This window comes from uncultured Streptococcus sp. (assembly GCF_963525625.1).
Taxonomy (GTDB): Bacteria; Bacillota; Bacilli; order Lactobacillales; family Streptococcaceae; genus Streptococcus.
Genome location: NZ_CAURLD010000017.1, coordinates 1 through 45805, shown reverse-complemented (window position 1 = coordinate 45805; position 45805 = coordinate 1). Strand labels below are relative to the sequence as shown.

At 42.1% G+C, this 45805-nt stretch carries 48 protein-coding genes and 1 tRNA gene; 13 read left to right on the top strand and 36 right to left on the bottom strand.

Annotation, left to right across the window (positions count from 1 at the left end; translation table 11 throughout):
* The 25 genes from RYK49_RS09215 to RYK49_RS09095 all read right to left on the bottom strand — a co-directional run.
* The coding region (locus RYK49_RS09215; protein WP_314865507.1) for an FAD-dependent oxidoreductase at positions 1 to 763 on the bottom strand (763 nt) is incomplete at its 3' end.
* A 77-nt stretch (positions 764 to 840) separates the two neighbouring features.
* Complete coding sequence (locus RYK49_RS09210) at positions 841 to 1884, bottom strand: dihydrolipoamide acetyltransferase (RefSeq protein ID WP_125401669.1); 1044 nt, start codon at positions 1882 to 1884, stop codon at positions 841 to 843.
* Positions 1885 to 2345: 461 nt separating this feature from the next.
* The gene (locus RYK49_RS09205; protein WP_002900354.1) at positions 2346 to 3338 is read right to left on the bottom strand and encodes an alpha-ketoacid dehydrogenase subunit beta; all 993 of its coding nucleotides are present in this window, start codon (positions 3336 to 3338) and stop codon (positions 2346 to 2348) included.
* A 19-nt stretch (positions 3339 to 3357) separates the two neighbouring features.
* Positions 3358 to 4326, bottom strand: coding sequence for a thiamine pyrophosphate-dependent dehydrogenase E1 component subunit alpha (locus tag RYK49_RS09200; protein WP_314831588.1), 969 nt, complete (start codon positions 4324 to 4326; stop codon positions 3358 to 3360).
* 222 nt (positions 4327 to 4548) lie between these two features.
* A complete protein-coding gene (locus RYK49_RS09195; protein ID WP_314831589.1) occupies positions 4549 to 5715 on the bottom strand; it encodes an ATP-grasp domain-containing protein in 1167 nt (388 codons plus the stop codon).
* 12 nt (positions 5716 to 5727) lie between these two features.
* Positions 5728 to 6468: an alpha/beta hydrolase-fold protein gene (locus tag RYK49_RS09190; protein WP_314831590.1), complete on the bottom strand. Its 741-nt coding sequence runs from the start codon at positions 6466 to 6468 to the stop codon at positions 5728 to 5730.
* 32 nt (positions 6469 to 6500) lie between these two features.
* Positions 6501 to 7325 carry an alpha/beta hydrolase gene (locus tag RYK49_RS09185; protein WP_314831591.1) on the bottom strand — a complete coding sequence of 275 codons (825 nt, stop codon included), beginning with the start codon at positions 7323 to 7325 and terminating at the stop codon, positions 6501 to 6503.
* Positions 7326 to 7480: 155 nt separating this feature from the next.
* Positions 7481 to 7840 (bottom strand): DUF1801 domain-containing protein, encoded by a 360-nt coding sequence (locus tag RYK49_RS09180; protein WP_314865504.1) that lies wholly within the window; start codon positions 7838 to 7840, stop codon positions 7481 to 7483.
* A 108-nt stretch (positions 7841 to 7948) separates the two neighbouring features.
* Complete coding sequence (gene trmFO, locus RYK49_RS09175; RefSeq protein WP_314865502.1) at positions 7949 to 9283, bottom strand: methylenetetrahydrofolate--tRNA-(uracil(54)-C(5))-methyltransferase (FADH(2)-oxidizing) TrmFO; 1335 nt, start codon at positions 9281 to 9283, stop codon at positions 7949 to 7951.
* A gap of 93 nt (positions 9284 to 9376) precedes the next feature.
* Positions 9377 to 9871, bottom strand: coding sequence for a phosphoribosylanthranilate isomerase (locus RYK49_RS09170; RefSeq protein ID WP_314831428.1), 495 nt, complete (start codon positions 9869 to 9871; stop codon positions 9377 to 9379).
* A 58-nt stretch (positions 9872 to 9929) separates the two neighbouring features.
* Positions 9930 to 12023 (bottom strand): type I DNA topoisomerase, encoded by a 2094-nt coding sequence (topA, locus tag RYK49_RS09165; RefSeq protein WP_314831427.1) that lies wholly within the window; start codon positions 12021 to 12023, stop codon positions 9930 to 9932.
* Positions 12024 to 12107: 84 nt separating this feature from the next.
* Entirely contained in the window at positions 12108 to 12950 is an 843-nt protein-coding gene (gene dprA / locus RYK49_RS09160; protein WP_223311436.1) for a DNA-processing protein DprA, read from the bottom strand.
* Positions 12951 to 13081: 131 nt separating this feature from the next.
* Positions 13082 to 13645 (bottom strand): sugar O-acetyltransferase, encoded by a 564-nt coding sequence (locus tag RYK49_RS09155; protein WP_314831426.1) that lies wholly within the window; start codon positions 13643 to 13645, stop codon positions 13082 to 13084.
* Complete coding sequence (locus RYK49_RS09150; RefSeq protein ID WP_314831425.1) at positions 13621 to 14463, bottom strand: PRD domain-containing protein; 843 nt, start codon at positions 14461 to 14463, stop codon at positions 13621 to 13623. Before RYK49_RS09150 ends, RYK49_RS09155 begins: the two co-directional genes overlap by 25 nt.
* A gap of 17 nt (positions 14464 to 14480) precedes the next feature.
* Positions 14481 to 15245 (bottom strand): ribonuclease HII, encoded by a 765-nt coding sequence (locus tag RYK49_RS09145; RefSeq protein WP_314831424.1) that lies wholly within the window; start codon positions 15243 to 15245, stop codon positions 14481 to 14483.
* Complete coding sequence (gene ylqF / locus RYK49_RS09140) at positions 15232 to 16083, bottom strand: ribosome biogenesis GTPase YlqF (RefSeq protein WP_314831423.1); 852 nt, start codon at positions 16081 to 16083, stop codon at positions 15232 to 15234. Before ylqF ends, RYK49_RS09145 begins: the two co-directional genes overlap by 14 nt.
* A 141-nt stretch (positions 16084 to 16224) precedes the next feature.
* The gene (locus RYK49_RS09135) at positions 16225 to 16563 is read right to left on the bottom strand and encodes an ATP cone domain-containing protein (protein ID WP_002895476.1); all 339 of its coding nucleotides are present in this window, start codon (positions 16561 to 16563) and stop codon (positions 16225 to 16227) included.
* Positions 16564 to 16858: 295 nt separating this feature from the next.
* Positions 16859 to 17458 (bottom strand): hypothetical protein, encoded by a 600-nt coding sequence (locus RYK49_RS09130; RefSeq protein WP_314831422.1) that lies wholly within the window; start codon positions 17456 to 17458, stop codon positions 16859 to 16861.
* A 59-nt stretch (positions 17459 to 17517) separates the two neighbouring features.
* A complete protein-coding gene (gene dapA, locus RYK49_RS09125; protein WP_314831421.1) occupies positions 17518 to 18453 on the bottom strand; it encodes a 4-hydroxy-tetrahydrodipicolinate synthase in 936 nt (311 codons plus the stop codon).
* A gap of 79 nt (positions 18454 to 18532) precedes the next feature.
* A complete protein-coding gene (locus tag RYK49_RS09120) occupies positions 18533 to 19609 on the bottom strand; it encodes an aspartate-semialdehyde dehydrogenase (RefSeq protein WP_314831420.1) in 1077 nt (358 codons plus the stop codon).
* A gap of 611 nt (positions 19610 to 20220) precedes the next feature.
* A complete protein-coding gene (locus tag RYK49_RS09115) occupies positions 20221 to 20745 on the bottom strand; it encodes a GNAT family protein (protein ID WP_314831419.1) in 525 nt (174 codons plus the stop codon).
* The gene (locus RYK49_RS09110; protein WP_314831418.1) at positions 20742 to 21395 is read right to left on the bottom strand and encodes a DNA alkylation repair protein; all 654 of its coding nucleotides are present in this window, start codon (positions 21393 to 21395) and stop codon (positions 20742 to 20744) included. The genes RYK49_RS09115 and RYK49_RS09110 overlap by 4 nt, the downstream gene beginning before the upstream one ends.
* Before the next feature lie 3 nt (positions 21396 to 21398).
* Positions 21399 to 22010: a DUF5052 family protein gene (locus RYK49_RS09105; protein WP_314831417.1), complete on the bottom strand. Its 612-nt coding sequence runs from the start codon at positions 22008 to 22010 to the stop codon at positions 21399 to 21401.
* A gap of 2 nt (positions 22011 to 22012) precedes the next feature.
* On the bottom strand, positions 22013 to 22540 hold the full coding sequence (locus tag RYK49_RS09100) for a GNAT family N-acetyltransferase (protein WP_314865500.1): 528 nt from the start codon (positions 22538 to 22540) through the stop codon (positions 22013 to 22015).
* 76 nt (positions 22541 to 22616) lie between these two features.
* Positions 22617 to 24287: a formate--tetrahydrofolate ligase gene (locus tag RYK49_RS09095; protein ID WP_314831415.1), complete on the bottom strand. Its 1671-nt coding sequence runs from the start codon at positions 24285 to 24287 to the stop codon at positions 22617 to 22619.
* Between the two features lie 213 nt (positions 24288 to 24500).
* On the opposite strand from RYK49_RS09095, the gene RYK49_RS09090 reads away from it, so the two are divergent.
* The 5 genes from RYK49_RS09090 to RYK49_RS09070 all read left to right on the top strand — a co-directional run bounded on the left by RYK49_RS09090 (position 24501) and on the right by RYK49_RS09070 (position 28730).
* Entirely contained in the window at positions 24501 to 25184 is a 684-nt protein-coding gene (locus RYK49_RS09090; RefSeq protein WP_314831414.1) for a phosphopantothenate--cysteine ligase, read from the top strand.
* An 11-nt stretch (positions 25185 to 25195) separates the two neighbouring features.
* Positions 25196 to 25747, top strand: coding sequence for a phosphopantothenoylcysteine decarboxylase (gene coaC / locus RYK49_RS09085; RefSeq protein WP_314831413.1), 552 nt, complete (start codon positions 25196 to 25198; stop codon positions 25745 to 25747).
* The gene (locus RYK49_RS09080; RefSeq protein ID WP_314831412.1) at positions 25731 to 26294 is read left to right on the top strand and encodes an ECF transporter S component; all 564 of its coding nucleotides are present in this window, start codon (positions 25731 to 25733) and stop codon (positions 26292 to 26294) included. Before coaC ends, RYK49_RS09080 begins: the two co-directional genes overlap by 17 nt.
* 229 nt (positions 26295 to 26523) lie before the next feature.
* Entirely contained in the window at positions 26524 to 28242 is a 1719-nt protein-coding gene (locus RYK49_RS09075) for a phospho-sugar mutase (RefSeq protein WP_314865498.1), read from the top strand.
* A gap of 140 nt (positions 28243 to 28382) precedes the next feature.
* Positions 28383 to 28730, top strand: coding sequence for a thioredoxin (locus RYK49_RS09070; RefSeq protein WP_314831462.1), 348 nt, complete (start codon positions 28383 to 28385; stop codon positions 28728 to 28730).
* Positions 28731 to 28777: 47 nt separating this feature from the next.
* On the opposite strand, the gene mutY is transcribed toward RYK49_RS09070, so the two are convergent.
* The 5 genes from mutY to RYK49_RS09045 all read right to left on the bottom strand — a co-directional run bounded on the left by mutY (position 28778) and on the right by RYK49_RS09045 (position 33362).
* The gene (gene mutY, locus RYK49_RS09065; protein WP_314831461.1) at positions 28778 to 29938 is read right to left on the bottom strand and encodes an A/G-specific adenine glycosylase; all 1161 of its coding nucleotides are present in this window, start codon (positions 29936 to 29938) and stop codon (positions 28778 to 28780) included.
* A 65-nt stretch (positions 29939 to 30003) separates the two neighbouring features.
* Positions 30004 to 30981, bottom strand: coding sequence for a phosphate acetyltransferase (pta, locus tag RYK49_RS09060; RefSeq protein ID WP_314831460.1), 978 nt, complete (start codon positions 30979 to 30981; stop codon positions 30004 to 30006).
* A gap of 20 nt (positions 30982 to 31001) precedes the next feature.
* A complete protein-coding gene (locus RYK49_RS09055) occupies positions 31002 to 31892 on the bottom strand; it encodes an RluA family pseudouridine synthase (protein ID WP_314831459.1) in 891 nt (296 codons plus the stop codon).
* On the bottom strand, positions 31889 to 32716 hold the full coding sequence (locus RYK49_RS09050; RefSeq protein ID WP_002897531.1) for an NAD kinase: 828 nt from the start codon (positions 32714 to 32716) through the stop codon (positions 31889 to 31891). Before RYK49_RS09050 ends, RYK49_RS09055 begins: the two co-directional genes overlap by 4 nt.
* Positions 32691 to 33362 carry a GTP pyrophosphokinase family protein gene (locus tag RYK49_RS09045; protein ID WP_314831458.1) on the bottom strand — a complete coding sequence of 224 codons (672 nt, stop codon included), beginning with the start codon at positions 33360 to 33362 and terminating at the stop codon, positions 32691 to 32693. Before RYK49_RS09045 ends, RYK49_RS09050 begins: the two co-directional genes overlap by 26 nt.
* A gap of 95 nt (positions 33363 to 33457) precedes the next feature.
* On the opposite strand from RYK49_RS09045, the gene RYK49_RS09040 reads away from it, so the two are divergent.
* The 7 genes from RYK49_RS09040 to RYK49_RS09010 all read left to right on the top strand — a co-directional run bounded on the left by RYK49_RS09040 (position 33458) and on the right by RYK49_RS09010 (position 38409).
* Positions 33458 to 34021 (top strand): CYTH domain-containing protein, encoded by a 564-nt coding sequence (locus RYK49_RS09040; RefSeq protein ID WP_314831457.1) that lies wholly within the window; start codon positions 33458 to 33460, stop codon positions 34019 to 34021.
* Positions 34022 to 34156: 135 nt separating this feature from the next.
* Positions 34157 to 35113 (top strand): ribose-phosphate diphosphokinase, encoded by a 957-nt coding sequence (locus RYK49_RS09035; RefSeq protein WP_002897526.1) that lies wholly within the window; start codon positions 34157 to 34159, stop codon positions 35111 to 35113.
* 10 nt (positions 35114 to 35123) lie between these two features.
* Positions 35124 to 36236: a cysteine desulfurase family protein gene (locus RYK49_RS09030; RefSeq protein WP_042763188.1), complete on the top strand. Its 1113-nt coding sequence runs from the start codon at positions 35124 to 35126 to the stop codon at positions 36234 to 36236.
* A 1-nt stretch (position 36237) separates the two neighbouring features.
* On the top strand, positions 36238 to 36585 hold the full coding sequence (locus RYK49_RS09025) for a DUF1831 domain-containing protein (RefSeq protein WP_002902952.1): 348 nt from the start codon (positions 36238 to 36240) through the stop codon (positions 36583 to 36585).
* A 116-nt stretch (positions 36586 to 36701) separates the two neighbouring features.
* On the top strand, positions 36702 to 36923 hold the full coding sequence (locus RYK49_RS09020; protein ID WP_314831456.1) for a DUF4649 family protein: 222 nt from the start codon (positions 36702 to 36704) through the stop codon (positions 36921 to 36923).
* A 121-nt stretch (positions 36924 to 37044) separates the two neighbouring features.
* On the top strand, positions 37045 to 37692 hold the full coding sequence (locus RYK49_RS09015; RefSeq protein ID WP_314831455.1) for a redox-sensing transcriptional repressor Rex: 648 nt from the start codon (positions 37045 to 37047) through the stop codon (positions 37690 to 37692).
* A 24-nt stretch (positions 37693 to 37716) separates the two neighbouring features.
* Positions 37717 to 38409, top strand: a complete 693-nt coding sequence (locus tag RYK49_RS09010; protein WP_314831454.1) for a gamma-glutamyl-gamma-aminobutyrate hydrolase family protein — start codon at positions 37717 to 37719, stop codon at positions 38407 to 38409.
* A gap of 68 nt (positions 38410 to 38477) precedes the next feature.
* On the opposite strand, the gene radC is transcribed toward RYK49_RS09010, so the two are convergent.
* The 3 genes from radC to gyrA all read right to left on the bottom strand — a co-directional run bounded on the left by radC (position 38478) and on the right by gyrA (position 42538).
* On the bottom strand, positions 38478 to 39161 hold the full coding sequence (gene radC, locus RYK49_RS09005; RefSeq protein WP_314831453.1) for a DNA repair protein RadC: 684 nt from the start codon (positions 39159 to 39161) through the stop codon (positions 38478 to 38480).
* Between the two features lie 147 nt (positions 39162 to 39308).
* On the bottom strand, positions 39309 to 40064 hold the full coding sequence (locus RYK49_RS09000; protein WP_314831452.1) for a class A sortase: 756 nt from the start codon (positions 40062 to 40064) through the stop codon (positions 39309 to 39311).
* 14 nt (positions 40065 to 40078) lie between these two features.
* Entirely contained in the window at positions 40079 to 42538 is a 2460-nt protein-coding gene (gyrA, locus tag RYK49_RS08995) for a DNA gyrase subunit A (protein WP_314831463.1), read from the bottom strand.
* A 194-nt stretch (positions 42539 to 42732) separates the two neighbouring features.
* Here gyrA and RYK49_RS08990 point away from each other — a divergent pair, with 194 nt between their 5' ends.
* On the top strand, positions 42733 to 43719 hold the full coding sequence (locus RYK49_RS08990; RefSeq protein WP_002895436.1) for an L-lactate dehydrogenase: 987 nt from the start codon (positions 42733 to 42735) through the stop codon (positions 43717 to 43719).
* 45 nt (positions 43720 to 43764) lie between these two features.
* On the opposite strand, the gene RYK49_RS08985 is transcribed toward RYK49_RS08990, so the two are convergent.
* The 3 genes from RYK49_RS08985 to rpsA all read right to left on the bottom strand — a co-directional run bounded on the left by RYK49_RS08985 (position 43765) and on the right by rpsA (position 45601).
* On the bottom strand, positions 43765 to 44181 hold the full coding sequence (locus RYK49_RS08985) for an NUDIX hydrolase (protein WP_314865496.1): 417 nt from the start codon (positions 44179 to 44181) through the stop codon (positions 43765 to 43767).
* Positions 44182 to 44239: 58 nt separating this feature from the next.
* A tRNA-Arg gene (locus RYK49_RS08980) sits at positions 44240 to 44311 on the bottom strand.
* Between the two features lie 87 nt (positions 44312 to 44398).
* Complete coding sequence (rpsA, locus tag RYK49_RS08975; protein WP_002897515.1) at positions 44399 to 45601, bottom strand: 30S ribosomal protein S1; 1203 nt, start codon at positions 45599 to 45601, stop codon at positions 44399 to 44401.
* Positions 45602 to 45805 lie beyond the last annotated feature (204 nt).

Here is a 45805-nt window from a genome sequence, read left to right as displayed (position 1 = left end):
TCTTGCTGACTTTTGAACCACCAGCAAGGATGATTTTCTTGGTTTCAAGCAATTCTGAACCATTAACCAAAACATTCTTGTCTTTAGTAATGGTACCAATTCCCTTATGAACATCTACGCCATAGCTGCGGAGAAGACCGGCAACACCGCCAACAAGCGTATTGACAACCTTGTTTTTAGTTTCTAGAACCTTGTCCATGTCCACTGAGAAGCTAGGATTTTCGATGATGATACCGCGATTAGCAGCGTGACCAAGGCTTTCAATGATTTCCGCATTGTGCAAGTAAGTCTTGGTAGGAATACAGCCACGGTTCAAGCAGGTTCCGCCTAGCTCAGACTTCTCAACCAAAGCAATCTTGCCACCCAGCTGAGCAGCTTTGATAGCCGCTACATAACCAGCAGGTCCGCCACCGATAACAACGATATCGTAAGCATCATCACTCTTATCATCATCTGTATTTGCCGCTGCAGCAGGAGCTGGAGTTTCCGCAGGTGCAGTTCCACCAGCAGTTGGAATGTTTTCTCCTTCTTCTCCCAAGTAACCGATGACTTCCGTTACTGGAACAGTTTCTCCGTCGCCTTTAAGAATAGCAATCAGGTAGCCGTCTTCTTCGGCTTCCAATTCCATGCTAACCTTGTCAGTCATGATTTCCAGAAGGATTTCTCCTTCTTTGACAAATTCGCCGACTTTCTTATTCCATTGGACAATTTGCCCTTCGGTCATATCCACGCCGGCTTTTGGCATAATTACTTCTAAAGCCATTTTTCTTTCCTTTTCTAACTAGTTTTTCATTTGCTGAGTGTTTCGTTTCTTTACTTTTTAAACTAGCAAAGAAAATCTTATACCAACATTGAAATTGGATCTTCAATCAAAGCCTTCAAGTCCTTCATAAACTTAGCTCCAGCCATTCCGTCAACTACACGGTGGTCAATGGTCAAGCCAAGACTCATAATTGGACGAATAACAATTTCACCATTAACAACGACAGGTTTTTCTACTGTCGAGCTCACACCCAAGATAGCAGAGTTTGGCTGGTTGATGATTGGCCCAAAGGACTGAACGCCAAACATACCTAAGTTACTGATTGTGAAAGTTGAGTTTTGCAGCTCGCTCGGAGCTAACTTGCCTTCCAAGGTACGTCCGATTACATCTTTAAAGGCTACTACAAGCTCTGATAGGCTCATTTTTTCTGCATTATAGACAACTGGTGTCATCAGGCCATTATCCATACCGACTGCCATTGAAAGGTTGACATAGTTGTGTGTGATAATGGTCTTGCCGTCCTCTGTCAAGGTCGAATTAAGGTAAGGATGTTTCATCAACGTCTTCACAACAGCCAGCGAAAGCAGGTCTGTGACAGTTACTTTCTTGCCAGTTGCTTCCATGATTGGATCCAGCACTTTTTTACGCAAGGCCAACATTTCTGTCATATCAACATCATAGTTGAGGGTGAATGTTGGCGCCGTCAGGTAAGATTCTACCATCCGCTGAGCGATAACTTTCCGCATCGGCGTCATTGGAATACGCTCAATTTCACCGTAAGGAGTGACATTATCAGGCACTTCTTCCACTTTTTCAATTTGAGCAGGAGATTTGATTGTATCGCTATCAACATTCTCAGGCAAGAAAGCAAGAACATCTTTCTTCATAATCTTGCCACGATGGCCAGTTCCTTGAATCTCTTGCCAAGCAATATTGTGTTCTTGGGCAATTCGTTTTGCCAGTGGTGAAATACGCACCACGTTTGTATCTTTATAAGTTTCCACGTCTTCTTTGTGGACACGACCGTTTGCGCCTGAGCCAGAAACATCATAGAGGTTGATTCCCAAATCATCCGCTAACTTTCTAGCCGCAGGAGTCGCTCTTAGCTTATCATCAGCCATGACCTCTCCAATTCTATTATAAGATATTAAGGACTCAGAGGACAATGAAAAAATAGGAGATTGACGCTGTGTTCGATGAACACAAGGAAATCTATATTTTTTTCGCAATCCTCCGTCCGAATTCAATTACATGATACTAAGGCGTTAAAAATCAAAGTGAAAATAGAAAACTTAACGAAGAAATTTTCGTTTCTAGAAAAGTTTATCTTTTTCACACAGACTTTAGCCCATGTTCAACTCTACAGTAACTTGGATACAAACCTATCTCAAGTTGCTACGGTTACCGCTATCGGCAATCAACCTTGTAGGCTTACTAATTCGCTCATCGGATAAAATCAGTCCGAATAACGATTGTCTGGAATTTGTAAAATTTTAGCTACTTTGACTCTCTACACAAGATTAGATTACATAAAATAATTTATGTAATCTAATTCATGAAAAAACCTTTTCTTTATTATACCTTATTCTTTATGATATGTCTTCCGAATAGCGTCTTTGATGCTTTCAACGGTCGGAATCATCGCATTTTCCAAGTTTTGCGCATAAGGCATTGGCACGTCTTCACCTGCACAACGGCGGATTGGCGCATCTAGATAGTCAAATGCTTCAGACTCAGAAATAATCGCTGAAATTTCACCAATGAAACCGCTAGTTTTGTGGGCATCATTAACCAAAACGACCTTTCCAGTCTTCTTAACAGAATTGATGATAATATCTTTATCAAGCGGCACCAATGTACGTGGGTCAACCACTTCTACAGAGATGCCTTCTTCTGCTAATTCTTCAGCCGCCTGCATGACACGGCGAAGCATTTTTCCGTAGGTAACAACTGTTACATCGGTACCTTCTTTTTTGATTTCACCAACACCAAGTGGGATTACATACTCAGGATCCAGTGGCACTTCACCTTTTTGGTTAAATTCAGACTTGTATTCCAGGATAATGACCGGGTTGTTGTCTCGGATAGAAGCCTTGAGAAGCCCCTTCATATCAGCCGGAGTTCCTGGAGCGACTACCTTAAGCCCTGGAATGTGGGTAAACCAAGATTCCAAAGACTGCGAGTGCTGAGCTGCAGAACCAACTCCATTACCTGCTGCACAGCGGACAGTCATTGGGACTTGTCCTTTTCCGCCAAACATATAGCGCGTTTTAGCGGCTTGATTAACAATAGCATCCATGGCGATTACAGAGAAGTCCATAAAGGTCATGTCTACGATTGGACGCAGCCCTGTCATAGCTGCTCCAGCTGCTGCCCCAGAAATAGCTGCTTCTGAAATCGGACAGTCGCGTACACGCTCTGGTCCAAACTCTTCCAGCATACCAACAGATGTTCCGAAATCTCCACCAAAGACTCCGACATCTTCTCCCATCAAGAGTACATTTTCATCGCGACGCATTTCCTCAGACATAGCGAGGATAATGGTGTCACGAAAAGACATAGTTTTAGTTTCCATTTTCTTTTTCTCCTCTCTTTTAGTCTGCGTAAATATCTTCAAAGGCAGATTCAAGCGGCGGGAATGGGCTCTCTTCTGCGAACTTGACAGATGCTTCTACTGCTTCTTTGACTCCAGCTTGGATAGCTTCCAGCTCTTCCTCGCTTGCAATCTTGTTTTCCAGCAAGTATTTACGAAGATTTTCGATTGGATCCTTCTTCTTCCATTCTTCTACTTCTTCACGAGTACGGTATTTGCCTGGGTCAGAAGATGAATGTCCCAACCAACGATAGGTCACACTCTCGATTAAGACAGGTCCTTTACCACTGCGAACATGCTCCACAGCCTTTTGGAAGCCTTCATAGACATCCAGAATATTATTGCCATCTTCGATGAACATACCTGGAATGCCATAAGCTGCGCTGCGCTCGTGGATATGCTCTACATTGGTCATTTTCTTGATATCAGCAGAAATGCCATAGCCGTTATTGATACAATAGAAAATAACTGGTAGATTCCAAATAGAAGCCATATTGACCGCTTCGTGGAAGACACCTTCGTTGGTAGCACCGTCACCAAAGAAGCAGACAACAATCTTGCCTGTCTTCTGCATTTGCTGGGTCAGAGCTGCTCCGACAGCGATTCCCATACCACCGCCAACGATACCATTGGCACCAAGGTTTCCGGCATCTAGATCAGCAATGTGCATAGAGCCGCCTTTTCCTTTACAGGTCCCGGTGTATTTCCCTAGGATTTCCGCCATCATTTCGTTGAGGTTGATTCCTTTGGCGATAGCTTGACCGTGTCCCCGGTGATTAGAAGTCAACAAATCATCCTCGTTCAAAGCCAGCATAGCACCAACATTGGCTGCTTCCTCACCTACTGAGAAGTGAGTCATTCCAGGAACCTTTCCTTTTTTTACAAGTTGAGCAATTTTTAAGTCCATACGACGGATTTCTTCCATCTTACGGAACATCTCTAACAAAAGATCTTTATCTAAAGTTGCCATTTTTTTGCCTTTCTAAGCATAATTCTTCTATTTAATTCTATCTAAAGCTGTAAGCACTGTCAAAACTTTTGCTCAATTACATTTCACAAAGAAAAACCAGTCAATCCATTGGATAAACTGGTTTTAGGGCTCAAAATAGAAATTTCACAAACTTTTTGTGCTAGAGTAGTTTTTACTATTTTGAAACTGTTATACGAAAATAATAGCAGAGCATGCTTCTGATTAATCTGCCTGTTTAGCAAAATCTGCAATCATCTGCTCCATCTGCTCGCGGCTTGGTGTTGTCAGCATATAAAGGTAGTCACCTTGCAGCTCCGCAAATGCAGCCGGCATGTCTTTTTTAACCTTGAAGTTATCTCTGTATTTCTCCAGCAAGTCAGCCTCAGGGTAAGCATAGTTTGTTGATGCACGGCGCGAGGTTGCCAGACAATACAGTGGCTCCATGTGGGCAGCTGGGAAAGGCTCTCCTGCTACAATCGCTGCATAGCCTCTGTAAAGATCGATTGAGTGAGCGAAATTATAGACATCAATGGTAAAGCCACCGGCTGGACGGTTATTGTACTCAATGGCCACATAATCATCACCCTCGCGGAAGAACTCAATATGGAAAAAACGTTCTTTCATGCCGAAGATTTTGACAATCGCTTCTCCATAAGCACGCAGTTTTGGATCCATATCCTTGAGAACGTAGTAGGAATTGTCCATTTTATACATCATCAAATCCAGCGGTGTATGCGCATAGTCAAAGGTGGTTGCAAAGACGATCTGACCGTCCTTATCTACCAAACCATCAAAAGTACAGATTTCGCCAGACTGGACAAACTTTTCAAAGAAATAAGCTGTCTGATGATCCCATTCTTGCTTGAATCGTTCGACATCTTCTGCTGTTTCTATTTTAAAGGTTGCAGCTGCTCCCACTCCATTATCAGGCTTGGCAATCAAAGGCAGACCAAGTTTCTTGACAGCCAAATCTGCCCCAGCTTCTGTGTTGACAATCTGACCCGGAACGACTGGAACACCTGCTTTTTTAAAGAGTTTCTTCATCTCTGATTTGAACTTGGTTTTTTTCAAGTCTTTTGGTTTTGCTCCAAAGACATTGAATTGCTCACGCAACTCAGCGTCCAGTTCCAGCCAGTATTCGTTATGAGACTCAATCCGATCGATAGGCCCATGCTTGTAGAAAAGAAATGCCACAGCTCTTTTAACTTCGTCAAGATTTTCAAGATTTTCTACTCTGAAATATTCAGTCAATGAATCCTTCAAAGGTTGGTCTAGCTGGTCATAAGGCTCCTGACCAATTCCCAGAACAGTGATTCCTTTGTTAGCCAGCTCCACTGTAAACTGCTGAAAATTTTGCGGATAGTAGGGAGAAATAACGATATAATTCATAGGAAACCTCCTTTAAAGATTGAGTTCATTAAGGAAATACGGCATTTGCTTACGCCACCAAATCCAGTCGTGGGAAACATCATGGCCCCATTCAGCAAACCAAGCTGGAATATTCTTATGCTCAAAAGCCTCTTTCAGCGTGTAGAAGGAAGGCAGGCCATCCTGCTCCCAGTCGCCTAAGCCAGTACAAACGATAATATCCGCCTGTCGATAGCGGTCAATAAACCAGCCATCATTTTGGTTCCAGATATAGTCAGCTGGCGAGTTTTGATAAATGACTTCGTCGCTCAAATTATCACCGACAAAGAAACGTGCATCATAGACACCACTGAGGGCAATCACTTTATTGAAAACATCTGGATGCTGCAGGAAGAAATTAACAGCATGATAAGCTCCCATGGAGCAGCCTGTCGTCATCATAGGGTCAAACCAGCCTGTCTTATGCTTAACGAAAGGAATAGCTTCCTTGATGACATAACGCTCATATGCACGATGCATTTCTGCTCGATCGTGAGGATGCTTCCAGTCCGCCAACCAGCTCTCACTATCAACACTGCTAAGAGTGAAAAACTGGACCTTACCGGCCTCAATAAAACCTGCGCAGGCTTCAATCATGCCGAAGTCAGCATACTCATTATGGCTGCCGCCTGATGATGCAAAGACTATAATCGGGAGCCCAGCGTGGCCATAGCGATTGACATACATTTCACGGCCTAGATTACCGCTCCAATGACTTAAAAATTCTACATGCATAGTTTCTACCTCTTTCTTAGTGTTTGACTAGATTACCATTTTTCGCCGATAAAACGGAAGCAGTCCGGCAAGTGCTCCGCCCAAGCGATCTCGTTGTGAATAGCCCCAGACTGGATCTTAATTTGAATATTGGACAAATCTACCCCAGATACAAGTAACTGCCGGAAATAGCTGAGCGATGAATCAATATAGGCCTGCTTGATATTGCCCGCCATCAATGTCTTATCTGTATCATCAGCCTCTTCCGTCCCAACATAAATGAAAACTCGTTGGTCTGCCTGAAGCGTTTTTCTCTCAATATAACGGTCAAAAGCTTCCTGATGCAGCCAATTAGCTGATGAAAAGATGCCCAGACAGCCAATCTGATCTTGGTATTCAACACCAATAAACTGGCTGATATTTCCCCCAAGAGAAGAGCCAATCATAGCCGTATGCAGTCGATCCGACTTGGTCCGATAATGCTGATCAATAAAAGGCTTGACAACTTCCATGACAAACTCCGCATACTCCGTTCCCTTGCCGCCAAACTGAATGCCGGGAATGTTGGACTCTTGGAACTTCCAAGCTGCGTATTCATTCATGCGCTGTTGGCCATCGTTGTCAATAGCCACGACAATCATTTTTTCAATATCTGGATTACGTTTGATTGTCGGAATCACCTTCCACGAATGGCCGCTGAAAGACTCTTTGCTATAGAGAACATTTTGGCCGTCGTGAAAATAAACGACTGGATAGGTCTTGTTTGCATCCTGGTTATAGTTCTTTGGAAGCAACACGCGGACACGGCGTTTCTGCTTGGTATAAGGAACAACTAACTCATGTGTTTTCATTTCAAGGTAAAAATAGGATTTATTCATTTTCAGAAAACTTTCTATTTTCAAAATTTTTATTTATTATATCACAAATTAAGCAAAAAAGTTAGGGATTTCCTAACTTTTTGATGATTTTTATTAGATAATGATAGAAAATAGATTATTTATCCAAATAAGGCTGTAAATCCTGCAAGGCTCGCTCAGCAATTATATTCTGCTGCTTTTTGAGCCAATCGCAAGTAATCCGTCAAATGCTTGTTTTCTATATCTTCAAGCGTATGTAATTGCAAATGGCGACGGCCTTTACCCTTGCCTTCCAACAAACCGTATGGGTCTGCCATCTCGGCGCCACGACCAAATTCCACATTTACATGCTGCTTATAAACAAAAATGCCGCAAAACGGTTCGGGGGCGGCAAACAAAATACCGCCATATTTCACTTCTTCGACTACCGTATCTGACAGTTGCCGTATTTTCGTGCGCACACTATTGGCGATTTCATACAAGGCAGGATTATTAATTAGCCAATCATCCAGCAGATTTTTTACTTTTTGGTTCATGGTCTCCTCCTAATTTGAGATTGTAGGTTGGTCATTGATGTCCGATTTCCAAATTTTTTATTTATTATGGCACAAAATCAAGAAAAATTCAAGAAAATCCTAACTTTTTTAAATTTCTTGATAAAATTGTAAGTCTTTTAATGCTCGCTCGGCGATTTTTTCGTAACGTTCTTTTTTATCACGAATGCGCGGACCTTCCAATTCTTTGATAATCCCAAAATTGACATTCATGGGTTGGAAGTGCTTGCTGTCAGCATAGGTAACATAATGTGGCAGGCTGCCGATTGCTGTTGTTTCTGGAAAAACAAGTGCTTCTTCTCCCTTGAAGAGTCGAGCGGCATTGATACCAGCAACTAGACCAGAAGCCGCTGACTCGACATAGCCTTCAACTCCAGTCATTTGACCTGCAAAGAAAAGATTTGGCTGTTTCTTAGAGCGGAAAGTCTGTTCTAGCAGATTTGGAGAGTCCATATAGGAGTTTCGATGCATAACTCCATAGCGGACAAATTCTGCATTCTCAAGACCAGGAATCATCTGAAAGACCCGCTTTTGCTCTCCCCATTTGAGATGAGTCTGGAAGCCGACAATGTTGTAAAGACTGCCTGCTGCATTGTCCTGACGAAGCTGCACTACAGCGTATGGCGTCTTATATTCACCATCTCGAGGTCCTTGGTAGTCATCGGGATATTCTAAACCAACCGGCTTCATCGGTCCATAAAGCATTGTTTTAATGCCCCGCTTAGCCATAACTTCAATTGGCATACACCCTTCAAAGTATTTTTCTTTTTCAAAGGAATTGAGCGGTGCTTCCTCAGCATTGACCAAAGCATCATGGAAATCCATAAATTCTTGCTTAGTCATTGGCGCGTTGAGATAGGCAGCTTCGCCCTTATCATAGCGGGATTTGAGATAGACCTTGGTCATATCAATAGTATTGACGTCAATGATTGGCGCTGCTGCGTCGTAGAAATAAAAACCGTCGCCTCCATTGAGCGCGTGGATTTTTTCTGCTAAAGCATCGCTGGTCAAGGGTCCTGTCGCAATGACTGTGATGGCATCCTCCGGAATTTCGGTGATTTCTTCACGAATGACCTCAATCAATGGATGGTTGCTCACTAGATCCGTTACCATCTGAGAAAAGCCTTCTCTATCAACTGCTAAAGCACCACCCGCTGGCACCCGAGTCGCTTCTGCTGACTTTAAGATGACCGAGTCCAACCGCCGCATTTCTTCCTTTAGCAGACCAACTGCATTGGTCAGCGCATCTCCTCGCAGAGAGTTAGAGCAGACCAGTTCTGCAAAGTCTGAAGTTTTGTGCTGAGGCGTTGACTTAACACCCCGCATTTCATAGAGTTTGACCGGGATGCCACGCTTGGCAATCTGGTAAGCTGCTTCACTGCCAGCCAGACCAGCACCGATAACATTGATATAGGATGATGACATGATACTCTCCCTTGGATATTTCTAGATTTTCACTCTGACCATTATAACAAAAAGATAGTAAAAAAGACAGACAGGAGAATTCCTGAATGTCTATCATTTTGTCATTTTTTCCAAGTAAGCAATCTTAGCAAAATCCTTATGATTGTTATTTTCATTTCGGTAAGAATCTTGTGAAGAAGCACGGTAGATAGCTAAGAATTGCTCTGCAGTTGGCAATAGAAATTCAACACCCTCTACTTCTCTTCGAGACAGCTCCGTTATTGCCACACCTGAAAATGCCTCCAAGGTTTCCATGGCTCCAAACTCAATAGACAGATCTTCTTTTTGAAATTCATGCTCGTGCAGATCGACTAAGCGATAGCCCAAGCGCTCCATCATAGGCTCAATCTTGTCCATATCGTAAATACGTTCTTCGTCTGGTGCTTCCCAGCCACGCTCATCACCATGAACATGAATATCAATATCACGCGCCTGCCAGTCTTGTCCAGTAACTTGCTCCAGACCTAGAGAACCCATCAGAAGTGGAACAATTCCCATCTTATTCAGTTGAGACGCGATTTTTAGAAATTCTGCAAATTTATCTGTCATAAAACTTCACCTCTTCTTCAGAAAAATATTTTACGTAATATAAATTATGTAAAAATTGCTATTTCACTTTTTCTTCTTCGTAGTCACCATTGCTGCAGACCACTTGCTTGCCGCCACCACGAACTTTCTTTTCAATCAGATAATGGTCGCATTTTGGACAGTTCCGGCCAACCGGCTTGTCCCAAGATGTAAAATCACAGTCAGGATAACGATCACAGCCGTAGAAAATGCGATTTCGCTTAGTCTTACGCTCAATAACTTGACCTTTCTGACACTGTGGGCAGGTCACACCAATTTCCTTGACAATAGCCTGAGTGTGACGACAGTCTGGGAAATTGCTGCAGGCGTAGAACTTGCCAAATCTCCCCAACTTGATGACCATCGGACTACCACAGACTTCACAGTCAAAACCAGCTGGTTCATCCTTGATTTGGATTTTCTCCATTTCAGTCTCGGCTTTAGCAACTTCCTTTTCAAAAGGTTGATAAAACTCGTCAATAACTTTCTGCCATTGTTCTTTGCCAACTTCTACATCATCCAGTTTTGCTTCCATTTCAGCTGTAAATTTCACATTTACGATACCTGGGAAGAATTCGACAATCAGTGCATTAACAATCTCACCTAGTTCCGTCGGCTCAAAGCGCTTGGAAACCAGCTTAACGTAATATCGTTTCTGAATAGTTTCAATGGTCGGTGCGTAGGTAGATGGCCGGCCAACACCATTTTCTTCTAAAGTCTTGATGAGAGTTGCTTCAGAATAACGAGCAGGTGGCTGGGTAAAGTGCTGTTCTGGATTGGTATTAACACGTTTGACGGTATCACCCTTTTCCATGTCCGGCAGCATTTTATTCTTGTCAGAGTCGTTGTAAATAGCCAGATAGCCATCAAACTTGACCTGACTGCCATTGGCAGCAAATTGGACACCATTTTGCCCCAACTTGACATTCATAGTATCAAAGACTGCTGCTGTCATTTGGCTGGCTACAAAACGGTTCCAAATCAGCGTATAGAGCTTAAGCTGATCCTTGTCCAAATACTTTGCGATGCTTTCTGGAGTATTGAAAACGCTGGAAGGACGAATGGCTTCGTGAGCATCTTGAGCGCCAGAAGCGTTTTTGGCCTTGCTGCCATGTTTAGAATATTTAGCACCAAATTTATCCGTGATAAAGCTTGCTGCTTCATTTTGCGCCACAGGGCTGATACGAGTCGAGTCGGTACGCATATACGTAATCAGACCTTGTACGCCAGAACCGATATTTATCCCCTCATAGAGCTGCTGAGCAACCATCATGGTCTTACGTGTCCGGAAATTAATCTTATTAGCGGCATCTTGCTGCATAGAGGAAGTCGTGTAGGGCAGTGGAGCATTGCGTCGACGCTCTTTCTTTTCGACACTGTCGACAGTAAAGTCATCACCCTTGAGGTGAGACAGGACTTCTTTGACCTCGTCGTTGTTGGTCAGCTTCATCTTTTTACCGTTCATACCGTAAAAGCTGGCCTGAAACTGACGGGTTCCTTTCTTGAAGGTTCCATCAATCGTCCAGTATTCTTCTGGTTTGAAGGCATTAATTTCATTTTCCCGGTCGATAATCAGCTTGAGAGCGACAGACTGGACTCGACCAGCTGACAGACCTTTCTTGACTTTCTTCCAGAGAATAGGAGAAATGGAATAACCAACCAAGCGGTCCAAAACTCGACGAGCCTGCTGGGAATCGACCAGATCCATATCAATCTGGCGCGGCTCTTTAAAAGCATTCTTGACTGCATCTTTGGTGATTTCATTAAAGACGACGCGGTTTTTCTCTTTCTCATCCAGATTCAGAATGTGAGCCAGATGCCAAGAAATAGCTTCTCCTTCGCGGTCCGGGTCACTTGCCAGAAAGACTTGCTTAGCTTTCTTGGCTTCTTTTTTCAAGTCATTAATTAACGGACCTTTACCACGAATATTGATGTATTGTGGCTCATAGTTGTTCTCAAAATCAATGGACATAGTAGACTTTTTCAGGTCACGGATATGCCCGACACTGGCTAGAACCTTGTAGTTTCGTCCCAGATATTTTTCTATTGTTTTTGCCTTAGCAGGCGACTCTACGATGACAAGATTTTTCTTGGTCGTAGACTTTTTCTTTGTTTTTGTTACCAATTTAGACACCTTCTATAAGAAATAAATCTCATAGAGTTTAAACTATTTTTTGATAGATGTCAACTGCTAACTTTTCTTATAGGAAAACTTGTTTTAAAAATCAAACTCAGAAAGAACGTCAGAGCCTGACGTAATGCACTTTGCACCCTCTTGAATCAAATGATGGCAGCCGTCAGATTTTCCATCTAAAATAGACCCCGGAATAGCAAAGACATCCCGCCCTTCTTCCATGGCTCGCTCACAGGTAATCAGGCTGCCTGAGCGCATCTTGGCTTCTGCCACGATGACGCCTCGACATAGACCGGCGATGATACGATTTCGCTCTGGAAAATGAAATTTCAAGGGCTGTTCACCTGGACCATACTCTGTCAGCAATAAATGATTTTTTCCAATGTAAGCTTGTAGTTTTTTGTTGGCCTTAGGATAAAAGACGTCTAATCCAGTACCAATGACAGCAATGGTCTGACCTCCGTTTTGCAGGGCAGCCATGTGAGCCGCTGTATCAATCCCACGAGCCAGACCACTGACGATAACCAATTCATTGTTTAGCTCTTTGATAATCTTTTGTACAGAGGCATTTCCTTGCTTACTGCTGTCTCGACTACCAACGACTGCAGCCTTGGGCAATTCTAGTAGATTTAGATTTCCCTGATAGAATAGCAAGGTCGGGGCATCGTAAATTTCGCATAAATCCCAAGGATAAATATCATCCAAGATAGAAAAGGACGGAAAAAGTTCAAATTCTTCTTTCAAAGCCGGTAAATCAAGCCTCTTGTATTTCTCAATAAAGAGAGCAGGATTGCGGCACTCAGATACGACAGCCTTATCTCGCAGAGAAAGCTTGCCATCTCTACTCTCAGCGTATCTCAAAACATTTAAAACCTGATGATTGGTCAAGCCAGCTCTTTTCATTTTATAAATTTCAAAATTATTCATTTTTTCACCTCACTTTCTTATTCGTAAAAAAGTTCAAAAAAAGAACTGCAGTACAGTTCCTTCTTTACGATTTTATTTAATTTGATGTTGTCAATAGCTGGTTTTCTTGCCTGTTGCCTTTAACCCATCTTTTATTCTTTATTAACAGGAATTTCCTTAATAATTCGTGCTGGATTACCAGCCAAGACTACATTGTCACCAAAAGACTTGGTCACAACCGCTCCGGCACCAACCACGACATTATCCCCTAGTGTCACGCCTGGCAGAATCGTCACACCTCCGCCAGCCCAGAAATTATCACCAATAGTGATTGGTGCTCCGTACTCAATTCCGGAATTTCTTTCCACTGGATCAAGCGGATGAAGAGGTGTCAGAAACTGGCAATTTGGGCCGAGCATAGCATTGTCTCCGATGCGAATGGGGCAAACGTCCAGCATAGTCAAGTTCCAGTTAGAACAAAAATTTTCTCCTAAATGAATGTTAATTCCGTAGTCGCAAACCAAATCTGGCTTCATAGCAAGATTATTTCCCGTACTGCCAAACCATTCTTTGATAATAGCACTTCTCTTGTCGCTGTCTTGCTCTTGGTTAAAACGATATTGAAATTCTTTGGATCGGGCTCTAATTTTTCTTAAATCTTCATCTTGTGGTCGGTAAATCTCTCCAGCAATCATTTTTTCGTATTCGCTTTGCATGTCATCCTCCTTTTCATGCGTGACAAATGGATGGTCAAGTAAAGTTGTTCATCCTCTGATGTTTGGTAATTTCTGGTTTGCTTTAAAAATTCAGCAATCTTCCTAGTGGTTTCATAAGCCAAGGGATACTTACATTTAAGTAAGTCAAACATCTCATTGTCCTCTAAATCACGGTGGCCTCTATCAGTCAGGACTCGCTCACAGAAAAATTTTAGATGGGTCATAAAGCGCTCAAGGTAGATGTCTTCCTCGTCTAAAGAAATTTCCAAACTGTACTTGACAATGGTCATGATTTCCTCCATCATCATAGTCAAATCACGCGCAGTTCCATCGCCATTTTCCAGCTCTGCATTGACCAAGGTCAGCGCCATAAATGCTGCTTCATCATCTGGAAGTTCCTTGCTGACATAAGCGCTCAAAAGCTGTTTGGCATACTGACCAACCTCAAACTCGATAGGAAAAAAGCGTTTAATATCCCACATGAGGAAATTCTTAAGATAAATATCATCTTCCAAACGCAGCAAGACTCCGTGGATATGATCTGCCATCGCCAGAAAAGCACTGTCTTTGAGCTTCTTCTGCAGTTTCTCCCTTGCGAAAGAAATAATCTTATCCGACATTTCCATGACCTCTGCTGGCAACTCCATCAGAAGCTGGCGTCTATTTTCTGACAAGACATACCTTTTCTCAATCAGCTCATCTGGAATCTCCTGGCCAACTTTTCGACCAAAGGCCAGTCCTCGTCCCATGAGAATAACTTCTTCTTGGTTTTCTTCAGAAATCACCACATTATTGTTTAAGATTTTACTGATTAGCATGCCTCACCTCTTCGTGCCTATTCACACATGGATTTTACGGGTTCAAATGTCTTGCGATGAATAGAAGTTACGCCGTTTCTTTCCAATCCTTGCAAATGACTTTTGGTCCCATAACCAGCATTTTGCGCAAAATCATAGCCGGGAAATTCCTTGTCGTAGTCTGCCATTAGCTTATCCCGAGTGACCTTAGCAACAATACTGGCCGCTGCGATAGACAGAGAATTGGCATCGCCTTTGATGATGGACTCTTGCGGGATATCAACTTCCAGTTTCATGGCATCAATCAGCAGATAATCGGGCTTGAGAGAAAGCTTAGACAAAGCCTCTTTCATAGCAAGCTTGGTCGCTTCGTAGATATTGACTTGATCAATGATCTCACTGTCCATCAGGCCAATACCGACCGCCAAGGCTTTATCCATGACTGCTTGATAGATTTCTTGGTGTTTTTTCTTGGGAATTTTTTTACTGTCGTTTAGCCCCTTAATCTTACATCCTGGAGGTAAGATAACAGCTGCAGCGACAACTGGTCCAGCAAGAGGACCGCGGCCTACTTCATCAATCCCAGCAATCGCCCGATAGCCAGCTTTATAAAGCTCTTTTTCATACCATAGCATCTGCTCCAAACGCAAATCCTCGTCTAACTCCGCCTGAATGGCTCTTTTACGCTTTTCAACAGCTTTTTGAACTCCACTACGCAAATCATTCTCTACTTCTGCCAGAAAAGGATCAGCCAAATCTGTCACCAACTCTAAACGTTGCTGGATTTCTTTAATCGTTGCCATCTAGTTCACCAACCGTATCCAAGCAATAACGGCCTAGCTTGCCATCACGGACTTCTTTGACAAAAAGGCTGTAAAAACGGTCATAGTCGTCGCGGAAGCCAAGTTTTTGGGTCATATCCATAATCATGTCAGGCGCTTCCTGGCTTAGAACCAGCTGCTTGAAGCGTGCTGTCAGCTCCTCAGGATAATGCTCCTTAAAGTAATTGAGGCCAAAAATCGTCACCTCATCCATAGGCAGCAGATTATCCTTAATAGCACCAGTCAGAGCAAGCTTGAGAGCAACCGTCTCATCTTCAAACTTAGGCCAGAGAATCCCTGGTGTATCCAAAATTTCCAAATCTTTATTTGATTTGAGCCATTGCTGTCCCTTGGTCACACCTGGCTTATTCCCTACAACGGCAATTTTCTTACCTGCCAAGCGATTCATGAGGGTTGATTTTCCGGCATTAGGAATGCCAATAATCATGGTACGCAGGGTTTCGATGCGAATTCCTCTCTCTTTCTGTCTCGCCAATTTGTCAGCCATAAGCTTTTTAGCTGCGTCTGTTACTTTTTTAACTGCAGACTGCTCTTTGGAATTAATAGATAAGGTCGAAATCCCCTGACTTTCAAAATAACTCTGCCATTCCTTGATACGAACAGGGTCTGCCAAATCTGCCTTGTTTAAAATCAAAAGCTTAGGTTTATCGCCCACAATCTTAGTCAGCATAGGATTCTGACTGGATAAAGGAAGTCTCGCATCAACCAGTATTGTCACAAAATCAACAAACTTAATATTTTCCTGTACCTGTCTCCGTGCCTTGGACATATGCCCCGGAAACCATTGAATCGTTGCCATAATTTATCCTTTCAACGAATATCATTGATAAAATTTTATATCTTTAACTATTTTAACATATTTCTAGGATTTAAGCGGGTGAATGCTAAAGTGATCTTCTCTACCTCAAGAGCAAAAAAAGCCCCAGCGGGCTTTCTAACTTTATCTTACCTGTTCAAAATGCAGATGCACAGCTATATGATCTCCATAGCCATTGCGCTCTAAATCGCGCTGCAAACGATAAGAAATATAATGCTCTGCAATAGTAATATAACCTGCACCCAAGAGGCGGCTTTCAACCATGGACTGAATCATGCTGATTGTCGCACGTTCAACCTTAGCTTCTTCCAAATCCAGAACCACTTTCTTTGTAACCTGCGCTAAATTCTGACGCAAATCATCCGTCAACACATAGACAGTCTGAGCTGCCTTTAAAACTGCTTGATAAATTTTATCTGGGTCAAATTCTACAACCTCACCGCTCCGTTTAATAACTTGCATAAAAAACTCCTTTTATATTATATATTTCTAATCTAATGTAAGTCTCTAACATGACTGCTGCCAGTCCAGTTGTCTATAGTCTGCTCAAAAAGAAATCTCAAAGTCAGACCATACCTTTACATTATATAATTTTTTCCAATATTTTTCAAAGGAAGCTTCCATTTTTTTAGCCTTAAAAGACCATATAAAAAAGGACTGCTCTGGGCAATCCTTTTTCCAATGTTCTTCATAAACTATCAGATACTGAATTCACTTTTAAGTTTAAGTCACGACGACTAACTTAGCAATCAAAACATTATGTATCGGATTTCTCTAATGTTATGTCTTGTCTTTTGTAACGATAGTGCATTTTCCAGTGATTTTCAGACACTTCTTCTAATCTCAATGTTTTGTTAATAGGCTTAAATGACAATTTCTCTTCTTCAACTCTCTTTAAGAGCTCGACTAATAACTCTCCTCCAGAGTTCAGAGAAATTAAACTATCATCCTCACTATCATATTGAAGTAGAATTTTCTTTGTTGGTTTGTGAATGATGTTATAAAGATTGAAAGCTTTATCGATTTCAAAATTTTTCTCTTTGTCAGCTACCATTGACAAACTGTGCAACTCCAACTGACCGATTTTAAAAGCACCAAAAAGACTGAAAATAATCCCTAACGCAACAAGTGTTTCCCAGATGAAAGAGAAAAGTTTCAAATCCCAATCCGTTATAAGTACAAGAAGTAAATAAATAACTCCTAAAACAAATCCAAGCAAAATCAATGCTGAACCATAGCATCCTGCCTTATCACCGGTCCGAATAAGCGGCTTATCATAAACTTTTTTACCTTCAAGTTTTTCCAGTCTATGCTTAGTTTTATACTCCTCAATTCGTTCACTATGTTTTTCTGTCACAATTTTCAATTCTTTCTTAATTATTTTTATCTATGGCATTCCTAAGACTGCTGCATCAATCAATAATCCGGTCTCAGGACACCTTTAACCGTCTCTTTGGTCGCTTGATAGTCGCCATCAACAACGACCTTGATAATGCGTTTGGCATCTTCTTCAGGCGCTGGCACAAGCGGTAAGCGGGTTGGACCAGCTGCAAATCCTAAGTAATTAAGGACTGCCTTGACAGGGGCAGGGCTTGGGTAAGAGAAAAGAGCATTGACTTTAGGGATGAATTTCCGTTGGATAGCTGCTGCTTTTTTGATGTCATTGTGCTCAATAGCATCCAGCATTTCAAACATTTCATCACCGTTTGTGTGAGAAGCAACAGAAATAACTCCATCAGCCCCCAGATTCATAGCATGAAAGGCATCGCCATCCTCACCGGTATAAATCAGAAACTCCTCTGGACGATGCTCAATCAGATAGGCCATATTCGCCAGACTGGTACATTCTTTAACGCCGATAATATTTGGATGTTCAGCCAACCTCAGCATAGTCTCAGGTGTCATCTCAACTACTACTCGGCCAGGTATATTGTAGATAATGATGGGCAAGTTTGAAGCATCCGCTATGGCTTTAAAGTGCTGAAACATCCCTTCCTGAGAAGGTTTATTGTAATAGGGAACAATTGCCAGACCAGCTGCAAAACCACCAAATTCATCTACTTCTTTGACGAATTCGATAGAGTCACGCGTTTCGTTGGTACCGACACCGGCAATCAAAGGGACACGTCCTTTAACAACTTTTTGAACTGCCGCAAATAGCTCCAACTCTTCATCGTGAGTCAGGGTTGGACTTTCAGCAGTTGTTCCAGCTAGCAAAATCCCATCCGTATGATGGGCCAAAAGGTGCTCAATCAAATCTGGAATAGCTTCAAAATTGATGGAACCATCTTCATGAAAAGGAGTAATAAAAGCTGTGATGATTTTACAGTTTTTCAGATCCGCATACGCCATAAACTTACCTCTCTTTATACGAAAAGAGGGTTGAAAGAACAATTATTCAACCCTGTGCTGTCAAGTTTCCTTGGTCACTTTATTTTAATTCAAAAACAACTTCTGCTGTCGGACGAACTAAACCACGTTCATGCAGTGTCTCTGCGATTTGGACAGAATTCCAAGCTGCTCCTTTAAGAAGATTGTCTGAAACTACCCACATATGGATTCCTTTTTCTGCATCTAGATCTTTACGAATCCGGCCAACAAAGGTTTCTTTCTTACCAACCGCATTGATTGCTTGCGGATAAACCTGATGAGCTACATCATCCTCCAGAACAGCACCAGGAAAGGCTGAAATTGCTGCTTTTACCTGGTCAATAGGTGCAACTTCCTTAGTCTCAACGTAAACAGACTCTGAGTGAGCAGACAAGATAGGAAGGCGGACACATGTCGCAGAAACAGCAATAGAATCATCTTCCATGATTTTCTTAGTTTCCTTAGTCATCTTCATCTCTTCATAAGTGTAGTCGTTATCTGTAAAGACATCAATCTGAGGTAAGGCATTAAAAGCAATAGGATAATGTTTTTTATCACCGCCACATGGCAGGATATTGGCTTTCGTGTCCTTAGGATTTACACCATCATTGAGAACAGAGCGTAATTGTGCTTGGGTTTCAAGAATGGCCCCCATACCTGCACCAGAAACTGCTTGATAGGTAGACACGATGATGCGCTCCAGCCCCCATTGCTGACGTACAGGCTCTAAAGCCACCATCATCTGAATTGTCGAACAGTTAGGGCAAGCGATAATTCCCTTGTGCTGATCTAAGGCATGGGCGTTGACTTCTGGAACAACCAGAGGAACATCAGGATTTTGACGGAAATAAGAGGTGTTATCGACCACCACCGCTCCCGCTTTAACTGCGTAAGGAGCGTATTTTGCTGAGGTAGAACCACCAGCTGAGAAGAGAGCAATATCTACACTTTCAAAAGCCGTCTCAGTCGTCTCTTCAATAGTAATGTCTTGTCCCTTGAACTGGAGAACTTTACCAGCTGAACGAGCAGACGCCAGATAGCGTATTTTATCAATTGGAAGGCTAGACTCTTCCAGCATTTTAATCATTTGAGATCCAACGGCACCAGTGGCACCTACTACAGCAACTGTATATCCCATGCGATAACCTCTCTGAATTTTCAAAAAATTTTGTATTGTTAGTATTATACTATTTTTAGGGAAAAATGCAAATGGTTCTAAAGAATAAATGTTCGATATTTTAGATAAACTGCATTTACACGCTGCTCTATAACTCAACTTTTTCCTAGAGATTCATTTCATCAAGAGCAATAGCACTCACGACACAGTCCGTCTCAGCATCTATGTCTCTAAGATCGGCTGCGACTAACCGTCTTGCCTCTCTAAGAAAGCTTTCAAGGTTTACAGATTTTGTTCTAACGAACAAAACTGCATCCATTGCTCTACGACTCAACTGCCTTCTGCGAAGTTGTTTCATCAAGAGCAATAGCACTCACGACATAGGCCGTCTCAGTATCAATATCTCTAAGATTGGCTGCGACTAATGGCCTCGCCACTCTAAGAGATGTAGAAAAATCCCCAATCCGTAGACTGGGGATAGGGGCACTTTCGTGTGATCAGCAGGTTCACACAACTGATCAAGGTCCGCTCCTACGTTATGACCTCCCATGCTTCAATTTGCAGAAAAACTGCATATCGACTCATCGCACGAAATATAGTTTACCTTATCTTTTTCCGTTTTGTCAAGGTATTTAATCTAAAATATAAACAAAAACTTGTCTGTCTTTCCATTCCTGACCTTCTTTTTGGAATTGTTTCCGTACTCCTTCAAGATAGAAATCAGCTTGCTCCAGCAAATTCTGTGAAGGGATATTTTGTAGATCAACATGTGCTTCTAAACGATGAAATCCTAGTTCACGACTGACTTTCTTAAGTTCACCTAGCATAGCTCTGGCGTAGCCCTGACGCCAAAATTGATTATGTATCGTATAACCTATTTCCGCCCATTGAAAATCGTCTCTAGCCAGCACAAATAAATTAACCATACCTACATGTTTTCCGCTTTTTGCATCGTAAATTCCCCAAATATACTGTTGGTCTTTCTCTCGGAAATCTCGGTGCTTAGCCACCAAATCCTCAAACCAACTTTCTGTACAAATTGTCATATCTAAAAGCCCATCATCAAATGGGGATTGGGAAGGCAGTCTATTGGAAAATCCTTCCAGCCAAGCCGAATAATCTTTCTCTTCCAGATATTTTAAATAAATATGTTTCATAAATACTTACTTCCTTCTCGAATACTAAGCGCAGCCATTTCTGCCTGATGCCGCTTGATAAAATTCCTAACCCAGTCTGGATTGGTTTTTGAATAATCTCTCAGCGCCCAGCCAATAGCCTTGTTAATAAAGAATTCTGTTTGGCCTAGATTATTCACTAAAATCTGTTCTAAAAGTTCAGTATCAGTTTCCTCTTTTCGCAGTAGTTGATGGTCAATAGCCAAGCGCCGCAGCCAGATATCCTCATCACAACTCCAGGATAAAATAATCTCTTTGTTTTCTGGGAATCGAGCAATGATGGATCCGACCAAGCGATCCAAAAAGTCAATAGTATCCCACCAAGATTTTGTTTGGGCCAGCTTTTTCAAACGTGACAAGTCAGATGGAGTCAATAGTTTCTTGCGAATCTCCAGATAATCTAGCGCGGCATACTGTAATTCTCGATAAGGATTATTCCAAGCTTCATTTATAAAATCCCAGTCAATAATGGAGTCAGTCTGCTGTTTAAAAAAAGTCTTTGCGAGTTTCCGTCTGGCCGGAGTCTTGACTCCTAGAAACTCAAATTTATTTTTCATATAAGCTTTCATAGCCACCGCATCATCTGGGTTAGCTACAGCTTTTAACTCTTTTACCAATTCCTCTACATTCATATCTTACTCCAGCAATTCACGGTCATAAATAGTGTAGTCACAGCGATAAATCACGAGACGCTTACCGTCAATAAGTAATTCAGAAGTTTTGGGAGCATCTGATTTATCAAGAGAGACGCGGTCACCGGCATAGGCGGCCAGCGGAGTACCATTTTGCGAGCGAATCAGAATAACCTTTTTCTTTCCGGTAAAGTCGTTTTTAAAAGCTGAAATCATGCGATTTAAAACGGGAACTGAATGGCTATTCTCCTCAACATCTTCAGTCTTTTGATATTGAGCAAAGACATCTTTCAAGCCTTTTTCTTCTGCAATCAAGGAAGAGCCCACATGGTCGATCTCATACTTACCCAAAGTAATTTTGAGCACAGAAGAGTCCTCCTTGGAATTTCCTTCCGCATCAACTGAGTCAAACTCCTCGTTACGCGAGATGGATAGTGACTTACCTGACATCTGGTCAATAAGCTGGGAATTTTCATCATAGGTGCGAACCGTCATCTCTAAACCAATCCATTCCTCCTTGGCATTTTTAAACCAATTTTCAACGGCCTGACAACCAGTCAAGGTCAAAAGGGCAATACTTAGAAGAGTTATTAATAAATGTTTCTTTTTCATCATTTTCACTCCATATCTTTTAAAAGTTTTATCGGTCTAGCTTCCTTTTCTAAGGATTTTTGTAGCCAAACAATGTCATGCCAACGGTTAAATTTATAGCCAATTTTAGGTAAATGTGCTACTTGCTGATAACCTCGCTTAGTATGAAAAGCAATGCTATCTTCGTTAGGCAGAGAAATACAGGCTAGAAAATGCATATATCCCATCTTATCTAACAGGTCTTCAAGTTCATCATAAAGCTTACTGCCGACTCCTTTTCCTCTAGCATCTTGACTGACATAGACGGATAATTCCACCGCCCAATCATAGGCTGCACGCGCATAATAAGTCGAAGCATAGGCATAGCCTAAAATTAAACCGTCTTCTTCCGCTACCAGATAAGGATATTTTTCCAATGTTTTCTCAATCCTATTTGCAAAATCCTCAATGGTCGGTACTTCATATTCAAAAGTGATGGCCGTATTCTCTACATAAGGCGCATAAATAGCAAGCAAGGTCGCAGCATCTGATGAGTTTGCTAATCTAATGTTCATGTTGACTCCGTAGTCTATTCTCAGTATTTTCACTATTATACCAAAAAAGACTCGTAAAGAGCCTTTTAGACCAAGATCAAAATAGACCAATCGCTGTGCCGTCTGCTGCCACATCCATATTAAGTGCAGCTGGGCGTTTCGGCAATCCTGGCATGGTCATGACATCTCCTGTCAAAGCCACGATAAAGCCTGCCCCAAGTTTTGGTACCAATTCACGAATGGTGATTTCAAAGTTTTCTGGCGCTCCAAGAGCAGCAGGATTGTCTGAGAAGCTATACTGTGTTTTGGCCATACAGATTGGCAGCTTGTCCCAGCCGTTTTTGATAATTTCGCGAATCTGAGTCTGAGCTTTTTTCTCAAAGTTCACTTTTGAACCACGATAAATTTCTCTGACAATTTTCTCTATTTTTTCTTCAATCGAAAGATCATTATCATAGAGACGAGTGTAATGAGCAGGTTCTTCATCAATGGTTTTGACTACAGTCTCAGCCAGAGATACACCACCTTCAGCACCATCAACCCAAACACTAGCAAGCTCAACTGGTACCTTAATTGCTGCACAAAGGTCCTTAAGCGTAGCAATTTCAGCTTCCGTGTCAGAGACAAATTCATTGATGGCTACTACTGCTGGAATACCGAACTTACGGATATTTTCAACATGACGTTTGAGATTGGCAAAGCCAGCTCGGATCGCCTCAATATTCTCTTCTGTAAGTGCATCCTTAGCTACTCCACCATTCATCTTGAGGGCGCGCAAGGTTGCAACGATTACGACTGCATCTGGAGAGGTTGGCAAGTTTGGAGTCTTAATATCTAAGAATTTTTCAGCTCCAAGATCCGCACCAAATCCTGCCTCCGTCACCGTATAATCGGCCAAGCGCAGCGCTGTGCTAGTCGCTAAAACAGAGTTACAGCCGTGGGCAATATTAGCAAATGGTCCGCCATGAACAAATGCTGGTGTCCCGTAAATAGTCTGAACTAGATTTGGCTTAATCGCATCTTTCAAGACTAAAGCCAAGGCTCCTTCTACCTCAAGGTCACGAACATAGACTGGTGAGCGGTCATAGCGATAACCGATGACAATGTTAGCCAAGCGCTTTTTCAAATCTTCAATATCCGTAGCTAGGCAAAGAATCGCCATGATTTCAGAGGCAACCGTGATATCAAAACCATCTTCGCGTGGAATACCGTTAACTGGACTTCCTAAGCCAATGGTTACGTGGCGAAGAGCTCGGTCATTTAGGTCAACCACCCGCTTCCAGATAATACGACGCTGATCGATTCCCAGTGCATTTCCCTGATGAAGATGATTATCAATAAGAGCTGACAGGGCATTATTAGCAGTCGTAATTGCGTGCATGTCTCCAGTAAAATGCAAGTTGATATCTTCCATCGGTAGAACCTGCGCGTGACCGCCACCAGCTGCTCCTCCCTTGATGCCCATCACTGGCCCCAGAGACGGTTCGCGGATAGCAATCATGGTTTTCTTGCCAATTTTGTTGAGAGCGTCAGCTAGTCCAATGGTAATGGTAGACTTACCTTCCCCAGCAGGTGTCGGATTAATCGCCGTTACCAAAATCAGCTTGCCAACAGGATTTTTTTCAACCTCACGAATCTTATCAAAACTGAGCTTAGCCTTGTACTTACCATATAGTTCTAAGTCATCATAGTTAATGCCGACTTTTTTCACTACATCAACAATAGGCTGCAATTCAACACTTTGAGCAATTTCAATATCTGTTTTCATCAAGAACTCCTCTATCAATTAATATAAAGATTATAACAAAAAAGAGCAAAATCTACATGATTAAGCTCTAAAAAGATTTTAATGTTCGGGAAAAAGGAAAGTTAAGAAAATTATATTCTCTAAAATATAAGATTTCAGAGAATTATTTTCCGCTGTGACACTCTGCAATTAGAATTATTTTACTAAATTTCTTTTTTCTTGTAAAATAAGGCTATGAACATATTGATTACTTCTGGCGGGACCAGCGAGAAAATCGACCGTGTCCGCTCTATTACCAATCATTCGACGGGACGGCTTGGCAAAATCATAACTGAAACTTTCCTAGACAAGGGTGATCAGGTGACTCTGGTGACGACTCCCAAAGCTGTCCGCCCTAAAGCTCATCCCAATCTTACTATTATCTTAATTGAAAATGTTGCAGAACTGCTTGAAAACTTGGATCCACTCGTTCACACACATGATGTACTGATTCATGCAATGGCAGTCTCTGATTATACTCCCGTCTACATGGCTGGTTTGGAAGCTGTAGCAGCTAGCTCTGATATGACTGAATTTCTGAATAAGAATAACTCAGAAAGCAAGATTTCTTCTCAGGATGATGTTCAAGTTCTTTTTCTCAAAAAGACACCGAAAATCATCAGCCTGGTAAAAAAATGGAATCCAGACATTCGCTTGATTGGCTTCAAACTCTTGGTTGATGTTTCTGATGAAGAGTTACTCAAGACCGCGCGAGCCAGTCTCATAAAAAATCAGGCAGAAATCATTGTCGCCAATGATTTGACAGAGATTTCTATTCAGGAGCACAAAGCCTATCTTGTCGGAAATGATACTGTAACCCAAGCTCAATCCAAAGAAGAAATTGCTCAGCTCCTCTATCTGCATATCCATAGTCCATAAGGAGGTAAATGATGACACGGATTACCTTAGCCGTCAGTGGCAGCATATCAGCCTACAAGGCCGCTGACATCACTAGCCGTCTAAAGAAAGAAAACTTTGAAGTTGCTATCCTCATGACAGAGGCAGCGACAGAATTTATCACACCGCTGACCCTGCAAGTATTGTCGCAAAGGCCAGTTTCAATTGATATTATGCAAGAACCTGACCCTAGCAAGGTCAATCACATTGACATCGCTAAAGAGTCTGACCTCTTTTTGCTAGCGCCAGCTACAGCCAATACCATCGCTAAATTAGCCAACGGCTTAGCTGATAATATGGTAACAGCTACTGCCCTGGCTCTGCCGCCTCATACCAAGAAAGTTTTGGCTCCAGCTATGAACACTAAGATGTTTGAAAATCCACTAACCCAGCAGAATTTGGAGCGCCTGCAGCGTTTTGGATGGAAGATTATCCAGCCGCGCGAAGCTGTTCTAGCCTGTGGCGATCAGGGGACAGGTGCTCTAGCTGAGATTGATACAATTATTGATACAGTAAAGGAACTTATTTATGAAAAAACAGTCTAAAATTGCTCAAATTGCTATTTTCTTTGCCATTATGTTGGTACTGCACCTGCTCAGCTCGGTTATTTTCAACTTACTTCCAGTACCGATTAAACCTACGATTATTCACATCCCAGTGATTATCGCCAGTATCCTCTATGGCCCTAAAGTCGGAGCTGTTCTAGGTGGCCTTATGGGATGTATCAGCGTTGTCACCAATACCTTAGTTCTGCTACCAACCAGCTATCTCTTTAGCCCTTTTGTGCCAAATGGAAGCCTCTCTTCACTTGTTGTTGCCATGGTGCCTCGCATTCTCATCGGTATCACTCCTTATTTCGTATATAAAGCTATGAAAAATAAGGTCGGCTTGATTGTAGCAGGTTCCGTAGGTTCTGCTACCAATACCATCTTCGTCTTGGGTGGTATCTTCTTTCTCTTTGCAAATGTCTATCAAGGAGATATCAAAGCACTTCTGGCTGTGATTCTATCAGCTAATTCTATTGCCGAGTTAATCATTTCTGCGATTTTGACGGCAACTATCATTCCTGCGCTTGAAAAAGCTAAAAAATGATGATGATTTAGTTTTCTGGACCAAGCAATGCTTTGGTCTTTTTTAATACCGCTATACCATCTTGAAATCCTTGAAACAATGCCTTGAAAAGTATTTCATCGTTTTCTAGGTAACCTCTTTCAAAATTAATGAAAATATGCTACAATGAAAGCGATTAAGAAAATTTAAGAGCAGGATTTTTTGCTAAAATTTCCTACTCTCCATTTCAAAAATAAAGGAGACTCCACCTATGACTTATCAAGATAACTTCAAAAAATGGCTTGATTACGCTGAACTTCCTGACTATCTTCACCAAGACTTGAATAGTATGGACGAAAAAACTAAGGAAGATGCCTTTTACACCAATCTTGAGTTTGGTACTGCTGGTATGCGTGGTTTAATTGGCGCTGGTACCAACCGTATTAATATTTATGTTGTCCGTCAGGCAACTGAAGGTTTGGCTCGCTTGATTGAAGAAAAAGGTGATGAGCTCAAAAAACGCGGTGTTGCCATTGCTTACGACTCCCGTCATTTCTCACCAGAATTTGCCTTTGAATCTGCTGCTGTTTTAGCAAAACACGGCATCAAGTCCTATGTCTTTGAAAGTCTGCGCCCAACTCCGGAACTTTCATTTGCAGTGCGTCATCTGGGAACTTTTGCTGGTATTATGATTACAGCCAGCCACAACCCTGCTCCATTTAACGGCTACAAAGTATATGGTGAAGACGGCGGACAAATGCCTCCGCATGATGCAGATGCATTGACAGACTATATCCGTGCCATTGAAAATCCTTTTGCTATTGAGGTTGCTGATGTTGAAGCTGAAAAAGCTTCTGGCTTGATTGAAGTGATTGGCGATGCTATTGATGCTGAATACCTCAAGGAAGTTAAAGATGTCAATATCAACCAAAAACTGATTGATGAATACGGCAAGGACATGAAGATTGTCTATACTCCACTGCACGGTACTGGTGAAATGTTGGCTCGTCGCGCTTTGGCTCAAGCTGGATTTGATTCTGTAGAAGTTGTTGAAGCTCAAGCTGTAGCTGATCCTGACTTCTCTACTGTTAAGTCTCCAAACCCTGAAAGCCAAGCAGCCTTTGCCTTAGCAGAGGAATTAGGCCGTAAAGTTGGTGCAGATGTTCTAGTTGCAACTGACCCAGATGCTGACCGTGTCGGTGTAGAAGTTCTGCAAAAAGACGGAAGCTACCTCAACCTTTCAGGTAACCAAATCGGGGCTATCATGGCTAAGTACATCTTGGAAGCTCATAAGAGTGCTGGAACTCTACCAGCTAACGCAGCTCTCTGCAAGTCTATCGTTTCTACTGACTTGGTGACTAAGATTGCTGAAAGTTATGGCGCAACCATGTTCAATGTCTTGACTGGTTTCAAATTTATCGCTGAAAAGATTCAAGAATTCGAAGAAAAACACAACCACACCTACATGATGGGATTTGAAGAAAGCTTCGGCTATCTGATTAAGCCATTTGTACGTGATAAAGATGCTATCCAAGCTGTTTTGGTCGTGGCTGAGCTTGCTGCCTACTACCGCTCACGTGGCTTGACTCTGGCTGACGGTATTGAAGAAATCTACAAAGAGTATGGTTACTTTGCTGAAAAGACTATCTCTGTCACTCTGTCAGGTGTTGATGGAGCTGAGCAAATCAAGGCTATCATGGCTAAGTTCCGTGACAATGCTCCAAAAGAATTCAACGCTACTGCTATTTCTGTTACTGAAGACTTTAAGACGCAGACTTCTACCGCCGCAGACGGTACTGTTACTGCCCTGACGACTCCTCCAAGCGATGTGCTGAAATACACTTTGGCTGATGGTTCATGGATTGCTGTCCGTCCATCCGGAACAGAACCAAAAATCAAGTTCTATATTGCCGTTGTCGGTGACAGCAATGAAGACGCTCAAGCAAAAATTGCTGCTATTGAAGCAGAGATTAATGCCTTTATCAAGTAAAACAACACTATCAACCAATCAACCAATCAACCAATCAACCAGAGGATGAATTTCACATTCTCTGGTTTTTCGTTTCCAAATCAAGCATTTTTCTGCTTTTTATGGCATACTAGTTTTATCAAAAGAAATGAGGATTATTTATGGAACAATTTGCTCAAAATATTAAAGACCTTGAAGTCACAACTGTTGACCGTGCTCGTCAAGCTATTGCTGATAAAGAGACAGCAACTTTCTTCGTCGGCCGCAAAACTTGCCCTTACTGCCGTAAATTCGCTGCTACTCTTGCTGGCGTTGTCACTGATACTAAGGCGCATATTTTCTTTATTAATAGCGAAGAAGCTAGCGAATTAGAGAAACTGCAAGCCTTCCGCTCTGAATACAGCATTCCGACGGTCCCTGGTTTTGTTCATGTTCAAGACGGCCAAGTATCTGTTCGTTGTGATTCTTCTATGACTACTGATGAGATTAAAGCTTTTGCAAACTTATAAAATTGATTCAATTCAAAAATCTGAGACTCTTTTTGCCTCAGATTTTTTTACTTATTTCTAGCTTCCTGAAAAGCCTCCCACATCTTCTGCTGGGGTTTGGCAAAGGGGTAATTGCCAAAGTCTTCCGGATCAAGCCACAAGACCTCTCCCTCAGCTGCGTGCTGACTATCTTTAACTCGTCCGTAAGCCAGCTGGATATGCCACTTGCGATGACTGAAAACATGCTGTACATTTGAGAAGGACTGCTGCTGCCAATCAACAATCAAATCATAATCCTGCTCAAAGCTTTCTTGAGGAGACAGTTCCAGACTGGGCTGATTTTCAGCGACTTCAAACAGGGACATCTGATTATCTGATTGAAATTCCTCGATTTCGATCAAAGGAAAATGCCAAAAACCCGATAACAAGCCAGCAGCCTCATTTTTTTCAAGCAAGAATTGGCCCAATTCATTTTCGATAATCAAGCCCTGCAGATAGACCGGAACAGGCTTTTTTTTAGGGGCTTTGATTGGATATTTATCCATTGTTCCGTGCAAATAAGCTGCACTAAACTCTTTTACTGGACTGTCTTCTGGATGAGGATTAACAGGAGCTTCAATATCTGACCCCAGATCCATCAGTGCCTGATTGAAATCTCCTGGTCTATCAGGATCAATCAGAATCTCCATCATAGCCTGAAAAACCTTACGATTACTAGCCTGGCCAATATCTAAATCAACTTCAAACAAGCGACTCAACACTCGCATGACATTGCCATCTACCGCAGGCTCAGCTAGGCCAAAGGCAATACTAGCAATGGCACCAGCTGTATAAGGTCCAATCCCTTTGAGGCTAGCAATTCCTTCATAGCTATCAGGAAATTTTCCAGCAAAATCCGTCGTTATCTGCTGGGCTGCTTTTTGCATATTTCTCACCCGCGAGTAATAGCCCAAGCCTTCCCAAGCCTTGAGCAGTCTATCCTCTGGCGCCTGCGCTAAGTCAGCTACTGTCGGAAACCAGTCAAGAAAACGTTCATAGTAAGGAATCACCGTATCCACCCGAGTCTGCTGCAGCATAATCTCAGAAACCCAGATATGATAAGGATTGTTTGTTCTGCGCCATGGCAGGTCACGTTTGTTTTCATCATACCAAGTTAATAATTTCTCGCGAAAAGAGGCGATTTTATTTGCCTCCCACATCTCAATTCCGTATTCTTTCAAATCTAACATAAATCTAGTATAGCATAAGGCAAGAAAAATAGGAGAGCTTACGCCCTCCAATTGTTTCCTATCGTTTAATAATGACCGACAGCCTGACTGGCCGTAATCAAAGTCAGTTTGTATACGTCATCCGCATTACATCCTCGGGAGAGGTCATTAACTGGATGGTTAAGTCCCTGCAGGATAGGTCCTACTGCTGAAAAGCCACCCAAACGCTCTGCCATCTTGTAGCTGATATTACCAGCCTCAATACTTGGGAAAACAAAGACGGTCGCTTGACCAGCCACCGGGCTGCCAGGTGCTTTCAGCTCTGCTGTTGTAGGAACGAAAGCTGCATCAAACTGTAATTCACCATCGATAACCAAGTCAGGACGCATTTCTTGAGCCAACTTAGTCGCTTCCACAACCTTATCAACCTTTTCTCCGAAACCAGAGCCCTTGGTCGAATAGCTGAGCATGGCAACTTTGGGATCGATACCGAAAATCTGCGCTGTTAGGGCTGAATTAACAGCAATCTCTGCCAAGATATTGGCGTCTGGATCGATATTGATGGCACAGTCACTGAAAATATAACGCTCATCATCTCGAACCATGAGGAAGGCTCCTGAAGTACGAGAAACCCAAGGCAGAGTCTTGATGATTTGAAGAGCCGGCCGAACAGTCGCTGCCGTAGAGTGAATCGCGCCAGACACCATTCCTTGAACCTTACCAAGGTAAACTAACATGACCCCAAAGTAGTTGACATCTTCCTTGAGCAACTGACGTGCTTCATCTGCTGTGATTTTCCCTTTTCGACGATCAACGAATGCTTCTACCAGTTCCTCAAAGCAAGAACAGTTTGAAGGATCAATAACCTGATACCCTTCTTTTATTCCTTCGATTTCTAGATAAATGCGGATTTTATCAGGATTACCCAAAAGAACTGGTGTAATGCTGGTTTCTTTCACCAAACGTTTAGTCGCCTGCAGAATTCGTGGTTCCTCACCCTCTGGCAAGACAATCTTTACTTCCTTATCTTTCAAGGCTTCACGAATTGAGTCAAAAATTTTCATTGTTCTTAACACTCCTTTATCTATTTAGCTTTTAATTTCTTGATAACTTGTTTAAAATCTTCCGGCAAAGGACTGGCGCGCTCAACTTCCTGACCGCTAAAAGGATTATAAAATTTCAAAGAATGGCAATGCAAAGCTTGACGCTCTATTCCGTGTACCAAACTCCCTCCATAAAGGTCATCACCCAAAAGCGGAAAGCCAATGTGTGAAAAATGAACGCGGATTTGATGAGTCCGCCCAGTATGAAGATGGATATCCACCAGATAGACATCTCCAAATCGCTCTATGACCTTGTAGCTGGTATGGGCGTACTTGCCATCCTCTGTCACGCGCCTCGTAATGATACTCTCAGGGTTGCGCCCAATCGGAGCAATAATCTCACCTTGTTCTTCTAAGAGACCACTACCCCTAACCAGAGCGTAATAGCGCTTTTCTATCAGCTTCTTCTGCAGCTGCTTGTCCAATCTGGCATGAGCATAGCCATGCTTGGCAAAGAGCATGAGCCCACTTGTATCCTTATCCAGACGCGTCACGATATGCACCTGTTGGTTTTCATAGTCCTGACGAATATAGTAAGCCTTGACGAAATTAGCCATGGTATTGGAATGGTTAACACTGGGAATACTGGCCACCCCAGCCGGCTTATCCAAAATCAAGAAATGCTCATCTTCATAGATGACAGATAAGTCCTTATCAACAGCCTTCAGGCTCTCAAATCCCTTTTCAGACGGGATATCAATCGTTACCCTATCGCCAATATCCAAGAGATAAATAGCGTTCTGAGGCTGATGGTTGACGAGAATATTTCCGCCGGAAAATTTTATCTTAGCCAAGAGGCCCTTGGAAATTTCATGCCGCTTCAAAAAAGTCTTCACCTTGACATGTTCGTCGGCAATAAACTCAAACCTCATTCCTTGCACTCTCCAATAAAGGAGTCTCTGACACGATTCCAAAAGCTGGTATGACTTGGCGAAGCCACAAAATGTATCTTATGATTGTCAATCTGATACTCAATACGGACAATATTTTTGAAAGAGAAAGTCTGATTATCAACCGCAATAGTGTGATAATCACTGCGGGTCGGTACTAACTCAATCTTATCCTTTTTGGGAACAATGACCGATGAGCCCAATGTCCGATAAACCCGATTGTTGAGACTGGCAATTTCTGTCACCTGCAAGGCTTCAATCGTCGGATGTAATACCGCCCCGCCTAGAGATTTGTTATAGGCTGTACTGCCCGTCGGAGTCGAAACGGAAATCCCATCTCCTCGGAAACGCTCAAAATGAACCCGATTGATAATGACATCGGCTACCATAGTCCGATCCGAGCGCTTGATTGTTGCTTCGTTCAAAGCACGAATGATGCGTGTATCACCATTTTCAAAAGTAATTTTGACATTTAAAATTGGATAAGAAACCTGAGCACCAGTGTCTAATTTGAGATTTTCTACCAACTTATCTAGTTCAAAATCACGGTAGTCCGTATAAAATCCGAGATGGCCTGTATGCACACCAACAAAGCGAACCCGATCCAGCTGTTCTTCATACATATGAAAAGCCGATAGCAACATGCCGTCACCACCCACCGAAATCACGATGTCGGGATTCTTAGGAGTTAAAATAAAGCCGTTTTGTTTCAGCTTCTGCTTCAAATCCTGATAAACTTGTTCGCTCTGTCTTTTCCGATTGCGGATAATCGCTATTTTTTTATCTGTATTCTTCATCTGTATCATCACTATTTCCCACACCGTCATTTAACTTGCGGTGAAGAGGATCAAAGAGAGCCTGTGCCTCCTGGATAGCATCACGGATTTCTCCCATCTCCTCATCCAGCTGATAAGCAAGATTAGCTGTCGTTTCCAAGCGGCATTTGATTTCCTCGGGAAATTCTCCTTTATACTTGTAATTCAAAGAATGCTCAATCGTAGCCCAAAAATTCATCGAAAGGGTGCGAATCTGAATCTCAGCCAGAATAAGCCTATGACCATTAATCGTATCAACCGGATACTCTATAATCACATGATAGCTTCGATAGCCACTGGCTTTTTTATTTTTAATATAATCCCGCTCCTGCACAATGCGCATATCAGTCCGGTTTCGCAGGACATCTAAAACCTCATCCACATCATCGACAAACTGGACCATGACTCGTAAGCCAGCGATATCCTGCATCTCCTGCTCGATATTTTCCTCGCGAATGCCTCGCAGAATCATCTTTTCTTTAATGCTCTCAATCGGCTTAACACGTCCGGTCACAAACTCAATCGGAGAATGGCGCTGCTGCTTGCGGTATTGCTTTCGCACCCCACGCAACTTAATTTTCAGCTCTCCAACAGCTTGAATATAGGGGTCTAAAAACTCTTCCCATTCTATTGTCATACACTTACCTTGTCATATCATTATTTTTTGTATAAAATAAACACAACTGTTATTATAACATAAATCGCTTTCAAAAAAAAGAAAAGGATATGAAAATGAATCACTTAGAAATTGAATTCAAAACCATGCTGACCAAAGAAGAGCACGACCGTCTGCTCCAGTTTTTTGTTGATATTTCGCCTATTAGCCAAACCAACCACTACATCGATTCAGATCAGCAAAGTATCCGACACGCTCACATGGCTTTTCGAGTACGGACTTTTAACCATCGCGAGGCTGAGCTGACGCTCAAGATTCCTCAAGAAGTCGGATCCTTGGAACTCAATCAGAACTTAACACCAGAAGAAACTGAAAATATTTTGCAGAACAATAAATTTCCTACGGGAGATATTTTAGAAACGCTGCTTCAGAAAGAAATTCCCATCCAAGACTTGAAGATTCTAGGCTCTCTAGAGACTATCCGCTATGAAAAAGAAGACGAAATCGGTCTGCTTGCTCTGGATGAGAGTCACTACTTGGGCAAAACAGACTTCGAACTCGAAGTCGAAGTTGAAGATTTCGAAAAAGGAAAAGAAAATTTCCTCAACTTCCTAAAACAGCACAAGATCGACTACAAGCCTGGCAAGAGCAAGATAGCAAGATTTTCTGAAAACTTATAAATCAACGACCATAAAAAAGCTGAAATAATCTAATTTTTTTGGTAAAATAAAAGGTAGCAATCTAAAACCTATTGAAAAATAAATTTCATGGAGCATTAGATATAGAAATGAGACAAAAAGAGGACGGTCCAACTCATGTCAGATAAAAAAAATATGAAGCTTTTTTCCCTCAACTCCAATCATTCCATAGCTGAAAAAATCGCTGAGGCAGCTGGAGTTCCTTTGGGAAAACTTTCCTCCCGCCAATTCTCGGACGGCGAGATTCAGATTAACATCGAAGAAAGTGTTCGTGGCTATGACATTTACATCATTCAGTCTACTAGCTTCCCTGTCAATAATCACTTGATGGAACTCTTGATTATGGTGGATGCCTGCAAGCGTGCAAGTGCCAACACGATTAATGTTGTCATGCCTTATTTTGGTTATGCCCGTCAGGATCGGACTGCTGCTCCTCGCGAGCCAATCACAGCTAAACTGGTTGCCAACATGCTTGTTGGAGCTGGAGTAGATCGCGTGATTTCTCTGGATCTTCATGCCGTGCAGGTCCAAGGATTCTTTGATATCCCAGTAGATAACCTCTTCACTATCCCACTCTTTGCCAAACACTACTGCAACATGGGCCTTACTGGCGATGATGTCGTTGTCGTCAGCCCTAAAAACTCTGGTGTAAAACGCGCCCGCAATTTGGCTGAATATCTGGATGCCCCTATCGCTATCATTGATTATGGCGAAGATGAGGCAGGTCGCTCTGAGGGATATATCATTGGAGATGTCGAGGGCAAGAAAGCTATTCTTATTGACGACATTTTAAATACCGGTCGGACTTTCTCTGAAGCAGCTAAAATTGTCTGTCGTGAAGGCGCAGTCGAAATCTATGCTGTATCCAGTCATGGTCTCTTCGCGGATAAAGCTGCGGAATTGCTGGATAATTCTCCTATCAGGGAAATTCTTGTAACTGACTCTGTTGATACCAAAGAAAAAACACCTAAGAATCTCCACTACATTACAGCAAGTGAACTGATTGGTGATGCTATTGTCCGCATTCAAGAGAGGAAACCAGTCAGCCCACTCTTTGCCTATCAAAAGAAATAAGGTAACCGGAGTGATTTATTTAGATAATGCCGCTACAACTGCTTTGTCGCCCGCTGCAATCCAAGCAATGACCAAGACGATGACTGTCTTTGGGAATCCTTCCAGTACGCATAGTCATGGCCGAGAAGCTAGTAAACTGCTCAGACAGGGACGTGAGGATATTGCTCAAGCTCTGCATACTCAAAGCAATAAGATTCTTTTTACTTCAGGTGGCACTGAAAGCAACAATACTACTATCAAAGGTTATGCCCTTCGTCACCAGAACCGAGGAAAACATATTGTGACCACTGCTATTGAGCACCATGCTGTCTTAGAAGTGGTAGAGTACTTAGTAGATAAATTCGGCTTCGAAGCTACTTTTGTTCAGCCGGTAGATGGTCAGATTCGAGCGAAGGATATTAAAAAGGCACTTAGACCTGACACTATTCTTGTATCTGTCATGGCAGTTAATAACGAAACTGGTGCTATCCTTCCCATTAAGGAAATTAGTGAATTACTGCAAGAACATCCTGCTGCTTTTCACGTTGATGCTGTTCAAGCAATTGGTAAACTTCCCATCTACCCAGACGAGCTAGGGATTGACTTCCTCTCTGCATCAGCACATAAGTTTCATGGTCCCAAAGGCGTTGGCTTCCTTTATGCCAAGAAGATGAATTTTGACAATTTCATGCATGGCGGTGACCAGGAAGAAAAACACCGGGCCGGAACTGAAAATCTAATCTCTATCACAGGCATGGCGGCGGCTCTGTCAGAGAGCATGGAACATCTAGAGGAAAATCTAGAGCATGCGCAAGACTTAAAAAACAGCTTACTTGCTGACTTATCAGACATTGACTATTACTTAAATGAAAGTCAGCCAAGCCTGCCTTATGTCATCAATTTGGGATTTCCCAATCAAAAGAATGATCTACTTCTGCTTCAAATGGATTTAAATGGCTTTTCCATTTCAACAGGATCAGCCTGCACAGCCGGAGCTATACAACCCAGTCATGTTTTGCAGGCTATGTACGGCAAGGATTCCAACCGCTTGCATGAGTCTATTCGAATCAGTACTTCGGACCAAACGACTTTGCAAGAGATTCAATCATTTACAAAGAAATTAAAAGAAATTTTAGGAGGATAAGATGGCCTTTCAAACATCTGTTAGCTTAGCAAACTGCGAATATACCTATTCACTTCACCCAAATGTCAAGAAATTTACCTTGCGCGACAATACATTCGCTGAAAGCAAGGTTGGCAACTATGAACTCTCTCGTCTGCTGGAATCTGTTCCCAACAGCGGAAATGGTTTTTTGCTTAAAATCATCGTCAATAAAGATTTGAATGGTTTCAAAATCAATATCACTGACAAATCAGGCCTGCGCTTGGTCAATATTTTTAAATCAGAAGACCATCACATTATCCAGCAAAAATTTTATTTCTTGATGGATAGCTTGGTTGAAAGAAATATTTTTGAAAAGACACCACAATAAGCAAGATTCTCGAGATTTTGCTTTTTTGGTTTTGAATCTTCAAAATTTAAACGAGCTTGACTTCTACTTAGAACACTTGAAGAAAAGACCAACCGAACCCAAAGAAAGGATTAACAATGGTTGAACTGACCTATTTGGACTCATATAAGGTGAAACGAACACTTTCCTATGAAGACTTTGACGAATTTCTTCTCGCCTTCTCTGGCTGCGTCACGGTTCCTGACTCTCTCAAAGTACTTTCCATCACTTATAAGGGACACCAACTGCCTTTTGCAGGGCTAATTGGGGACTTGTACCGCCAGATGTACCAGTTAGACCTTAGTCCCTACCAGGACTAAGCTTTTAAACACTATTATTCCCAGCAATTCCTGATTTTCTTTTTTAGTGCATTAAACATCCTTAATTAGTTGATTTTTTCACAAACTTCCTATAAAATAGAATTAGAAAGGTTGTGATTTTGTGAAAACTGAAAAAAATACTACAATTCCCCGAGCTACTGCTAAAAGGCTATCGCTCTACTATCGTATTTTTAAACGTTTTAATGCTGAGAAGATTGAAAAAGCAAACTCCAAGCAAATTGCAGAAGCCATTGGTATTGACTCTGCTACTGTAAGACGAGATTTTTCTTATTTCGGTGAACTTGGCCGCAGAGGATTTGGTTACGATGTCAAGAAATTGATGAACTTTTTTGCCGATCTCTTGAACGACAATGCTATTACCAATGTTATGATTGTTGGTGTTGGTAATATGGGGCGGGCTCTGCTGCACTATCGTTTTCATGAGCGCAATAAAATGAAGGTTGTAATGGCTTTTGACACAGATGACCATCCAGAAGTTGGCAACACAACCAGCGATGGGATTCCTATCTATGGAATTTCCCAAATAAAAGAAAAAATACAGTCAGGAAATGTGCAAACTGCTATCCTAACTGTACCTAGCGTAAAAGCTCAAGAAGTCGCATCTATCTTAGTTCAGGCTGGTGTCAAGGGCATTCTCTGTTTCTCACCAGTAAACCTATCCCTGCCTAAGGATGTGGTCGTCCAGTATGTTGACCTGACTAGCGAACTGCAGACTTTGCTCTACTTCATGAGAAAAAATGACAATTAATTTGAAAGAGGTATTAAACACTCTATGAGTAAACCTATTATTGGAATAACCGGAAATGAAAGAGAAATCCCAGACGATCACTTCATCCATATGAGCTATACAGCGACAGGATTCGTTGAGGGAGTTAAAGAAGTTGGCGGAATTCCAATGATTTTGCCAATCGGTGATGAAGAAATGGCTAAACAGTATGTTTCCATTGTCAATAAATTAATCATCACAGGCGGTCAGAATGTATGTCCCCAGTTCTATGGAGAAGAAAAAGCCATTGACAGCGATGATTATCTACTCAAACGGGACATTTTTGAATTATCTTTAATCAAGGAAGCCCGTCGTCAAAATAAACCAATCTTCACTGTCTGCCGCGGAACCCAACTTTATAATGTCGCACTGGGTGGTACTCTTCATCAAGACATTGAAGATCATTGGCAAGATAGCTCTGCTGAGTACACTACTCAAAGCATGGTAACCAAGAACGGCTCTATTTTGCACGAAATCTATGGCCCTGCATCTGAAATCAACTCCTTTCACCATCAGAGTATCAAGGATTTAGCCGCTGGCCTCAAAGTCATCGCCTATGATCCTCGCGATAAAATTATTGAAGCCATCACTTCTACTGACGGCAGTCCTTTTCTTGGTGTCCAATGGCACCCAGAGTTCTTGTTTGGCTCCAGAGAAGGAGACTTAGCTCTGTTTGATTATGTTGTCAATATTCTTTAAAATCCTCTATTCCTAGAAAAACTTCTGTTCTACACGAATAGAAGTTTTTTATATTCACGTAAATCAAATTATATCAAATCTGTCTCTTCTCGGTAGCTATAGTAGTTGGACTTGGACACAATTAAATGATCTAAAAGAACCAAGCCCATCATCTCACACGCTTCTTTCATATGCTGCGTCACTTCATCATCGTTTCTGCTAGGAACGACTGAGCCAGATGGATGATTGTGTACCAGTATGATAGATGTCGCCAGATGCTTGAGAGCGTAGTGGAGAATTTCTCTCGGCTCAGCAATGCTTCTGCTTACAGTCCCCATGAAAATAGTCTGCTGGTGCAAAATTTGATTTTGGCTATTAAGATAAATGGCAACCAAGCACTCCTGCCTCATATCTCCCAATTCCTGCTGCATTTTCTGTGCTAATTTTTGACTGCCCATAATCTGCTCTTTCTGCAGAACCTCTGCTCGGTTAATCCGACGCCCCAATTCGATAATGGCCTGTAGCTCCACAGCCTTAATCGGACCTATTCCAGAAATTGTTTGCAATTCCTGCAAAGTTAAATACTTGAGATCGTTCAAACTGGAAATCGATGATAAAATTCTTTGAGAAACTTGAAAAACAGTTTCTTTTTTGTTACCTGTCCTCAGAAAGATTGATAGGAGCTCCTGATTACTAAGTTTTTCAGCCCCTTCTCTCATTAAACGCTCCCGTGGCATGATGCTAATATCATCTTGAAATGAAATGCTATACATAGAAACCTCCTTATCTTATAATTCGGAAAAAGAGTTAAAATCAGCAAGAATTGATACAAAAAATCTTTCGTCCAGAATAAATTTTAGATAAAAAAACTCCAAAAGTTAGAGTTTTTTCTAACCTTTGGAGTGAAGTTTTTTTTACCTTTAAATCTGCATTTGGTTATAGGACTTACTAAAAGATTCAAGAACTTCCTTAGGAGCCTTGTCATACTCGACAGACCCTTCCAATGTTCCCTTGACAATAGTCCGGTTGGTTGCCGCGGCATCCTCACAAGTAACCAAAGTAATCTCTGTAACGCCTTCAGTATCCTCAATCAGATCCGTTCGATCCGGAGTTACCGTTTCAACACTGGTGATTACATATGTATAGACTTGCTCTTTATCGGTGATATAAATCTTCATACCAGCCTTAGCACGGTCCAATGGGGAAAAGAGCATGTTACTAGCCCCTGTGATGCCAAAGACATGGTGGCTAGCCAAGGCATAATTCCCCTGCCCCATCTGCTGGGTCTCTTTCATCGTACCAGCACCATAATACAATCCAGCATTATCCAGCCCTTTGAAGATTGGCAAATTCATGGATACTTCTGGAATAGAGATGCCTCCGATAACAGGCAGTTGCTGCGCTTTCCACTGAGCATTGATGACCGCTTCTGTAGAAAGCGACTCTACCTTGTTAAAATCAAAACTTGTCTTAACATTTTTATTCTTATCAATAGAGTCTTTTGAAACCTTGCTGACCTGATATTGGTTGGTATGCCAAACCATAATCATGTTTCGGATTTGCGCATTAAAGATTAAGCCAAGAGCCACAATAATTAATAATGTCGCAACGATATTGATAAAAATATTTCTTTTGCTTTTTTGTTTTCTTTTTCGACTTCTTTTTCCTTGTACCATATAGAGGTCCTCTTTTATGATTCGTTTTCTTCCTCTTCTACATCTTCTTTATCGTCTGCTTCGACGCTTGTAAAGGTGACAATCTGAGCATTTTGGTCCAGACGCATGACCTTAACTCCCATGGTTGAGCGACCGGTCTGAGAAATATTAGCCACACTGGTCCGAATGATGACACCTGTATTAGTGATAATCATCAAATCTTCCTCGCCAGTAACGGTCATCAGACCAGCAAGAGGCCCGTTCTTATCAGTGATATTGGCTGTTTTAATCCCTTTACCGCCACGGCCCTTGGTTGGATACTCACTAGCAAGAGTTCGCTTACCATAGCCTTTTTCGGTAATGACAAGCACTTCGTCTCCCTCAGCAATCACTCCAGCTCCAACAACCTGATCGCCCTCTCGAAGATTAACTCCGCGGACACCAGTCGCTATACGACTCATGCTCCGAACAGCTGTCTCATTGAAGCGGACAGAATAACCAAACTTGGTACCAATGATAACGTCTGCAGCACCGTCCGTCAGAAAGACATTGATTAACTCGTCTTCGTCTTTCAAATTCAAAGCCTTGAGACCGTTCTGACGAATATTAGCAAATTCCGTTACACTGGTCCGTTTGACCACCCCATGACGGGTAGTAAAGAAAAGATAGGAATCATCACTGCGGTCTTGCTGGACATTAATAATAGTCTGAATAGTCTCTCCTTCATCCAGCTTCAAGAGATTGACCACTGGCAAGCCCTTGGCTGTCCGGCCATACTCAGGGATTTCATATCCTTTGAGACGATAGACTCGGCCTTTATTGGTAAAGAAGAGCAGTCTATCGTGGGTACTTGTTGAAACTAGCTCTTTGACGAAATCATCGTCTTTGACACCAGTTCCTTGAACACCGCGGCCTCCGCGTTTCTGAGCGGTAAATTCAGCCTGATTCAGGCGTTTGATATAGCCTTTATTAGACAGGGTAATCAAAACATCTGCTTCCTCAATCAAATCTTCATCTTCAAGAGAAAGAACTTCTCCCACCATCAGCTCAGTTCGGCGGTCATCCGCAAATTTACGTTTGACCTCGTCTAACTCTTCCTTGATAATAGCTACAACGCGCTCTGGCTTAGCCAAGATATCAGCCAAGTCCGCAATCAAAGCAATCAGCTCGTCGTATTCTGACTGAATCTTATCTCGTTCCAAACCAGTCAGACGACGCAGACGCATATCGAGGATAGCTTGACTCTGACGCTCAGACAGTTCAAACTTAGCCATCAATTCAGTCTGTGCTTCTGCGTCCGTCTCGCTATTACGGATAATGCGAATCACTTCATCAATGTGATCCAGCGCAATCAGCAAACCAGCCAAGATGTGAGCTCGAGCTTCCGCCTTTTCTTTATCAAAAGCCGTCCGTCGAGTCACCACTTCCTTTTGGTGCTCAATATAAGCCAACAAAATCTCACGAAGAGACAGAATCTTCGGCACACCATTTTGAATAGCCAGCATATTGAAGCTGAAATTGGTCTGCATCTGAGTCAGTTTGAAAAGGTTATTTAGAATGACATGTGCAGAGGCATCACGACGAACCTCAATAACAAAACGTACCCCTTCACGGTTGGACTCATCACGAACAGCTGTGATACCGTCAATGCGTTTTTCCTGCACTAGGCGAACAATATGCTCATGGACCTTAGTCTTATTAACCATGTAAGGAAACTCAGTTACGACAATTCGCTCTCGGCCATTTTTCATCTCTTCGATTTCAGTACGAGAACGAAGAACAATCGAACCCTTCCCTGTTTCATAAGCCCGGTGAATGCCAGACTTGCCCATAACAAGTGCTCCTGTCGGAAAATCTGGTCCAGGAAGGACTTCCATGATATCGCGAGTTGTTGCATCCGGATTATCTATGACAAGCTTAACTGCATCAATAGACTCACCAAGATTATGCGGTGGGATATTGGTCGCCATCCCAACTGCAATCCCTGTCGCACCATTTACAAGTAAGTTAGGGAAGCGAGCAGGAAGAACTACAGGCTCTCTCTCGCTGGCATCATAGTTGTCAATATAATCAACAGTGTTTTTATTAATATCACGAAGCATCTCCAGAGCAATCTTGCTCATACGTGCTTCTGTATAACGCTGAGCAGCGGCTCCGTCTCCGTCCATAGAACCAAAGTTCCCATGACCGTCTACTAGCATATAACGATAGCTCCACCATTGAGCCATCCGCACCATCGCTTCATAAATAGAGGAGTCACCATGCGGGTGATACTTACCCATGACATCCCCTGTGATACGAGCCGATTTCTTGTGAGGTTTCTCAGGCGTCACTCCCAGCTCATTCATACCATAGAGAATCCGACGGTGAACTGGCTTGAGACCATCACGAACATCCGGAAGGGCCCGAGCCACGATAACACTCATTGCGTAATCGATGAAACTAGTCTTCATTTCACTAGTCAGATTAACATTTACTAAGTTTCTGTCTTGCATTAAAAAATGCCTTTCTTTCATATTAAACTATCCTATATTATACCACATTTTCTTTAATTTTTCAGTATTTTGAACCGTTTGTAAAAACGTTTACATCGCTAGATACACAAGTTGACCGTGACAAAATATGGCAAAAGTGGTAGAATGAATGTGTACGGGAAATATTCCCTAAAAAAATAAGGAGATGTTTAGAAATGACTGCTACTAAACAACATAAAAAAGTCATCCTTGTTGGTGACGGTGCTGTAGGTTCATCTTACGCATTTGCTCTTGTAAACCAAGGTATTGCTCAAGAACTTGGTATCATTGAAATCCCTCAATTATTTGAAAAGGCTGTCGGTGATGCTGAAGACCTAAGCCACGCCCTTGCTTTCACTTCACCTAAAAAAATCTATGCAGCTACTTATGCAGACTGTGCGGATGCTGACCTCGTTGTTATCACTGCAGGTGCACCTCAAAAACCAGGTGAAACTCGCCTTGACCTTGTTGGTAAAAACTTGGCTATCAACAAATCTATCGTTACTCAAGTCGTAGAATCAGGCTTCAACGGTATCTTCCTCGTTGCTGCTAACCCAGTTGACGTTTTGACTTACTCAACTTGGAAATTCTCTGGTTTCCCTAAAGAGCGTGTTATCGGTTCAGGTACTTCACTTGACTCAGCTCGCTTCCGTCAAGCACTTGCTGAAAAGATTGGTATCGATGCTCGTTCTGTCCATGCCTACATCATGGGTGAGCACGGTGACTCTGAGTTTGCCGTTTGGTCACACGCTAACGTTGCAGGTGTGAAATTGGAGCAATGGTTGCAAGCTAACCGCGACTTGAACGAACAAGACTTGGTTGATCTTTTCATCTCCGTTCGTGACGCAGCATACTCAATCATTAACAAAAAAGGAGCAACTTACTACGGAATCGCGGTTGCTTTGGCTCGTATCACAAAAGCTATCCTTGACGATGAAAATGCAGTATTGCCATTGTCAGTCTTCCAAGAAGGCCAATATGGCGTTGAAAATGTCTTCATTGGTCAACCAGCTATCGTTGGTGCTCATGGTATCGTACGTCCAGTAAACATCCCACTTAACGATGCTGAAACTCAAAAAATGCAAGCTTCTGCTAAAGAATTGCAAGCAATTATTGATGAAGCATGGAAAAATCCTGAATTCCAAGAAGCATCTAAAAACTAATTATAAAAAAACATCTCCTAATAAAGGAGATGTTTTTTAGTTGTTTTATATGGATTTGTCAGCAAAAATATCAATCAAATAAGGTACGATGAGCTCATCCTCTAGGTCTTTCAGAGAAGTAATCCAGACAAAGTCTGAATGCTCTTCTGGATCTAATATAATATCACGCTGCTCCGTAATCCTACCCGCATAAACTAAACGTGTAAAAACAGTATCTTTGCTAGCATCAAACTGACTATCTTCATGGATAATCCTATCAATCCGAATCTTTTGATTAACCTCCTCCATAGCCTCGCGTAGAGCCGTCTCTCTGGGAAGTTCATTCTCTTCTACACTTCCGCCTGGAATATCCCAATAAGATGGATAAACATTAGGAAGGCCTCGCTTTATCTTAGAGCGTTTGATAAGCAAATACTTCCCCTCTTTCTCGATTAAGGTATGAACGATTAATTTTACTGTCATTGCATGTGTTCCTCCAAGAAAGAGCAAAAAAGACTCCGAAGAGTCCAATTTTAAGTCATCCACCCTGAGAGAATCGAACTCCCATCTCAAGAACCGGAATCTTGCGTGATATCCATTACACTAAGGGTGGCAACTAATTCATTATAACTGATTTTCTCTGAAAATACAAGTGAAAATCAGAAAAAGAAGTTGAGAAAACTCAACTTCTTTTATCTAATTACAATTCAATATCGCCAAACAAATCAGCCATTGAGAATCCAGTTTGAGTTTCTGGAAGTTCAAAGTCACGTTTTTCTTGACGTTTTGGACGACGAGGACGTGATTGACGTTTCTCATCTTTTTGTCCTTCTTCTTGAGCTGGACGTTCTTCAAGAGCCTTGATAGAAAGTGATACACGCTCATCAGCAGCATTCACTTCAAGAACCTTAACAGTCACTTCTTGACCAACCTTAAGGGCATCCTTAGGACTTTCAACACGTTTGTGTGAAATTTGTGAAATGTGAACTAATCCATCGATACCTGGCAATACTTCAACGAAAGCACCGAAATCAGTCAAACGTTTTACAGTTCCTTCAATCACATCGCCTGCAGCAAGTTTTTGCTCAACGCCATCCCATGGCCCAGGTGTTGTTGCTTTAAGAGAGAGGGATACGCGTCCTTCTTCTTCGTTCAAGTCAAGAACTTTCACTTCGATTTCATCACCAACTGACACAACAGACTTAGGTGATACGTTGCGTTCATGTGACAATTCAGTCAAGTGAACCAATCCGTCAACTCCGCCAAGGTCAATGAAAGCACCGAAGCTAGTGATGCGAGCAACTTTACCAGTTACAATATCACCAACATTCAACTTACCAAAGACTTCAGCACGTGCTGCTGCAGCTTCAGCTTCTACAACTTCACGACGTGAAAGGATGAAGCGGTTTTCTTTTGGATCCACTTCTTTAATCTTAGCATCAAACTCTTGACCTACAAAACGCTCAGTGTTGCGAACGAAACGAGTATCAAGCATTGAAGCAGGGATAAATCCACGAAGTCCTTCAAACTCAACTGAAAGTCCACCTTTAACAGCACGAGTGCCCTTAACAGTGACAACTTCTTCTTCACGACCAACCAATTTGTCCCAAGCTTTGCGAGCTTCCAAACGTTTTTTAGATACCAGGTAAGTTACTGTGTCTGTATCTTTACCTACTACTTGACGAAGAACAAGCAATTCAAGTGTTTCACCTGGTTTCACAAGGTCGTTGATATCAGCGTCGCGGTCGTTTGTCAATTCACGAAGAGTCAAAACACCTTCAACACCAGTTCCAGCGATTGCAACATTAGCTTGGTTAGCGTCAACAGTCAATACTTCAGCAGTAACGACGTCACCTGGCTCAACTTGGCTAACACTGTTTAGCAAATCTTCAAATTCATTCATCTAAAAAAATCCTCCAACAATCAAGCTTTCGCTTGACATACTACTTATTTATTTTCCTAAGCACCCGCAAATGACATTGATCTATCGTTAACGATTTCCATCCTATAAAGAAATAAAACACCAGAAGACATTTTATTATTTTATCAGATCTATTACCTAAGAACTGGGGTAGCTGGATTCGAACCAACGCATGAGGGAGTCAAA

What these genes read in the sequence shown, in the direction of transcription:
- trmFO (WP_314865502.1), bottom strand. Translation starts at nt 9,283, where the DNA reads ATGTCATCATCCTATATCAATGTTATCGGTGCTGGTCTGGCTGGCAGT.
- RYK49_RS08990 (WP_002895436.1), top strand. Translation starts at nt 42,733, where the DNA reads ATGACTGCTACTAAACAACATAAAAAAGTCATCCTTGTTGGTGACGGT.
- RYK49_RS09210 (WP_125401669.1), bottom strand. Translation starts at nt 1,884, where the DNA reads ATGGCTGATGATAAGCTAAGAGCGACTCCTGCGGCTAGAAAGTTAGCG.
- radC (WP_314831453.1), bottom strand. Translation starts at nt 39,161, where the DNA reads ATGTATAGCATTTCATTTCAAGATGATATTAGCATCATGCCACGGGAG.
- RYK49_RS09105 (WP_314831417.1), bottom strand. Translation starts at nt 22,010, where the DNA reads ATGATGAAAAAGAAACATTTATTAATAACTCTTCTAAGTATTGCCCTT.
- RYK49_RS09115 (WP_314831419.1), bottom strand. Translation starts at nt 20,745, where the DNA reads ATGAAACATATTTATTTAAAATATCTGGAAGAGAAAGATTATTCGGCT.
- coaC (WP_314831413.1), top strand. Translation starts at nt 25,196, where the DNA reads ATGACACGGATTACCTTAGCCGTCAGTGGCAGCATATCAGCCTACAAG.
- RYK49_RS09170 (WP_314831428.1), bottom strand. Translation starts at nt 9,871, where the DNA reads ATGACAGATAAATTTGCAGAATTTCTAAAAATCGCGTCTCAACTGAAT.
- RYK49_RS09100 (WP_314865500.1), bottom strand. Translation starts at nt 22,540, where the DNA reads ATGAACATTAGATTAGCAAACTCATCAGATGCTGCGACCTTGCTTGCT.
- RYK49_RS09080 (WP_314831412.1), top strand. Translation starts at nt 25,731, where the DNA reads ATGAAAAAACAGTCTAAAATTGCTCAAATTGCTATTTTCTTTGCCATT.
- RYK49_RS08985 (WP_314865496.1), bottom strand. Translation starts at nt 44,181, where the DNA reads ATGACAGTAAAATTAATCGTTCATACCTTAATCGAGAAAGAGGGGAAG.
- RYK49_RS09090 (WP_314831414.1), top strand. Translation starts at nt 24,501, where the DNA reads ATGAACATATTGATTACTTCTGGCGGGACCAGCGAGAAAATCGACCGT.
- RYK49_RS09155 (WP_314831426.1), bottom strand. Translation starts at nt 13,645, where the DNA reads ATGCAAAGCGAATACGAAAAAATGATTGCTGGAGAGATTTACCGACCA.
- RYK49_RS09040 (WP_314831457.1), top strand. Translation starts at nt 33,458, where the DNA reads ATGAATCACTTAGAAATTGAATTCAAAACCATGCTGACCAAAGAAGAG.
- RYK49_RS09120 (WP_314831420.1), bottom strand. Translation starts at nt 19,609, where the DNA reads ATGGGATATACAGTTGCTGTAGTAGGTGCCACTGGTGCCGTTGGATCT.
- ylqF (WP_314831423.1), bottom strand. Translation starts at nt 16,083, where the DNA reads ATGGCAACGATTCAATGGTTTCCGGGGCATATGTCCAAGGCACGGAGA.
- dprA (WP_223311436.1), bottom strand. Translation starts at nt 12,950, where the DNA reads ATGAATAATTTTGAAATTTATAAAATGAAAAGAGCTGGCTTGACCAAT.
- RYK49_RS09145 (WP_314831424.1), bottom strand. Translation starts at nt 15,245, where the DNA reads ATGGCAACGATTAAAGAAATCCAGCAACGTTTAGAGTTGGTGACAGAT.
- dapA (WP_314831421.1), bottom strand. Translation starts at nt 18,453, where the DNA reads ATGGCGTATGCGGATCTGAAAAACTGTAAAATCATCACAGCTTTTATT.
- RYK49_RS09050 (WP_002897531.1), bottom strand. Translation starts at nt 32,716, where the DNA reads ATGATACAGATGAAGAATACAGATAAAAAAATAGCGATTATCCGCAAT.
- RYK49_RS09020 (WP_314831456.1), top strand. Translation starts at nt 36,702, where the DNA reads ATGGTTGAACTGACCTATTTGGACTCATATAAGGTGAAACGAACACTT.
- RYK49_RS09135 (WP_002895476.1), bottom strand. Translation starts at nt 16,563, where the DNA reads ATGCAAGTTATTAAACGGAGCGGTGAGGTTGTAGAATTTGACCCAGAT.
- RYK49_RS09180 (WP_314865504.1), bottom strand. Translation starts at nt 7,840, where the DNA reads ATGAACCAAAAAGTAAAAAATCTGCTGGATGATTGGCTAATTAATAAT.
- RYK49_RS09095 (WP_314831415.1), bottom strand. Translation starts at nt 24,287, where the DNA reads ATGAAAACAGATATTGAAATTGCTCAAAGTGTTGAATTGCAGCCTATT.
- RYK49_RS09150 (WP_314831425.1), bottom strand. Translation starts at nt 14,463, where the DNA reads ATGCTAATCAGTAAAATCTTAAACAATAATGTGGTGATTTCTGAAGAA.
- RYK49_RS09035 (WP_002897526.1), top strand. Translation starts at nt 34,157, where the DNA reads ATGTCAGATAAAAAAAATATGAAGCTTTTTTCCCTCAACTCCAATCAT.
- rpsA (WP_002897515.1), bottom strand. Translation starts at nt 45,601, where the DNA reads ATGAATGAATTTGAAGATTTGCTAAACAGTGTTAGCCAAGTTGAGCCA.
- RYK49_RS09075 (WP_314865498.1), top strand. Translation starts at nt 26,524, where the DNA reads ATGACTTATCAAGATAACTTCAAAAAATGGCTTGATTACGCTGAACTT.
- RYK49_RS09205 (WP_002900354.1), bottom strand. Translation starts at nt 3,338, where the DNA reads ATGGAAACTAAAACTATGTCTTTTCGTGACACCATTATCCTCGCTATG.
- RYK49_RS09185 (WP_314831591.1), bottom strand. Translation starts at nt 7,325, where the DNA reads ATGAATAAATCCTATTTTTACCTTGAAATGAAAACACATGAGTTAGTT.
- RYK49_RS09070 (WP_314831462.1), top strand. Translation starts at nt 28,383, where the DNA reads ATGGAACAATTTGCTCAAAATATTAAAGACCTTGAAGTCACAACTGTT.
- RYK49_RS09195 (WP_314831589.1), bottom strand. Translation starts at nt 5,715, where the DNA reads ATGAATTATATCGTTATTTCTCCCTACTATCCGCAAAATTTTCAGCAG.
- RYK49_RS09055 (WP_314831459.1), bottom strand. Translation starts at nt 31,892, where the DNA reads ATGAGGTTTGAGTTTATTGCCGACGAACATGTCAAGGTGAAGACTTTT.
- RYK49_RS09110 (WP_314831418.1), bottom strand. Translation starts at nt 21,395, where the DNA reads ATGAATGTAGAGGAATTGGTAAAAGAGTTAAAAGCTGTAGCTAACCCA.
- RYK49_RS09010 (WP_314831454.1), top strand. Translation starts at nt 37,717, where the DNA reads ATGAGTAAACCTATTATTGGAATAACCGGAAATGAAAGAGAAATCCCA.
- RYK49_RS09200 (WP_314831588.1), bottom strand. Translation starts at nt 4,326, where the DNA reads ATGGCAACTTTAGATAAAGATCTTTTGTTAGAGATGTTCCGTAAGATG.
- mutY (WP_314831461.1), bottom strand. Translation starts at nt 29,938, where the DNA reads ATGTTAGATTTGAAAGAATACGGAATTGAGATGTGGGAGGCAAATAAA.
- RYK49_RS09045 (WP_314831458.1), bottom strand. Translation starts at nt 33,362, where the DNA reads ATGACAATAGAATGGGAAGAGTTTTTAGACCCCTATATTCAAGCTGTT.
- gyrA (WP_314831463.1), bottom strand. Translation starts at nt 42,538, where the DNA reads ATGCAAGACAGAAACTTAGTAAATGTTAATCTGACTAGTGAAATGAAG.
- RYK49_RS09025 (WP_002902952.1), top strand. Translation starts at nt 36,238, where the DNA reads ATGGCCTTTCAAACATCTGTTAGCTTAGCAAACTGCGAATATACCTAT.
- RYK49_RS09000 (WP_314831452.1), bottom strand. Translation starts at nt 40,064, where the DNA reads ATGGTACAAGGAAAAAGAAGTCGAAAAAGAAAACAAAAAAGCAAAAGA.
- pta (WP_314831460.1), bottom strand. Translation starts at nt 30,981, where the DNA reads ATGAAAATTTTTGACTCAATTCGTGAAGCCTTGAAAGATAAGGAAGTA.
- RYK49_RS09190 (WP_314831590.1), bottom strand. Translation starts at nt 6,468, where the DNA reads ATGCATGTAGAATTTTTAAGTCATTGGAGCGGTAATCTAGGCCGTGAA.